Below are 57,671 nucleotides of genomic sequence, written 5' to 3'. Positions count from 1 at the left end.
TCCGGCATGGCCGGGGTGGTTCTGGCCTCCCAGTTCGGGGCAGGTCAACCCACCGAAGGGGTGGGCTGGGAACTGACCGCCATTGCCGCCGTGGTGGTGGGCGGGACCCTGCTCACCGGAGGCGTGGGCACCGTGTGGGGCACCTTTTTTGGGGTTCTCCTGCTGGGAATGATCTTCAATGTGCTCAACTTCGAGAACGGCAAAGGCGTGATCAGCCTCTCCGTGTACTGGCAGAGCGTGATCCGCGGGATGTTCCTGCTGCTGGTGGTGATCCTGCAAAGCCGACTGACCCGAAAATCCTCCACCTCCTGAATCCCTGAGCCGTCCAGCAGCAGACCCCACCCTGGTCATTTCGGGGTCCCTGCTGGACGACCCACATCAAAAACCGCCCTCTCCCTGTATTCCTTCCCAGCCGAGGACCCATGACACAGACCACTTCACAGCCATTCACACTGCAATCCGCCCCCTGGGGCACCCTGCCCTCCGGGAGGGAAGTCACCCAGTACACCCTGACCGGACTCCAGGGTCTGCAAGTGCAGGTGCTGGATTACGGTGGAACCATCACCTCCATCCTCGCCCCGGACCGCCATGGACAAAGGGCCAACATCGTGCTGGGACACCCGGAACTTGCCCCCTACCTTTCCCGCGACACCAGTTGTTTTTTCGGGGCCCTGATTGGACGGTACGCCAACCGCATTCACGGTGGGCAATTCACCCTGGAAGGCCAGCAGCACCAGGTCAGCCAGAACGAGGGCAGCAACAGCCTGCACGGCGGGCACACCGGACTGGACAACCAGATGTGGCAGGTGGAGGAACTGCAGGGAGCAAACCATGTGGGTTTGAACCTTGCGCTCACCCTGCCAGATGGCAGCGAAGGCCATCCGGGAGCGCTGGACGTGCAGGTGCAGTACCTGTTGAACGAACAGGGGGAACTGCGCATCCATTACAGTGCCACCACCACCCGCGCCACCCACCTGAACCTCACGCAGCACACCTACTGGAACCTCAGCGGGAACCCCAGGAACAAGGTGCTGAACCATGAAATCACCGTGCATGCCGACCAGTACCTGCCCATCAATGACCAGTTGATTCCCACCGGTGAATTGCAGGATGTGGCTGGAACCCCCTTCGATTTCCGCTCCTCTGGACGTCTGGGCCAGCGAATTGAGGAAGAGGACGTGCAGTTGCAACGGGCAGGAGGGTACGACCACACCTACGTGCTGCGTGGCACAGGATTCAAGCCTGCAGCAACCCTGCATGAACCTGTTTCAGGAAGGGTGCTGGAGGTGTTCACCACCGAGCCTGGCATGCAACTGTACTCCGGGAACTTTCTGCCCGACCATTCCCCCCATCCCTGCTTGCAAAATTTTGGCCGCAACGCCGGGGTGTGCCTGGAGACCCAGCATTTCCCGGATTCCCCCAACCAGCCGCATTTCCCCTCCACGGTGCTGTGGCCTGGAGAGGTGTTTGAATCCATCACCCTTTACCGCTTTGGCGTCCAATCCTGAAGCTGCTTTACCTCTCCCACACTCCGCATGTTCTGTTTTTGTTGATTTACAGATGAAAAGACCAGCATCAAATTTCGGTGCTGGCCTTTTTTTGAGGTGCAAACGCGAAGCCCTCAGGCCATTTGTAGCAACCCGGACACCGTGAGCAGGGCATACCCCTGAGCGGTCAGCAGGGACACCAGTTGTTTTACGGCTTCCACCGTCTGGGAACGGTCTCCGCCCCCATCATGGAACAGCAGGATGCTGCCCGGTCGCACAGCCCGCAAGGTGCTTTCCACCAGATGTTCCACTCCGGGTGAAGCCCAGTCGCGGGTGTCCAGGTTGACCGCACCAATGCTGTGGTACCCGCACTGTTCAGCCACCTGCAACACCCCCTCGTTGGCATCCAGATAAGGCGGGCGAAAGGTGCGGCAGGGGTTTCCCGTGACCTCGCGCAGCAGCACATCGGTTTGCTGCAACTGCTGCAATTGCTCTGCGCTGGACAGCCGGGTGAGGAAAGGATGGCTGTGGGTGTGGTTGCCCAGCTCATGGCCTGCTGCATGCACCTGCCTTGCCACATCTGGGAAACGCTCGATCTGTTGACCCAGCATGAAAAAGGTGGCGTGGCCTCCGGCCTGTTCAAAAATGGTCAGCAACTCCGGGGTGTAGACGGGGTCCGGGCCATCATCGAAAGTGAAAGCCACTGCCCGCATCTGGCAGGGCACCTGGTGGATCATTTCTGGCAAAGGAAGGGAAAGCTCAGGCATGGATGTTCCCCAGCATACCCTTCAGGGGCGTTGCCGGGGAATTTTTGTGTCAGCAACTCAGAGGGCTTGCATCAGACCGATGGGGTTGCTATCGTGGTCCCTCACCGATGCGATCAGTTTGCCACCCACATCCCGCACGTCCTGCACCAGGGTGGCTCCAGCATCCAGCAAGGCTTTCAGTTGTGCCTGAAGGTCTGACACGTTCACATAGCAGACCGGGCCGGTCATGCCGTGCTGGTGGCCGTTGGGATCCAGTCCGATGTCCTGATTGCCCACTTTGTACCCGACATAGTAGGGGGCATCTGCGTAAGGGTCCACGCCCAGCAGGGCACCGTAGAGGGTTTTGGCTTCGCTGAGGTTCTTGACGGGGTAAATGATGGTGGTGATTGCAGTCATGTTTTTCTCCTTTTGAGTGGGGGCTTGGGATTTGGAACGGCCAATTTTATGGGGATTTTGCAACAGATCAGGATGGTCCGGGCTGTCTCAGGGAGCCTGAGAAGCCAGAACAAGCAGCCTCATGCAAGTGAGGAACAGGTTGATTGTTGAAGCTGGTTTTACTGCACGGTTTCCAGCAGGTCCTGCAGGTTTTGCAGGAAGCCCGTCCAGCCGTATTCTGCCCCTTTGAGGTTGTGCATCTGGGAGGGCTGGAAGCCGGATTGCTGCATGCGCAGGAGGGTGCCGTTGCCGTCCGGGATCACGGTCCAGGTGACGATGGTGTTCAGGCCAGGCTGGTTTTCCCACAGGGTGTTCCAGCGGTAGGAAAGCTGGTGGGGAGGATCCACTTCCAGCACTTCACATTGCACCACCCCATCCCAGTGCGGCATGGGTGCGCGGCGCAACTGGAACTGGTGCCCGACCTCGGCCCTGAAGTTGTTGGCCATCAGCCACTGGGAGAGCAAATCTTTTTCGGTGAGGGCACGCCAGACTTTTTCGGGGGTGTGGGAGAGGTGGCGGTCAATCACGATGGCCTGGGCCGCAGGCAAAGGACTGGTCATTCGTCCATCCCGTCCAGCAGGCGTTCCAGGTCATCCAGACGGCCCTGCCAGTAAACAGCGTACTCCTGCACCCAGTTGAAAATGGGGACCAGGCCTTCCGGGGTGGCCTGGTAGTGGGTTTCCCGGCCCTGGGGGTGGTCGGTGACCAGACCGGCTTCTTTGAGGGTTTTGAGGTGTTTGGACACGGCAGGCTGAGACACCCCGGCCTGCTGGGTGAGGCTGCGCACCGTCTGATGGCCATCCCGCAGCAGGTGTTCAAAGATGCCCCTGCGGGTCGGATCTGCGAGGGCGTGAAACTGTTCGGTGGGTGTGCCCATGACTAAATGATAACCGATTGGTTATGAATTTTCAAGGGAAAGGCGCACTGTTGATGGCCCAGATCCCCCTGGGTCAACAGTTGCTCCACCTGAGAAAATCAGTTGTTGACCCAAAAAACCCCCAGAATTATTCTGGGGGTTTTGAAGGTTACAGGTTCAGAGGTTACAGGGCAGCGCGGGGGGTGCCACGTGCTGCAGCATCCTTGAAGGGAGAGAATTCCCCTTCCAGCAAATCCAGCATGCGCTGCATCTGGTTGTGACTGGATTTCATCAGGGGCTCTTTGTGGCCACGCAGCAGCAGCTTGGCAAAAGGGGTGGCAGAGATGGAGACTTCCTGATCGAACAGGATTTCAGAACCGTTTTGCCGCAAATCCCACTTGATGCGGAGTTCGCTGCCGTGGGGGTAAGCAATGGCGAGCACCAGGCTTTCTTGCACCTGCAGTTTGATGATGCTGAAGGTTTTCTTGCTGCCGTCCTGGTAGGTGAGGGTTCCTGTGGAGCCCTGGCGGAAGGCCCCGTCCATTTCTACAGATTGCAACTGGCTGTCCCAGCGGGGCCAGTGTTTGATGTTGGTCCAGAGTTGCCACACTGCCTGGAGGGTGGTCTGGGAGCTGGCGCTGTAGGTGCAAATGTGCATGGGGTGCCTCCTCGGGGTGGAAAGTGCTTGGGGCCTGTGGCTTGAAAGTGAGTTCATTATAAAAAATGGTTTCTTGCTGTTTTATCACGTTGATTTGTAAGTTACTGGAAAGATTTACAAATCCATAACTTATTTAACTTGATTTGTTTAAAGAACAAACTTTTTGCTGCAGCTGGATGCAGAGAAAGTTCTCAATCAGAGCAAAGTTGCAGGTTCACAGAAATGCTGCTGAAAAGCTGGATTCAGGCTGGATCCACCAGCAAGCGGGTGCGCTCGATGAAAGCTTTCACAGCAGGAGAAACATCCGTCACCGAACGCACCACAAACCCGATCTGCCGCTGGATTCTGGGAACCACAGACACCAGTGCAATCCCTTCAGGGGCAACAGGCAAAGCCAGACGCGGCACCAGAGAAATGCCCAGCCCTTCCCGCACCAGACCGATCAATGTTCCCAGGTCCTGCACCTCAAACCGAATGCTGGGGGAGAGGCCCACCTGCTGGTACGCCTGCAAGATCAGGTGTTCGCTGCTGTACCTGGAGAGCACAAAGGGTTGAGGGGCCAGATCGGTGATCTGCACTTCAGGCAGTCGGGCCAGTGGTGAATGCAGAGGGAGCACAGCGCAAAGTTCATCATCTTGCAAAGGAAAAGCTTCAAACTGGGTGACGGGAAGCTCCATCAGGGCCACATCAATGGTGTGAGAGGCCAGCCATTCCAGCAGCCGCCCTTCGCCCTGGCTGGGTTCTTCCAGCATAATGAGTTCGATGCTGGGGCACTGCCGACCAAAAGCCGCCATGGCCCGGGGCAGCAAATCCACAGTGGAACTGGGGATGGCCCCCAGGCGCACCCTCCCGGAGAGCAACTGGGTGGTGTCGCTGGCTTCGTTGCGGATGCGTTCCAGTCGGGCAACAATCTCCCGCATGTGCGGCAGCAGTTTTTCTCCCACTTCGGTGGGTCTGGCCCCGTGCCTTCCCCGTTCCAGCAGCAGCACCCCCAGTTCTTTTTCCAGCGCAGCAATGGCATGGCTGAGCGCCGACTGGGACACCTCCAGTTGCTCTGCAGCCAGTGTGAAAGAACCCACTTCCACGATTTTCAGAAACCCCAGGATCTGGTGCAATTGCATGAAGACATTATATGAATAAAACAGATTCTAAACATGAATCTTACTTGTTTGATTCATGTGAGGTTTCCCTTTACACTCGGGACATGACCGAGCAGACCCTGAACACACAGCGGCGCATCCAGTTTGACTTCGAGGTGGATTTCTCCAACGGAGGCGGCATCCAGGGCCAGGACTTCCGGCTGGATTTGCACACAGAAGACCTTTCAGATGAAGCCCTCGCCGATTTCATTGTGAAAGACCTGCGTCTTTTGATGGTCCGTGAAGTGCGCATTCTGAATCGCAAAATCATCTTTGAGCAGCACAAAAGAAGTGCGCCTGCTGTCCCGTCAGACCACGCAACTTCAAAACGTTACATCGACCTGAGCCACACCATTGTGGAAGGGATGGTCACCCTCAAGGGTTTCCCGGCCCCCATCATCTGCGATTTCATCAGCAGGGAAATGGCAAAGTCCCTCTATGCCGAGGGCACCACTTTCCAGATGGACCGCCTGGAAATGGTGGGCAACACCGGAACCTACCTGGACAGCCCTTTTCACCGTTATGAAAATGGCCGGGATCTTTCAGAACTCGAACTTTCAGAACTGGCAGATTTGCCAGCCGTGGTGGTGCGCGTCACGGGAACCACCGGACGGGCCATCAGTAAGGGGGCTTTTCAGGCCACAGATGTGAAAGGCAAAGCCGTGCTGGTGCACACCGGATGGGCACAGCACTGGGGCACCGACCCGTACTTCGAAGGCCACCCCTTCCTGACCGAAGACGCTGCCCTGTACCTCAAAGCGCAGGGGGCCGTGCTGGTGGGCATTGATTCCCTCAACATCGACGACACCAGCGGAGGCACCCGACCTGTACACTCCACCTTGCTGGGTGCGGACATCCTGATTGTGGAACACCTGCGTGGTCTGGAACAGCTTCCCACCTCTGGATTCCAGTTCAGTGCCATTCCCGTCAAGGTCAAGAGGATGGGCACCTTCCCGGTGCGGGCCTTCGCTACCCTGCAGGAGTGAGTGAAAACGGATGGACCGCACAGGAATCCTCAGCGCCATTGGAGCAGCACTGGCTTTTTCTTCCCTCTCGGTGGTGGGGAAATTGGCCCCGGAAGCCCATCTGAACCCCAATACCTTGCTGTTCTGGCGGTTTGCGCTGGCCAGTCTTGTTTTGCTGTTGATCTCCAGAAAGACGCTGCTTCCAGCACATTTTCCAGCCCTGTTTCGCTGGCCTGCTTTTGTCCTGGGGTTGATTTACACAGCACAGACCACCCTGTACTTCCTGGCCCTGGGACACCTGTCTGCAGGGACCACCTCACTGGTGCTGTACCTCACGCCTGCCCTGGTGCTGGGGTTGCAAGCCTGGGCTGGATTAAAGCCGTCCCGCTTGCAAATGGCTGCCGTGGGTTGTGCGCTGCTGGGGGTGACGGTGCTGGCTGGAAACCTCAGCGCACAGGACACCAGTGTGCAGGGCTGGCTTCTGGTGCTGGCTTCTGCCGTCTGTTACGCCCTGTACCTGTTTCTGGGAGGGCGCTGGCTGGCTGCAAGCCCGGCCCTTCCTGCCACAGCCATCAGCACCTTTGGGACCGCCTGTGGTCTTGGGCTGCTGGGGCTGGTCACACAGCAACTTCACGTTCCCACAGGCACCACCTCCTGGACCCTGATTGGCCTCATCATGCTGTTCCCCACCGTGCTGGCCCTGCCAGCCGTCTTTTTTGCCACTGCAAAACTGGGGTCAGGCAGCACGGCCCTGCTGCTCACGCTGGAACCCGTTTTTGTGTTGCTGCTGGGCACTTTTCTGCTGCATGAACCTGTGGGGCTGGCCCAGATGCTGGGAGGCCTGTTGATTCTGCTGGGAGCAGGGATGGCAAGCTGGACAGGCCAACAGAAAGCCGGGGGTCAGGTGCCCAGGGCCGAAAGCAGACCTCAGCCCTGAGCACCCGGGCAAAGCAAATGCTCAGTTGTGAGCTGACCCGGACAGAACAACACTCGGATTCCTGTGTTCTACACAACAGTTCTGCTGCCCGATCTCCAGTTGCCCCTTCAGGCTTTGCACTTTTTGTGCACAACGGTGTGTTCTCCTGCGGTTTGCAAGCTGTCAGGCTTTTAAAGTACCGGGTGGAGGAATTTAAACCCATGCACAAAACATTGACCACCCTGGCGGTGCTGCTTTCTGCTGCCTTTGCACAACAACAGGACCCCCCCACCCCCCGTCCCATTCCCCCCGGAGAGCCACCGGCCACCGTGACCGCCACCCGCAATGAGCCCACCCCGCTGGAATTCACCAGCGACCAGCTGAAAAAAGTGCAGGTGCCTGCCGGATTTCAGGTGAAGGTGATCTCCACCGGACTGGGCAACGCCCGCATGCTGCAGGTCATGCCAGACGGCTCCATTTATCTCACCCGCCGTTCTTCTGGCGATGTGCTGCTCCTCAAAGACCAGAACGGGGACGGCATGATCGACAGCACCGAGCGCAAACAGGTGGCCCAGAACCTGAGCCAGGCGCACGGCATTGCCGAGAAAGACGGCAAACTCTACATCGCTGCAGACACCACCATCTGGGTGGCCAGCATCCTGTCAGATGGGACTTTAACCATCCCCAGGGTGTTTGCTTCAGATTTTCCGGATGGAGGGCAGCACTCTGCACGCACCCTGCACTGGGGCAGCGATGGGTACCTGTATGCTTCCATCGGCAGTCCCAACAACGACACCCCGGTGCCCAACCCGGAATCCGCCACCCTGGTGAAAATCAGCCCGGATGGCAAATCCAGGGAGGTGTTTGCCCGTGGCCTGAGGCACACCATTGGTTTTGGCTGGCACCCCCAGACGGGCATCCTGTGGGGCTTCGATCAGGGGTCAGACTGGCACGGAGACAACATCCCTCCCGAAGAACTGAACCGTCTGGAACGGGGCAAGAATTACGGCTGGCCGTTCTGTTACGGTGACAGAATTCCTGACCCTTACGTCAATGTGGGCAACATTCCCGGCAAGATCACCAAAGAGGAGTACTGCAAGGCCACCGAGGCCAGCACCCTCAATTACACTGCCCACGCAGCCGCCATCAACATGATCTTCTACACCGGAACCCAGTTTCCTGCAGAATTCAAAAACGACGCTTTTGTGGCTTTCCGGGGATCCTGGAACCGCAACGAACCCTCGGGTTACGAACTGGCCCGCGTGCATTTTGATGCCATGGGTGTCCCTGTTTCCATCACCCCTTTCATGACCGGCTTTGTGTTCAAAGATGGTGATGTCTGGAAGCAATTTGCCCGTCTGGCGGGTGTGGCCCAGTACACCGATGGTTCCCTGCTGGTCACCGATGACCAGAGCGGCGTGCTGCTGCAAATCAGTTACACCGGAGGTGTCCAGTGAAACGCCTGATGTTTTCCGTTCTGCCCCTGATGGTGGGTCTGGCGCTGGGACAGGCTGTTCCGGCCAGCATCCCCCTGACCGCCACTGCAACTTTGATGATGCCTGATGGAGAGGCTGCAGGCACAGCCACTTTCACCCAGGCTGGAAATGGCGTGCAGGTGACGGTGCAGGTTTCGGGCCTTGCGGCGGGCAACCACGGCATGCACGTGCATGAATATGGCCGCTGCACGCCAGGTGTGGACGCAGCCACCAACACCATCGTGCCTTTTGGCGGGGCAGGAGGGCACTTCGATCCGGGCATGACCGGCAACCACGACTCCCCCCAGACCGACAACATGCACGGACACGGAGGTGACCTCCCCATGCTGGTTGTGGGTGCAGATGGAACGGGCCGTGCCACCTTCACCACCGACAAAATCAGCCTGACCGGGGAAAATGGCATCCTCAAACGCTCTCTGGTGGTGCATGCCATGCCAGACGATTACATGTCTGATCCTTCTGGCAAGTCTGGTGCCAGAGAACGCTGCGGTGTGATCGAGCGGGACAGCTTTGAAACGCGCAATTACCCCCTCCCTGGCCCACAGGATTTCCCAGAAGGGGTGGCCTACGATGCCGTCAAAGATGTGCTGTACACCGGGAGTGCAGCCAACGGCACCATCTACCAGATTGATGCCAAAACCGGGAATGTCATCAAGTTCAGTGATGGCGGAGCACAGGGCCGCAACAGCGCACTGGGCATGAAAGTGGACGCTTCAGGTCGGCTGTGGGTGGCCGGAGGTGCATCTGGCAGCATCAGCATCCTCAATGGAGACGGAACCCCCTTCAAAACCCTGATGACCCCCAGAACCCCCTTGCCTTTCATCAACGATCTGGTGCTGCTTCCAGACGGATCGGCCATTGTGACGGATTCTTCCCGTCCAACCCTGTTTCAGGTGACACCTGAACTGCGGGTGCGCAAATGGCTGGACCTGAGAGACACCCCGATTGAGTACCAGCCCGGAACCAACCTGAACGGCATTGTGGCTTTGCCAGATGGCAGTGCACTGCTGACCATCCAGAGCAACACCGGAATTCTGTGGCACATCGATGTGGCAAGCCAGCAGGTCACCCGCGTGATGGACGGCCTGAACAACGGAGACGGCCTGGTGCTCACGGGCCAGACCCTCTATGTGGTGCGCAACAAAGATGGTGTGGTCAGCAAAGTCATGCTGGCTGCAGATTTCAAATCGGGCACCCTGCAGATCAACGAACCCCTCAGGGGTCTGCGTTTCCCTGCCACTGCGGTGCTGGTTGGGGATGATCTGGTGGTGACCCAGGCGCAACTGGACAAACGCCAGAAAGGGGCACCGGAAACCCCCTTCCAGCTCACGCGGGTCAAACGCTTCTGACCCCTGTGTTTTGACCGATTCTGACGTTCAGCAGCTCAGGAAGCACTGGCCCTGAGCTGCTGAATGCTGCTGGCAGGCGGAGCACCGAAGGCCCGGCGGTACTCCCGGCTGAAGTGGGACGGGCTTTCATCCCCGACCTGAAAAGCTGCGCTGGCTGCGTCCAGGTGTTCTGCCAGCATCAGGCGTCTGGCTTCATTCAGGCGCAGGCGTTTCTGGTATTGCACCGGGGTCATGCCGGTGATTTCCAGAAAATGCCGGTGGAAGGTGGACACCCCCATCCCCACCTGCTCTGCCAGATCTGAAGTGCGCATGGCTTCCTGGAAGTTCGCTTTCAGCCACTGCACGGTTCTGGCAATGGCGTGTCCCTGGCTGCCCTGCTGGGCCATCTGTACCAGGCGGTGTCCCTGTGGGCCTTTGATCAGGCGGTACAGGAGTTCTCTTTCCAGCATGAGGTTTTGCAGATGCTGAAACTCTGGGTGGTTGTTCTGGGAGAAGGCAGCAGGTTCTGAAGTCATGAAGGTTCCTGATTGCAGGCTAGCGCACCATGGATGCTGGCAAAAAGAACCTGCAGGACATTCTGATTTTTTGCGGCCCAGCAGGTTCTCATTTCTGCAGCGGAGCCAGCGCCACCCGTGCCAGATACTGCCCTGCGCCTTTTTTCTGGCGGTATTTGCGCAGCAGGTCGGACAGCTCTTTCTGAAAGCTCTTTGCCTCCTCGAAGTCCAGTTGAAGCTGGGCCAGTTCAAAAAGCATGGCTGGAGACTCAGGGGTGAGCAGCAGCTCATGGAATCCTGGCCCCTCATGGTCCAGAGAACGCATGTCGATGCGCAGGGTGTCTTCCTTCCAGACCAGCATTTCCCAGCGGTTCAGGTGCCGCAGGGTGTCGATGCTGGTTTTCACCAGGCTGCCAATCAACTGGGCATTGAAAGGTTCATCGTGCCTGAGCAGCAAATCCTCCAGGGTGGAGTTGGGAATCAGCGGGAGGGGAATCACGAAGCCCCGTCCGGGGGTACGGTACCACTTGATGGGTTTGCCTTTGCGTTCCTGAACGCCCCCTACCTCCAGCAGGCCCAGGGCCAGAAATTTGTTCACCCAGTACAGCATGGTGTGGCTGGACACCCCCAGGCTTTCATGGGCCATTTTGACGGTGCAGGCCCGGTCCATGAAAGGGGAGAGGAAAGACAGCACTCTGGGATCGGTGAGCAGGTTTGCGGCTTCCGGGTTGTGGATGGTGCAGGGGCTATCTGGAAAATCGATGTCCATTTTACACAGCTTAACCTTACAGTGAAATCAGGACCCCCAGAAGTCCAGTTCTCGATAAAAAACCATCCCATCCATGGCTTGAAGGCCGTGGAGCCCTGATCTTTTGAAAGGAGATCCCATGCAAACCCAGCCCCAGGTGGCCGCTGCTGCCCGCACCGTGCCCCGACCCCTCATCGAACTGAAAGGCATTGGCCGCACTTTTCAGACCCCTGCAGGGGCTTTTCATGCCCTGAAAGACATCCACCTGACCGTAAGGCAGGGAGAATTCATTGCTGTGGTGGGTCCGTCTGGCAGCGGAAAAAGCACCCTGATCAACGTGCTGACCGGCATTGATTCCCCCAGCCAGGGTGAAATCCATGTGAACGGAGAAGCCATCCACAGGCTCAACCAGGAGCAGCTTTCCGTGTGGCGTGGGAAAAATGTGGGGGTGGTGTTCCAGTTCTTCCAGCTGCTGCCCACTTTAACGGTCATTGAGAATGTGATGCTGCCCATGGATTTCTGCAACACCTTCCCCCTCAAAGAACGCCGCGAACAGGCAGAAAACCTGCTGTCCAAACTGGGCATCCTGGAACAGGCCGACAAACTCCCTGCAGACCTCTCTGGCGGTCAGCAACAACGGGCGGCCATTGCCCGTGCGCTCGCCAACAACCCGCCCATTCTGGTCGCAGATGAACCCACCGGAAACCTGGATTCCCGCACCTCCGAGGAGGTCATGCAGCTGTTTTCCCTGCTGGTGAAAGAAGGCCGCACCGTGATCATGGTGACGCACGAACGGGAATTCCGACAGCACTTCACCCGCGTTCTGAGCATGCAGGACGGGCGGCTCTCATGACCTCCAGATGGAAGAAACTGCTGGGAGATGTGCAGCAGATGCAGGGAAGACTGCTGCTGATGGTGCTGGCCCTCACGCTGGGTCTGATCGGGATGGGCACCATCCTGACCGCCTACACCATCCTGACGCGGGAAATCCGAATCAATTACCTCTCCACCCGACCCGCCTCGGCGCAACTGGAGCTGGACCAGGTGGATGCAGCACTGGTGCAGCAGGTTGCAAAACAACCCGGCATTCGATTTGCAGAAGCCAGCAGCACCCTGAACGCCCGCATCCAGGCCACAGATGGCCGCTGGTTTCCACTCAGGCTGTTTGTGGTGCCGGATTTCCAGAAACTCACCCTCAACCACTTTGCCCACGAAACAGGCGCTTCAACGCCTCCCACCCAGACCCTGTTGCTGGAAAGAACCTCCCTGACCTTCCTGAATGCAAAGCTGCAAGACGCTTTTCAGGTCGATGCCCCCCATGGAGGACTGCACACCCTGAAGGTTTCTGGCACGGTGCATGATCCCGGTCTGGCCCCGGCCTGGCAGGAACAGACGGTTTACGGGTACATCACCCCCCAGACCCTGCAAACCCTGGGAGAAGATCCGGCGCTGCACCTCCTGAAAGTGGAGGTTGCGCAGCAGCCAGAAAACGTGCAGGAGATTGAAAAAACCATGGCTGGACTGTCCCGCTGGTTGCAACAGCAGGGCCGCTTTGTGGAACAGGTGCAAATTCCCCCACCCTTCAAGCATCCCCACCAGGGCCAGATGAATGCCGTGCTGGTGATGTTTCTGCTGTTCAGTGCCCTGACCTTCCTGCTCTCAGGGATCCTGACCGCCACATTGATTTCGGGTTTGCTGGCCCAGCAGATCCGTCAGATTGGCATCATGAAAGCCATCGGAGGCCGCACAGCACAGATCGCCGGGCTGTACCTCACCCTGGTGGCAACAATGGGACTGCTGGCCGTGCTGGTCGGGGTTCCCCTTGGAAATCTGGCAGGGCAACAGTTTTCTGGCCTGATTGCAGAACTGCTGAATTTCAACCTGACCTCGCATGAGGTGCCCCTGTGGGCCTTGCTGATCCAGATTGGCGCCGGGCTGGTTTTGCCTGTGCTGCTGGCCCTGGGACCCATCCTGCAAACCACCCGCACCACCGTGCTGCAGGCCCTGAACAATGTGGGGGTGGAGGTGCGTGTCCCGCGCACAAATTGGCTGGACCGCTGGCTGGGTCAATTGCCCGGTGTGGACCGGACCCTCACCCTCTCGCTGCGCAATGCTTTTCGCAAACGGGGAAGGCTTGGGATGACCCTGACTTTGCTGGCCAGTGCAGGTGCGCTGTTCCTGACCAGCCTGAACGTGCGGGCCGCCTGGGAAAAGAACCTGCAGGACGCCAAAGCAGACCGGCATTATCAATTGGAAGTGCGTCTGGAAGACTTTCAACCTGCATCCCTTTTGCAGGACCTCGGGAAATTGCCTGGAGTGCAGACCGCAGAAATCTGGAATTCTTTGCCTGCTGCAGTGGGCCGCAAAGATGGCCTGAGTGTGGTGCGCACCTATCCAGACGGAGGGCACGGCAGCCTGGGTTTGCGCTCCCTCCCTGCAGAGAGCACTTTCGTGTCCTGGAAAGTGATGCAGGGACGCACCCTGCAAAAAACCGACCTGGGAGGCGTGGTCCTCAACCATACCGCAAAAGCCTTCTTCCCACAGGTGAACATTGGAGAAACCCTGCTGCTCACCGTGGAAGGACAGCCTGTGAAACTCAAACTGCTGGGTGTGGTGCGTGAACCCATCACGCCGTCTGCGGCCTACGTGCTGCCTGCCACCTTTGACCGGGTGCTGCACACGGGTGGTCAATTCAACACCCTGAGGTTCCAGGTGCAAGACGGCCAGCTTCCTGCGGTGATGCACAGCCTGGAACAGGAGTTTATAACCCGAAAACTCCCCGTGAAACTGGCCCTCTCCGAAGAAATGCTGGAGGCCGCCGTGAACGGACACGTCTACATCCTGATCGTGGCCCTGCTGGTGCTCTCCATGGTGGTGGCCGCAGTGGGACTGCTGGGACTGGCCTCCAGCATGGGCACCAGTGTCACTGAACGCACCCGCGAATTCGGGGTGATGCGTTCTGTGGGCGGCACCTCCCGCACCATCCTGCGCAGCGTGACCCTGGAAGGGGTGCTGGTGGCCCTGCTCAGCGTGGTGGGCGCAGTGCTGCTGTCCCTGCCCCTGTCTTACGGGGTTGGAACCCTCATTGGAACGCTTTCTTTCAGGCTGCCCCTGCCCCTGGTGCTGTCTTTTACGGCACTGCTGGTCTGGACGCTGCTGGTCACGGGGTTTGCCTACCTTGCCAGCCTCTACCCCGCATGGCAGGCCAGTCGCCTGACCGTTCGGGAAACCCTCTCGTACCTTTAAGGAGAAAAACATGAACCGCAAAATGAAAATCGCTTCCTGGACCCTGGGCCTGATCTTGCTGGCTGGACTGACCCATGTGATTGTGCACTCCAATTTTCTGGAACTGCTCAAACGCATGCACGGCAGCTGATGTGCATGGATGTGTCCCCGACCCTGAAAACCAGGGTCGGGGGTTTTGTTGTGTGAAAGAGCAACAGATCAGCAACTCAAGGTGTCATGTGGCTCCATGATGGGAATTCCTGGCTTTGCTGTCCTGAATGCAGGGGTTGCCCTTCGGGGTTGGTCAGGGCACAACAATCATGTTTCTGATTTTCGTTGCAGACGGCATTTCCTCAGGGTTTTGCAGTGGTCTATAAGGGTTTTCCCCTAGATGAATAGAGTCAATACACCAGTTATGATGAACTTGCTCCAGACGGGAGTATAAAATGCTGCCTTTATTTCTTGTGTCAAGACGGATGCTTTTGCTTGAAATGAATTTTGTAATTGAAATGAAATGTTCTGGGTGATTTTAGGACATTTGGTAACAGCACCAAATCAAAAAGATGCCAGAAATCATGCAACTTGTGCTTTGATTTGTTTTACAATCGAATTGTGCACAGTCTCACCGATGAGCAAACTTTGATCGTCAACCACAACCATGGGGCGGCCCTGGTGTTTGCGGTTGCAGGTGCAGGCAAAACCACCAGTTTGATTCACCGCATCCGCCGACTGGTGGATGATGGAATCTTCAGGCCCAGACGCATCCTGGCCACCAGTTTCAGCCGGGAGAGTGTGAAAGACATCCTGAAGAAACTTGAATCCTTTCCGCAGTGTGCAGAGGTGCGGGTCTCCACCTTGCACAGTGTCGGTTACGGGATTTTGCGCAAAGCCATGGAAATGAAGGTGATTCCAGAACTGCAACTGCCAGAAACCGAGACGGACTCCTTTCAGCTGCAAATTGCCCGGGAGGCCGTCAAGGAAGCCCGGACACTGCAGGTGGCGGTACCGGAGCATTTTGAGGTGCATGACTTTCTGGATTTTGTGGGGAAATGCAAGGCCAATTTGCAGTATGCAGACCTGGAACATGCCCGACTTCCTCTGGAGGCCCGAACGGTTGCCACCCAGGCGGAAGCGCCTGCAGGCGTGCCTTACTATCTGGAGCTGTACCAGCTTTTTGAGAAGTTGCGCAGCAGCAGGAATGTGATCACCTTCGATGACATGATTGTGCTGGCCTGGGAGCACAGTTTGCGGCATCCAAAGCTGCTTGCTCACGTGGAAGGCATGTATGACGCCATTCTGGTGGACGAATTTCAGGATTTGAACCTGGCGCAGTCCGAATTGCTGCATCTGATGGTCCGCAAGCACCACAATGTGATGGCCCTGGGGGACGATGACCAGACCATTTACGGGTGGCGGGGATCGAGTCCTTTTTTCATTCGCAATTTTCAGGCCCGTTATGACGCAGTGAAGTATTTCATCACCAAGAATTTCAGGTCGTTTGCCTCGCACCTGGCACTCGCCAATTACGTGATCGAACAGAACGAGGACCGGGAGAAGAAAACCCTGAATTTGACCCGGGGTTTTGAAGGCAATACTGCTGTGGTGGGGGTGGGATCTTTTGCAGACAGTGCCAGACGCATTGCAGATGAGGTGGAAGAGAACGTCAAAAAGGGATTGAAACTTCGGGACCATGCGGTGCTGGTGCGCATTTATGCCCTGACCCCGTTCATTGAGACGGAATTCATTGAGAGGCGCATCCCGTACCGCATTCTGGGCAGCACCCCTTTCTACAAACGGGATGAAATCCGTGCACTGTTGCGTTACTTGAGGGTGGCCCTGCTGGAACACGCTTTGCAGAAAGGAGAACGGCTTTCGCACAAACAGAAAGAAGAACTCTCGGTGAGTTTCAACACCTGTGTGATGGTGCCCAGGAAGTTCATCCCGGCCCGCTACGTGTCCACGCTGATGCAACAGGTGCTGGAGGACGGCAAGGGCCTGATGAACCGTTTGCTGGTGCACAGCGGAGAGGCGCAGCACGAGCGTTTCAGCAAGGGATTGTTGCAACTGCATGGGGTGCTGGGGATGCTTCTGGACTGCATCGAGGGGGATGTGCCAGCAGAGCAGGCCCTGGCGGAATTGATGCAGGACATCCATTACCAGCACCACCTTGAGACCAGCACAGCCAACCCGGACCTGGCGGAAGCGCGTTTCCTGGGTGCGCAGAGCCTGGCGAGGTATGCGCAGGGCAAAGGCACGCTTGCGGAGTTCATTGCGCACATCGACCACATCAGTTTCCAGGAAGCCAACGATGAGCAGGAGAAAAGCCGGGACAGGGTGCTGATGACCACCCCGTACCGCGCCAAGGGGTTGCAGTGGCCGGTGGTGTTCGTGCCTGGAGCAAATGACGGCACCATGCCCATGCGGGGCAGTTTTGGGGACAAAATGAAAATGGAAGAGGAGCGCCGGGTGTTTTATGTGGCGATCACCCGTGCCCAGCAGGATTTGCATGTGCATTACCTGGAGGGCGCAACTGCTCCAGGGGTCAGCCGTTTCCTGACCGGTTATCCTCCCGGACAGCTGCCCCCTCCTGGACACCGCACCTTTGCAGAGGTGCTGCAGGAAACCGAGCAGGTGCGGCAGGCCCTCACCCGCACCGGGGCATTGAAGCCAGCAGAGGCTTTCGCTTTGCTGGAACATGTGAAGCGCAACCATTTTGGGCGTTTCATCACCGACCATGCCCAGGACCAGCCCGCGCTGGGATTGAACCACATGCTGAAACTCAGCCAGGAGGTGCTGGGTGCAGCCGAGGCCCTGCGGGATTTTGGTTTTTTTGCTTCAGGGCATCTGGAACCCTGGGAATATTTCGGGCAGGAGCCCTCAGAGGTGTCGTTCAGTGCCCAGGTCCTGCAAGATTTCAGGGAGACGGTGCAGCCAGGGCCGACATTGGACCGTGCCAAACCCACCTTCAGCCAGCATTTGCCTGCTGCGCTCACTCCCAGGGTGGGCCATCAGGTGGAACACCCGAAGCTGGGTGGGGGCACCATCCAGGAGGTGGGGGGGCAAGGGGACCGACTGGAGGTGCTGGTGCAATTTGACCGCAGTGAGGTGGGAATGAAGCGCATGCGCTGGATGTTCGCCAATTTGAAAGTGCTGGCCTGAAACATCCTGGTTGCAGGGTTGGCTCAGTGGGCTTCTCTGCGACAGATGGTGTCGCTGGGGGCTGGTATACCGAGAAGAAGCATCTCTGTCCTGATCAATGGGGATTTTGGCTGGGTTGATGTGAAACCACGGGAGGAAATGTTGTGCTGCCTGTCGTCAACAAAATCACGGAACACCTGCGGTTGCATGGTCCGCAAGCCATAAGTGTGCTGGCAAAGCACCTCAACATTCACCTGGAGACGGTGCAGGGGGCCCTCACCCGCAGTGGAGGACAGTTGCGGCTGGAAGGGGAAAAGGTGGTGCTGGTCACTCCGGGAGAAGTGGTGGAAAACCTGCCTGCCGGGGTGATGGACCGTTTTGTGGTGCTGGACCTGGAGACCACCGACACCGATCCAGAAAGTGCAGAGATCCTGGAGGTGGCCGCCCTGAAAGTGCAGGGCATGCAGGTGGTGGGACGTTACCAGGCCTTTGTGAAGCGCAGCCATGTTCCGCGCCACATCACCGAACTGACCGGAATCACCCCTGAGGATGTGCAGCAAGGCAAAGAACTCCCGCAGGTGATGCGTGAACTTCAGGCTTTTCTGGGGGACCTGCCGGTGGTGGGCCACAACCTGCTGGCTTACGACTGGCGGGTGCTGGACCGGCATTGCCAGCAGGTGATGCTGCCCCTGAAACCCACCCTCAAGGTGGACACCCTGTTGTTTGCTGGCTGGGTGATGTCCACGCTGGCAGAGCCTCCAGAGGTGCATCAACTGGGGAGCCTGTACACCCGCCTCACCGGTATTGTGGTGGATGGCCTGCACCGCGCAGAAGAGGACTGCAAGGTTACCCTGGAGGTGCTCAGGGAACTGCTGGATCTGGTGCGCACCTTGCCAGAGAAGTCCCTGCAGGTGCTGGGTCAATTGCCGCTGCCAGAGTTGCGTTTTTTGCTTCCCCATCAGGGTGTGCCAGTCAAGGTCTTCCTGAAAAATGCAGAGGACCTGCTGAAACGCCAGGCCCATGTGAAAATGGTGGAGGGCACGGGAAACCGGCCCCTGTCCCTGGACCGTTTGCTGACAGAGCCACGTCCCGGACAGGTCAAGATGGCGCATCAGGTGGAACAGGCCCTGGTTTCCCAGCATGCCCGCGCGGTGATTGAAGCGCCCACTGGCACAGGCAAAACCCGCGCTTACCTTTTTCCTGCCCTGACGGCCAGCATCAAAACCACCGGGCTGGGCCCGGTGTACATCAGCACCTTCACCCGGCAGTTGCAAGACCAGGTGCTGGAAGAAGCAAAGCGCATCCAGCATGATTTCAAGTTCCGCCTGCTGGTGCTGAAGGGGGTGAAGAACTACTTCTGCCCGCTGCAACTCTCGGACCTGCTGTCCCTCTCAGAAGACAGCGAGGGGAACCTGGACCTCAGTGAGCAGCAGGCCAGGGCAGTGGCCTTGCTGTTGCTGCACACCGACAAGGGAGAGTTCTCGGACATCCCCGAGAACCCGGTGACCCGCACGGCGGGATTTGCCCTCATCCGGGAGCGCTGTCAGGTGAATGCCCTGAGGTGCCGTACCGATTGCCCTTTTCATGACCGCTGTGCTTATTTTCCACTCCACAAAGGAGAGAAAGGCGCGAATGTGGTGGTGGTGAACCACACCCTGCTGCTGCAACGCCAGAGCGTCCTGAGCCCAGATCCACAGGAGGCCAACCAGCTGCCGATCCGCCGGGTGGTGGTCGATGAAGCGCACGAGTTCACCGAAGCGGCCCAGAGTGCCCTCAAGCGCTCTTTCAGCCTCAGTTCCCTCAGGGGGTTGTTGCAAAAATTGTGGCGGGAGTCTGTGCGCAGGTTGCCCGCATCTCGCCGCAGTGAAATCAGTCAGGCTCTGGTGGCTTTGCTGGAGCCGTACCGCCAGCATGGGAACCTGGGAAGTGTGTACCTGGAGTTGAAGCGCCAGAAGGACAGCAACCCCCTGGAGCCCCAGCATCTTGATGAGGTGCTGGGACGTGAGCTTGCCTCCATGGCATCCCCACCAGAAGCGCTGATCACCGCTTACCACCAGTTGCGCAGCACCTTCATGAACCGTTCCGGGCTGCTTTCTGCCATTCAGACCGAAGCGGTTTTTCAAAAGAACACCCTGCTGCTCAGGCATGCCACCAATGTGTCTTTGCTGATTGGCCGTTTCTCTGCAGAGATGGATCAGGTGATTGAACGGGCCAAACGTTTTGCCCTGCAGTACGGTCGGGGACAGGCTGGTTTTGGATTTCAGGCCAGTGTCGATGAGGTGACCCGCAAGACCGAGGAGTACCGCACCCTGGAGGTGGGGTTCCGCCGCTTGCAGCAGTTGCTGGACCGTTTCGTGAAATTGATTGGTGATTTGCACCCGGCCAAAAACCGTCAGGACGAGTGGCTCTATGTGCTCTCTCAATTCAAGGTGATGCAGCAGACGCTTGCAGGCCTGCTGGAGTACCAACCCAGCGATGAGGTGTATGCAGTGGGGTTCAGCGATGAACATGTCGAGCTGTGGAGCACGCCATTGTGGGTGCGCTCCAGGCTGCACACCCTTTGGGATTTGCTGCCCGTGCTGGTGTTCACCAGTGCGACTTTGCGCATCCCGGGGGTGGGTCCAGCCCTTCGGGGCAAAGGGGATGTGGAAGACTTCGGGCTTTTTGAGGAAGACCTTGCTCTGGGCGAAGCCCAGTACACGGTTTTGCAGCCGGTGTTGCCTTACCACCTCAGCCATGTGCTGTTTGCAAACCATCTTCCCCTCTACAAGAAAAAAATCTTTCCCGATCTGGTGGGGCAGGAAATCCGCCAATTTGCTCCGCAACTGCCCGGGGGCAGTTTGCACATCTTCACAGCCAACACCCGCCTGAGACGGGCAGCGCAAAAACAGGACCCCAACTGGGTGTGGTCCAGCCAGCAGATGGGAGCAGATGTGCTGGTGAAGCGCCTGCGCAAGACCCGGCAAGGCCATGGCCTGGGTTCTGCAGGTTTCATACAGGGGGTGGATGTTCCGGGTTTGAGCATGGTGTCCCTGGACCGCACCCCCTTTCCCATTCCTGACATCATCCTGGAGAAGCAGCGTCAGGCCATGACCGATTTTGGAGAGTACTGGGAGCGGGTGTATTTGCCCCGCGGCATCATCAAATTTGTGCAGGCTTATGGCAGGTTGATTCGCCAGCATGACCGTATGGATCAAGGGGCCTTTGTGTTGTGGGACCGTCGCCTGGCCACCGCTTCCTACCAGTCGCGTTTCCTGGGTGCCTTGCCCGTGCCCAGCGAACGGGTGCATCGTCCCAAAAATCGGGGTTTGTTTTATGAAGCCCTGGGGGGCATTTTTGGAAAGCCCTTTGAGGCCGGAGAACTGATCTCACCGAAAATGCAGTACCTGGAGAGGCTTCGTGCCGATTTGCGTGCCCTGGATCAGGACCAGTGGAAGGAGGTGTTGCTGGACGCAGTCTCGTTTCTTTTTGAAATTGAGAGTCCTTCCTGGCGGGATTTGCAGCTCGAAGGCATCCTGCAGGCTTTGCACGGCGATGATGTGATGGTGCTGTTGCCCACCGGGGGTGGCAAAAGCCTGATTTTTCAGCTGCCTGCGCTGGTTGCAGAGGGTTACACGGTGGTGGTTTCCCCGCTGGTGGCCCTGATTCAGGACCAGGTGCAGAAGCTGGAGGAACTGGGCCTCCCGGTGGCCGGTTTGTGGGGTGGTCTGTCCAGGGCCGAACAATCGGTGGTGCTCAGCGAAGTGGAAAATGGCAATGTGAAACTGCTTTATGTTTCTCCTGAACGCATCAACCGCAGTGTGGAGTTGCAGCACCTGCTGAAAAGCCTGCCGCCTGAACGGGTGGTTTTTGATGAGGCGCACTGCCTGCTGGAGTGGGGGCATGATTTCCGGCCAGATTACCAGAAGGTCACGGTCAGGCTTGCCGAACTGGGACTCAGGCCTGCGCTTTCGGCCTTCACGGCCACGCTTCCGGTGCGCAAGCACAGTGAACTGATCTCTGCCCTGGGGCTCAAATTGCAGGCCAGTGGGGTGCTGACCCGTCCCATTGACCGCCCGAATTTGCACCTGATGGTTCAAACGGTCACCAAAAAAGACAAGTTGCAGCAGGTGGTGGATGTGGTGAACGGTTGCAGCCAGAACCCGCAACTTCGCGGCAAACGCATGATCATCTACTGTGGCAGTCGGGCCAGCACCGAACAAATTGCCTCTTTGCTCAAAGCGCTGGGGTTCAACGCAGAGGCCTACCACGCCGGGCTTTCCCCGCACCTGAGGCAGGACCTGGTGGAGCGTTTCCTCAACCATGAGATCAGCGTGATGGTGGCCACCAATGCGTTTGGGATGGGCATTGACGCTCCAGATGTGCACCTGGTGTTGCATTGCGATGCCCCCCTCTCGCTGGAGGCATACGTGCAGGAGGTGGGCCGGGCTGGCCGGGACCCCGCATTGCAGGCCTTTGCAGTGACTTTGCGCAGCAACGACAGCAAACGGGCCCGCAAACTGATTGAGCGCAGTTACCCCACAGCCGATCAGGTGCGTCACATCCTGGAAACCATTTCAAAGCTGACCTATCCCACCGAGCGGGAACTGTCCGAACAGGGGGAAATTGAAACACAGAATTTGCCCACGGTGTTGCACCTGCTGGAAGAGGCGGGCATCATCGAATACCAGCATGTGCCAGGCTGGCACCGCATTTTCCCCCTGTACGGCGTGCCTCTGCCCAGAGACCAGGAGCTCAAGACATTGATGGAGGCCCAAAAAGAGCAGGGGGTGCACCTCAGCCGACAGTTTTTTCAGGAGGCCACCAGGGTGCAGGACCGCCTGTTCGAGTACAGCCGTCAGGGTTTGCTGGGGGTCACTGCGTCCATCCCAGCCCTGAAAATCACCATTCGCAAATGGGACCTCTCGGCGTATGAGCGGCTGAGAACGCAGCGCATCCAGAGCAAGCTGGAACGCTTCCATGATTTTGAACGTTACCTGGACAGCCCGGTGTGCCGCAACCAGATGCTCAGCAGTTACTTTGAAGGTCGCGTGACGGAGCCGTGTGGGCATTGTGACCATTGCAAAACCGTGGTGGCTTTGCCCTGGGCGCTCTCCGACAGAAAGCGTCAGGTGGACCTCTCGCAGTTGTGGGACCCCAGAAGGGAAATTCTGTCTTTGATGCTGGAGTGGGACAAACAGAAAATGCAGCGCGGGCAGGGCAAAGTCATCGGCCTCTTGATGGGCAGGGAAGGCAGCCAGGATTCGAAAACAGGGAGCTTCAAACCTTACAGTGCAGAAGAACTCAGTTCGCCTCACTTTGCTCGCCTGAAATTTGTGGATGAAAAAAAGGTGCGCCAGGCCCTGGAGGACCTGCTGTCAGAAAGGCATGTGGAGAAAGTGACCCTGGAAAGCGGATTTGATGTGCTCAAACTCACCGACAGGGGCCGGGAACACATCCGGCAGTACCGGAGGTGAGTGTGGCTGGGGCTGGACAGGTGCTGGTGCAGGAACTCGAAGCGGCTTTCATTGAGAAAGCCCTGGAGCAAAAAACCTTTGATCCGATGTTTCACACCATGGAGCCCGCAGTGGTGTACCTGCAACTGCTCAAAATTCGCATGGGGCGCGACCTCACCCTGGAAGATTTGCGGCAGGCCGTGGTGCATTCCCGCAGCATGAAAATGGGCACCCTCAACCACGCCTGCACCATTGCTGGGGTGGCTTCAGACCTCAGCATTGAGTTTCAGCTGTACCAGGTGCATGGCAAGGCCACCGTGCAGGCTGCACAGTACCGGCAGCAGCTCAGACAGTTCGGTGTGAGGGCCAAACCGCGGATTTCCCGATTGATCCCGGAGCAGGTGCATTTGACTTCGCAGGTTGAGCGGGTGAAGTTGGAGAATGTGGGTTATGGCGGGCGAGATGAGGTGCAAGTCACCTCCTTGCAGCATCCCAGCTGGCTGGAGGTGCGGGTCTCTGCCGACCACCGCACCCTTGAAGTGCAGGCCCTGCCTTTGCCCGGAGGCCATTACCGGGGTCAGGTGAGGCTTCAGACCAATGGGGGCACAGTGGTGCTACAGGTGGGTTGCAGCTCCACCCACTACCCACTTCCTCAGGAAAATCCCATTTTGCGAGAAGCCCTGCTTCCGGACCACCCTGACCTGGATGAAACAGCGACCCTCAGTGAACTTGGGCAATTGCTGGAAGGCCTGGGTTATCTGGCCTTGCCAGGAGGCATGTACCTGCGACCAGAGGAGAAAACAGAGCTGAATTTCACCCACCAGTGGCTGCTCTCCCAGGACATGCTGCTGGCAAAAGCCCTGCCTGCACTGGGGTACACCAGTGACATGGAATTCGTGGATGACGAGAACCATGTGTTTCACCTTCAGCACCGCTCCGGGCATCTGGGAGGACCGGATTTGCAGGTGATGCTGGAGTTGCACGAAGCGAACCTGGAGCACATGAAAATCACTGCCGAACCCGAACTGGGACGCATGCGGGTGCATTTCCATGAAGTGGAGGAGTGGCGCGCCCTGCAAGGGGACACCTTTCTGCTCACCGGAACCCTGCAGCACCTCCGGGAGCCTGAAGTGCTGTCTCATTTGCTGGCCCTCTCCGAACAGGGACGGCACGTGGATGTGGTGCTGTCTGGAACGGGTGAGGTTCCCCAGGTGCTCCGGCAGCAACACCGCTCGGGTCGCCTGAGTTTGTACCTGGTGGCCCAGCACCTGCCTTACCGCCTGTACGCTGCCACTGGAAGCCAGGTGTGGTATGCCCCCCTTCCAGCCGGGCGCAAAGGGCAGGTTTCTGCACTGCCACGTTTTGAAGGAAAAGTGGCCCTGGAAGAGCGGGACTTTCGGGAACTCTCCTGGCGGGGCGATGAGCACGGCCTGCTGGACCTCGAACTCAGCGTGCAGATGCAACAGGTGCAGCAGAGCCTGGTGCCCATGCGGTGGTCCGAAACCGCCCTCACCCAGAACAGCAGTGGCGTGGACTGGTTGGATGGACGACCTCACCTGCAGAGGGATGCAGCTGAGCGGGTGCGCACCTCCTTGCAGCGTGAGGCAGAAAAAGCCGGGGTGGATCTGCGGCCCAGAATTGCCTTGCCAATCCTCAAACGCCTGGGTCTGGATGCTGCCCATGTGGTGCTGTATGACGGCCCGGTGAAACTCAGCCGCACCGGACATTTGTTGCACCACCGGCACCGGCAAACCCTGCCCGAAGCCATCCGGTACTGCGTGCAGGCCTACGGGGGGACCTTGCACCACTCTCAGTTGCGCAAACTGGTGGAAGCTTACCTGGGGGGCAGAAGTCTGGACTCCAGGCGTTTCATCAATGAAAGCCTGGAGCAGTGTGGATGGGGTGGCAATGGATACCGCCGTCCCAGAGAAGGGTGGGAGCCACAATCGAGGCAACTGCCCCGGTTTCTGCTGGAAGTGCTGGAGCACACAGGCAGTCCTGAGAAAGCAAACCCGTGGCTGCAGGGGAAGCTGTTCGTTCCTGCACCTCAACTGGAAAGGGCGTTCTCAGAAGCGCAGGCCCTTTACAGGTCCCGGATTGAAGCTGCCCAAAAAGAGCAGGCCCTCAAGACAGCTGTGCCCCCAGTGACCAGCGGGACCATCAAAGATGCTGGGGTTGCCAGAACGCCCATCCCTGCACCTGCGAAGCCCACCCTGAAGCTGCTGCCAGAAAAAGTGCTGGTGGATTCTGCCCCGGATCCCCGCACGGTTTCCATCACAGCGTTGCAAGTGCAAATCCTCAGCCTGGTGCGCGAAGAAGGCCCGATGACCTTCCGACAGCTGCTTGCACGTCATGCCGAACGCTGCTCCCGCACCCCTCGACTGATTTTTGACCGGGTGCTGCTGGCGGTGGAAGAAAACCTGGAAGCAGGGAAACTGCAACTGGAATCCAGACCTGCCCCCAGGGATGCAGAATCGCAGGTGTTGATGCTGCCCGGACAGGTGTACAGGCTGCGGGAAAGCAAAGTCCGGTCCCCTGAAGATGTGCCACCAGGAGAGGTGTTGGAATACTGCAGGCCATTCTTTCAGGCAGGCAGGCCATTTGATGTTCAGCAGGTTCTGGATCAGGCCAGGCGACACTACCGACTTGAAGCCCACTGGAAGCGCATGCCAGAGCACCTCAACTGGTTGCGCAGGCAACTGGAGCGCTTGATGGAAGGGGGGAAGGGACGTGCCTGAGCGGGAAAACCTGCTGTGCCGCGAATTGGAAAACCACTTCATTGAACAGGCCCTGGCCAGCAAGGTGTTCAATCCCAGCTGGCACGTGATGGAATCCCTCTCGGAATGCGTGCGGGTTCTGCAGGCCCGGCTGCGTCGCACCATCACGGCCTCTCTGATGCGTCAGGCTTTGCAGCATTCCCGCAGCATGAAGATCACCCAACTGACCAGAGCACACACCCTGTCAGATGGCACCCAGTCCAATGAAGCCGTGTTTTTTGAGTTGTACAGGGTGCTGGGGAAACCCGCCGCCCAGGCCAGCCACTACCGCAAGCACCTGCAAGAACAGCAACATGAAGTCAGGGCAGCCATTCTGGAACTCAGTGCCACCAGCTTGCAACTGTCTGCAGGTGGAGGGCTGGTGCGTTTTCAAAATGCCGGGTACGGAACAGACGGCGATCTGGACATCATTCAGGTCGAGCACCCAGATTGGCTCACCGTGGACATGAGCCCGCTGCTTCAGCAGGCCACCCTGAAATCTGCAACACGTGTTGCAGGCCACCATCAGGGTCAGGTGGTGTTTCACACCCGCACCTCCAGCGCCACCCTGGAGGTGACCCACATTGTGCCCCTGCAGCACCTGCAGGCTGGACCCTGGGTGCACCTGGATGACCTGCTGCCTTTGCACAGGGATTTGGACTGCACCCGTACAGCAAAGATGTACCATCAGGTATTGCTGGAACAGGGATATCAGGAACTTCCTGGTGGACTGTACCACCGGGGGACCCTGCTGCAGAACAGGGTTGAGGTGACCCGCCAGTGGCGTTTGAGTGCAGAGATGATCGAGCAATGCTTTCTGCCTGCTTCTGGGCATGAAGCCGGAGTGGTGTTCGCTGATGAGGCGGAAAACCTTTACCGGCTGGAGTGTGTGGCCGGACGGTTGCAGGGTCAGGATTTGCGGTTGCTGTTTGAGCTCTTTGAAGTCCAGCCTTTCATGGGATTGCAAATCTCCCCACACCTGGGACACTGGAAAATCAGCTGGCATCCTGTGGAACCCTGGCGCAACCTGCCTGGGTACCATCATGTGCTGTGTTGCCCTGCAGGTCGACTCCGCCACCATCCCGTGCTTGAGCACCTTCTGGAACAACGGCCAGTGGGAGGCAGGGTGGAGGTGGTCACCTCCCATGCGCAGCCCATACCACGGGATCTGCTGCAGATGCAGCGCAAAGGTGAAGTGGTCTTGCATTTTCTGCCTCAGGACCCGGTGGAGGAGGTCTACAGCCTGGATGCCAGAAGCACCTGGGCTTGCCTGTTGCCAGATGGGCCTCTGGAGTGGCGGGAACCCACTGCAACCATCCGCCGTTTGTTGAAACTCCCTTCAGTTGTTTCCAAATCCAGCCCAGCGCAACTGGTCCTTCAACCTGAAAAGGCTGAGCAACCATCGGATCGAGTGGCAACGCATCCCTCCCAGACGGTTCAGGAAAGCTCAAGCATGACACATGGCACCCATGCCACCCAGGTCAAAGCTCCCGCAGAACAGAAACCCCAACATAAGCAGCCATACCAGACCCCCCGCCTGACACAGAAAGTGCGGGGAATTGCAGCAAGCATGAAAGCAGCAGAGAAATCCAATTCAAAAAAGCACTCAACTGCTGCTTCAAAGCGACCTGCCCAGCTCAGGGCTTTGCAAGTGGGTGGAGCTTCAAAACGAGAGGGAAAATTGTTCTCTGGACAAAGCAAGGCTGAGAAAGCGGCCCGCCTGAAAAGCAAACCTTCTCTCCCGAAAAAAGCTTCACTGGAACCAGAGAACAAAATTTCCTCCGCGAGGGTTTCCCCTGTTCGCTGGAAGCCTGTTGCGCCTTCTCCATCTGCAGAGGCACTGAAGTTACAACAGCAGCATGACATCCCCACCTACCAGAACTGGAAGCCTGAGGTTGTTGGAGCTCCATCGGATGAAGTTCACCTCAGGCACCTGCTGGAGATCTTGCAAGTTGAAGGTCCCATTCACCTTGAGCGGTTGTTGAACATTTACGCACAGGCATGGGTTTCAGCTGCTGGACTTGAGCAGCGGTTGCACCTCACCAAACTCCTGGATCAGGCCAGCCAGAAAAAGCAGGTGGTGTTTCACCATGCGGTGTCGGTCGAAGGGCAGTGGGCACAATTTGTGAGGTTGCCTCACACCCCCCCAACGGTGTTGAGAACCCGAGGTGACCGCAGCATGGCTGAAATTCCCCAGGGTGAAGTGGTGGCAGCCATCTCGTGTTTCAGTGAGAACCGTGCAGATTTTTCGGTCAACAGGGCCCTGAGCCTGCTGGCTGATTTTTATGGGCTGCGCAAGCTGGAGTTTGGTGTCCGGCAGTTCTTTGAGCAGGCCTACCAGATCTGGCAAAACGATTGTGTCTGGTGAGGACCTGAATCACTTTGCTGGACAGCATGTGCCGTGTGGTGCAATGCGAAACATGGCCAGACCTGCCCTTTGCAGGTCAACGGGGCATTCTTGAGGGCCCTGAAATGTCTGGGTGGGATCAATCCAGCGCACTGAATGCTCCTTGCTCGTACCTGCGGGCCAGTTTCACCAGCAGGGGCGCTTCCTTGCGGATCCACTCTGGACAACGCAGCACCCGGTGGTGTGCGCCGATCCTGTGAATGGTGGCCTCAAGGTAGGCGCGGTTCAGGCCGTCTTCCAGATTGCCTGGCAGGGGAGCTACGCTCTGGTAGCCTTCCAGGAAACGGTGTTTGAGTTTCGGGTCGTGAATGGAGGTGAAAGCAACGGCAATGTCATAAAGAAAGGAGTTGTGCTGCAGGTGATCAAAGTCCACAATCCGCAGCTTTCCCCTGTTCAGCACGTAATTTTGCAATTTGAAATCCCCATGGATCAACCCGGATTCGGGCAGGTCATCTCTGGAACGGTACCTGAAGCCTGTGCGGCGTGCCAGCAGGGCTTCGATCCGCTCGATGTCTTCCTGCTGCAAATGGGCATTGTGCTGGATGCGGTACCAGCTGTGCCTGAGGTGATCCTGGGTGGGCCAGGGACGTGTGAATCCCTCGGCACGTTCAAAGCCCTGCTGCCTGTGGTGCAAGGTGGCCATGATGCTGCCTGCCTGAAAAGCCTGAGACTGGTTGAGGGCCTTGATGGGTTCCCCTTCCACCCAGGTGAGCATGGAAAAGCAGAAGAAGTTGCCCACAAAGGTGAGTTCATCCTCCCGGGTCAGGAGGGGCTCAGGGAGGGGCAAGTCTGTTTTGCGTTTCAGGTAAGTCAGGAAGTAAGCCACGGAGACCAGCAATTGGCATTTGTAATCCATCAAGTCCCCTAAGAAACTGTTTTCAGCGTTCAGTAGGTGCATTTTGCCGTGGTCATCGGTGATCCTGTACCTGGTCCGGTGCCCTGGCAAAGGCTGGATGTCCTTCACCTGCACCCCGAAAGCCTGGCAGGCTTTCATCAGCATTTCGAAGGTCAGCACATCCATTTTTGGTTCTTCAAAGCGCTCATCCTGTCCGGGGTGTCTGGATGGGTGGGCAAGCCTGCAATGGCCCGTGGGGGAAAGTGAAAATGATGGTGGGATAAAGTGTGCATGGTGTTCCTCTTTGGAGCCACTATAGGACAGGAAAAGCCTGTGCAGCACCGTCAACTGGCCTAAGCTGGATGGACCATGCTGTGTGGAACCCGCCATCTGCAGAGGGACCCAGCCTGGTGGGAAACTGCAGGGTGGGCCAGGGAAGCTGGAGTGTCAACCGGGATGGCTTTTGCGCCAGTCAAACACGAACCTGTCCATGACCATGTTGACCCACAACCCGGTCAACTCCAGGGCATCCGCATGGCTGCGACGGACATCCACAAAAGTGTCGGTGTAGATGGAAAAGGATTCCAGGTTTTTGTAACTCTGGGTCCAGGCTTCAAAGGTGTTTTTGAACAGATGGACCTGGTTTCCATAATCAGGCAAATTTTTGAAATCGATGGTGATGCGCAAACGCAAATCATCGTCGTTGCAGGTTGCCGGCAGCAGGATGCCGTAGGTGGTGAGTTCCGCTGTGGCTTTTTCGGTCAACAGCTTTGTGGTGCTGGGATCATCGCTGTCATCTCTGGTCACCTGGACGTTGATCTGGCAGACCTGCCTGAACCGGGAGAGGTTGTTGTGCAAAGGATCTTCAAATTGAGCACCTGCCAGGGAGGTGGCCATCACCAGGAAGGTCAGGGCTGTTGCATGCTTCAGTTGTCTCATGGGTTCAGTATAGGAAAAGGGCAAGGGAAGGGGTGCCGCACCAGAACGCCTGCTTTCATCAAACCTCAGGAGCCAGGGTTTCACAGCCGATGTTGCATCCAGCAGCAACCTGTTGCGAGGCCGTCAAAGCCCCCGGCTTGCCAGGGCTTCTGTCCACACCCTCGGGGTGAAGGGGAAATGCAATTTTGCCCCCAGACCCACTTTCCAGATCAGCACAATCACCGAGTATGCCACGGTGGTGGCCAGATAAGCCACCGGAACCATCCACGCCACTGCACCTGCGAGCTGGGCATTGAATTCTGGTGTGCCAAATGGGGCGGTGACCAGTTGGTGTTTCACCAGCGTGTTGAGGGTGGCCACGGTCAAGCCTTTCAGGCACAGCACCCTGGTGCTCAGCACCACCAGCTTTTGTCCGGGGCCTTGCAGGAAAGCTTCAACAGCGTGTTTGCTTTGCCGATCAAGCTGCAGGTACTCCCGCAGCACCACCCCAAACAGGGGTTTGCCCAGCAGCAGGGACACCAGGGTGGAGGTGGCCAGGAACAGGCTGCCACTGGAATCCTTGAGGGCAAAGGTCCAGCCATCAATCCACCAGAAACTGGCCAGGGCGTTGATCAGGGTGGAAAGCGTGAACAGCAACCACACGGCTGATGCCCGCCTGTTGCGGAGTTGCAGGACCAGCAGGTACAGGCAGGGAATGAGCGCCGAGAGCATGAAAGCGAAAGTGGGGGTGAGCACCTGCATGACCCCCCAGTTCACTCCGGGAAGTTTCGGTTGGAGGACCAACACCGGGAACAGCACGGTGAAAAGCAAGTTGCCGATCAGGGAAAGCACCCTGGCATGGTACCACCTGCACACCCATAGGCCTTGAAGATGCAGGGATGCATAAACACCCGCAGTATTCGATCTTCTTGCAGAGAATCCACGGTCTTTGAAGGGGTTCAATTGAGGGATTCAGGTGCCCTCTGCAAAGGGGCAAAGTTTCAGAAGCAGTTAGGTGAATTCCCTGATTTTCACGGACAGCCGAAATGGTTATTGTGGACCATCTTCAAAAACCCAACGGGCACCCTGCCCAACCGGCCTGAAAGCAGTTTGATTCTGCCATCACGCCACGAGGAGAACGGACATGAACCGAGTCACTTCTGCTGCTTTACTGACCCTCACCCTTGCACTGGCATCCTGCAACAGCACTGCACCGCAGGACGCTGGGCTTCCCATGCCCAGCAGCAAAAACACTGTCACTGAAGCGCCCATTTATGGCAACAGTGCTTCTGGAGAGTACATTGTGGTGTTCCGCAAAACGGCCACCGTGCAGGGACAGAGCATCAGCAAACTGGGTGCCGGACAGGTGGTGCAGATGCTGGGCCTTGAAAAACAGGGTGTGCAGGTGCAGGCCGTGTACAGCGATGTGCTGGATGGTTTCGCAGCGAAACTCAGTGGCAGCAACGTGCAGAAACTCACTGCCGACCCACGGGTGGCTTACCTGCAGGCCGTGCAGACCTACCATGCCGTGGACACCCAGACGAGTCCTCCTTCCTGGGGCCTGGACCGCATTGACCAGCAAAACCTTCCCCTCAGCAACAGTTACACCTACAGCACGAGCGGCACGGGCGTCACCGCTTACATTCTGGACACGGGCCTCAACACCACCCATGTGGCTTTTAGCGGGCGGGCTTCCATCGGGTACGACGTGATCAACGATGGCCAGAACGGCAAGGACTGCCAGGGGCACGGCACACACGTTGCAGGCACCATTGGCAGCAGCACCTACGGGGTGGCGAAAAACGTGAAACTGGTGGCCGTGCGGGTGCTGGGCTGTGACGGAACCGGCAGCAACCAGGGCATCATTCAGGCCATCAACTGGGTGGCCCAGAACGCACAGAAGCCCGCCGTGGTCAACATGAGCCTGGGGCCGCAGAGCAGAAGCGTCGATCAGGCCATGGATGACGCCATTGCCAGTGCCATTTCCAGAGGCATCACCTTTGTGCTGGCTGCAGGCAACTCCAACGATGACGCCTGTTATTACAGTCCTGCCCGCACCCCTGCTGCGATCACTGTGGCCAGCAGCACCAGCACCGATGCGCGTTCCAGTTTCAGCAACTACGGCACTTGCGTGGACATCTTTGCTCCGGGCAGCAACATCACCTCCACCTGGATTGGCAGCACCACCGCCACCAACACCATCTCCGGGACCAGCATGGCCAGTCCCCACACGGCAGGCGCAGCAGCCCTGGTGCTTTCCGCCAACCCCGCCTTCACCCCCCAGCAGGTGCGGGACACCCTGGTGAACACCGCCACCCAGAACAAGATCACCGATCCTAAAGGCACAGCCAACCGTCTGCTGTTCGTGGGTCAGGGCACCACCCAGCCCCCCACCACGGACCCTTGCAGTGGCACCAACTGCAGCAAGTACACCGGGAGCCTCAGCAGCGGACAGAGCGCCTACCAGCCCAACAACACCTATTTCAATTACGCTGGCGGCACCCTGAAGGGCTGGCTGAAAGGTCCCTCTGGCAGCGACTTTGACCTGGTGCTCTACAAATGGAACGGCAGCGCATGGCAGGCGGTCAGCCGTGCAGAAACCTCCAGCAGCGATGAAAGCATCACCTACAACGCAGGCAGCGGGTACTACACCTGGGAAGTTGTGGCATACTCAGGCAGCGGCAGTTACAGCTTCTGGATGCAGAAATAACCCTGTTCATCTTAAAGCCAGGACCGGAAGGTCCTGGCTTTTTCTTGTGGTGTTCTTGCTGGGTGTTGGGGCCAGATGTTCATTTGAATTCGCTATTTATGTATTTTTTGAGAAAATTTGTTTAGAATTGAATTCTCTTCAGTGGACTGTTGAATTTTAAAGAAAGATCATGTTTTGACGGAAAACACCCCCATTCTGTCAGCTGGCAAAATGGAGGTTTGTTTTTGGGTTGCCAGGGAAAACCCCTAGTTGCCTGACGCAAGAATGAAAATTCACTTTGCTGTGCAGTACTGTTTCGACACAACAAACAGGGCGCGTCAAATCCTGTCGCGGCCTCTCCATATCATCAGCTGGTAAACCATGTCTCCAAAAAGAAAACCCAGAGCAATGCCTCAGGCATTGTTCGTCGTTTCCTTTTGCCTTTGGTGCGTGTTGCGTTGCCCAAATCCTTCCTGAGAGGCCCAACCATGCTCACCCTCCCGTTATCCCGAACCTCCTTCAGCGGACATGAATCCTTTGCCCTGCGTTACAGTTGGCTGCCCAAAGCCGTGCAGGGCCTCCCGGAACACCCCGATCTGTTTTTGCTTGAAGATGCCACCACCCTGCTCGGGGTGGGAAAGAACATGGTGAGCAGCATCCGGCATTGGTGCACCGTGATGCAACTGATTCAGCCTGTCAGAGGACACAAAGGGCATTTTGAGCCCACGGAGCTTGCCGGGCTTCTCCTATCTGAAAAAGGCTGGGATCCTTGCCTTGAAGATCCGGGAACGTTGTGGCTGCTGCACCACCTGATGTTGCAGAACCCCGAGGAGGCCACCCTGTGGCACCTGCTTTTCACGGTTTTCCGCACAGACACCTTCACAAGGCAGGAGGTGGTGGTGTGGGTGATGGATCTGCTGCAACATCAGGGAGGTTCACGTGCGAATGTGAATTCCATAGAGCGGGATTTTGAGGTGCTGATCCGCACCTACCTGCCTGCCCTGAGCCCCAGAGGTCAGGTGGGAGAGGAATCTTTCGATTCCCCCCTTGTAGAGTTGGGCCTCTTGAAAAGGGTGGACCGAAACACCTTCGGTTTTGTCAGGGGAGAGCACAGAAGCCTCCCGGATGCCATTTTTGCCTATGCCCTGGTGGACCACTGGCAAAAGCACTTTGAACAGGTCTCCACAGTCAATCTGGAACGGTTCATGTACCACCCGGGTGCTCCGGGAGCAGCATTCAAACTGACCGAAACGGCTTTTCTGAACCGGGTGGATCAGGTGCAGGCTTTGACCGGGATTCACTTTGACGATACCGCAGGGATGCGCAGCCTGATTCGTTCTGCAGACTGGACCCCCACCACCCTGCAAAGCCTGCTCAGGCACCACTATGCAGGGGAAGGACAAAACGCATGAATGCCATCCTCAGTGATCTGGTCAGTGTGAAAGGCCGCTTTCACCGCAGCGTACAACTGGTCAAAGACTGGAAAGACGCCGAACACCTTGAAGGTTACATCCTCACCCCCAACGGGCAAAGCCTCACCGAGCGCATCCTGAAAGGCCTCTCCCAGAGTGGGCAACCCCGCACGTGGTCCATCACCGGTCCTTACGGCTCAGGGAAATCCAGTTTCGCACTGTTCCTGGCAGACACCCTGGCCTCCGCTTTTCCCAGAACCTCAATGGGGCAGGCCATCCGGTCCAGAACAGGGTTTCACCTCGCACCGTTTTTCCCCCTGCTGCTGGTGGGTCAGCGCAGACCCCTGCACCAGACCCTCAAAGAAGCCATCCACCAGACCCTGACAGCAGAATTTCCAGATCTGGAACCAGAACTGAGACGCTGGAGTGACCCGGAGGTGCGGGCCGTGGACCTGCTGGAACGGGCCACCCTCCACCTGAGCCGCAAAAGCAGGGGAGGGCTTCTGCTCATCCTGGACGAGTTCGGGAAGTTTCTGGAATATGCAGCACAAAACCCGCAGGATGGGGACCTCTTCCTGATGCAGGAACTGGCAGAATTTGCCTCCAGAAGTGCTTTTCCTGTTGCTCTCATCACTGTCCTTCACACTGGATTCAGCGATTACCTGCTGCATGCCGAGCACACGGCACGGGCCGAATGGCAGAAGGTGCAGGGTCGCTTCACGGATGTGAATTTTCAGGAGCCCGCAGAGCAGTTCCTGCAATTGATTGCCAGTGCCGTGGATTTCCGCAGTGGCCCTGAGCTTTCAAAAGCCTACGCCTGCAAAGTGCGGGAGGTGCTGGAATCAGAAGTTCTGGAAGAGGCCCGAAAACGCATTCCTGCACTCGATGCCCACCTTTTAAGGTGCGTCCCCATCGAGCCCATCACGGCCCTGCTGCTCTGGCCCCTGTTCCGCAGCAAACTGGCCCAGAATGAGCGCTCCCTGTTCGCCTTCCTGACCGGAAGCGAGCCGTTTGGACTGCTGGATTTCCTGACCTCCCAGGACACCGACTCGGGCCAACTCCCCATGTACACCCTTTCCCAGCTGTACCAGTACGTGGTGCACAGCCTGGGGAGCGCCACTTACCAGAGTGACCTGTCTCGGCGTTGGAGCCTGATCGAGGTGGCCTGTGATCGACTGGGAGAGGGAGCAGATCCTCTTTTAAAAAGTCTCGTGCAGGCCATCGGACTGATCTCCAGTTATGGATCTCAGGTGGGCCTGAAAGCCACCCGTGAAACCCTGATCGCTGCCTGCGGAGACTCCGCAGAGGTGGATGAGGCCCTTTCAGAACTCAAACGCAAGTCTCTGGTGCTTTACCGCAATTTTGAGAGCACCTACGCCCTGTGGGACGGCTCTGACATGGATCTGGACGAAGAATTTGCCCAGGTGATGGCAAAGCAGGGGCAGTTCTCGCTGGCCCGTTCCTTGCAAAGGCACCTGGAATTGTATCCCCAGGTCGCCCGTGCCCATTACATCCGCACCGGAAACCTGCGCTCGTTTGAAGTCACCCTGTTTGAGGGGCGCTCCACCGAACTCTCCACCCACATCTCAAAACTGAAACCCGACCAGCTGCAGATCATTTTTGTCCTGAGCAGCACCGACACCGAACGCAAGCAACTGCAGCTGATTGCCCAGTTCCATGCTGCAAACACCAATGTGATTTTCGCTTTCCCCAGACCTGTGGTGGGCCTGGAAGGTTTCTTAAGGGAACTGAACGCCTGGGAAACCATCAAACGCACCAGCACCAGTCTGGAAGGGGACCCGGTGGCCAAAAAAGAGCTGGAAGGCCGGATCCAGCAGGCCCAGGAACGCCTGGAAAACACCATTGGCTCGCTGTTCGGGGTGAAAGGGTACCGCTTTGAGCCCTCCAAAAGCGAATGGTTCCATGCCGGAGCACCCTGTTCTGTCCCGACGGCCCGTCATTTCCAGCAGTGGCTCAGCCAGATTCTGGACTGGAAGTACCACCTCTCTCCGGTGATTCGCAATGAACTTCTGAACCGCAACCAGCTTTCCTCCCAGTCCGCCAAGGCCAGAAGGAATCTGCTGGAAGCCATGCTGCTGCAAAACACCCAGCCCAGACTGGGCATGGAGGGCTTCCCCCCCGAGTACAGCATGTATGCCGCAGTCCTGAAAAAAGGCGGGTTTCACAGAGAGGTGAAGGGCCACTGGCAGCTCACTGCACCAGAAGGAAGTTACGAGCCGGTCTGGCAAGCCATGCTGGAGCACCTGACCGCCCGTGAAGACAGGGTGCCCCTGACAGGACTTTTTGACCTGCTGAGAGGGGCACCTTATGGCATTGCAGAAGGCCCTATTCCTGTGCTGGTCGCTGCCCTGCTGATTTCCATGCGGGAAAGAATCGCCATCTTTGATGAAGGTCTCTTTGTGCCCGAACTGCGCATTGAGGTGCTGGAACGCATCGTGCGCCGCCCCGACCTCTTCGAGGTGCAGTGGATTGAGTTCACTTCCTCCACCCTGCAGGCCTTGCAGGACATGAGTGAAGCCATCCGCATGTACGCCGGGAAACCCGAACGGATTGGCACCCCCCTGCTGATGGATGTGGTGAAACCCCTGATTCTGGTGGCCGCAAAACTCCCTCCATACAGCAGGTTCACCCGCAAGCTGGATCCCCCTTCTGCAGTGCTGCTCCGGGACATGCTGCTGCGCATCAAGGACCCGGTGCAACTGGTCACCCAGGACATCCTGGCCCTCTATCACACCACCATTGAAGGGGAAACCCACCCCAAATCGCTCACATCATGGCTGCTGGACTGTCTGAACGCCATGGGATCTGCGTTTGGAAATCTGCTGTACCAGATTGAGATGCAGATCCGTGAGGCTTTTCAGCTTTCGGGTTCTTTTGCAGAGGTGTCCCAGAACCTGCGCAGCCGTGCAGAACAGCTCAGAGGCTACACCGTGGACCAGACCCTCACCGCGTTCGTGCAGCAACTCGGAAGTGCCAGTGCAGACCAATGGCGTGAGCAACTCGGACGTGTGGTGCACAGCGGGAAACCCGTCACCGACTGGCGAGATGGGGATTTGCTGGCCTTTCAGGTGAAGCTTCGTCAGATGGCCAGTGACTTTCACCGCCTGGAAGAACTGGTTCGCGAAAGAGGCACTGTCCCAAAGGATGCAGGCGTGCAGGTGATTCGCATTGGGGTGCTCGGCACGGACCTGAGAGAAGACCGAAAAGTGTTCAGCCTGAGGGAAGACCAGAAACAGCAGGCCGAACAGCTCAGCCATGACCTGCTGGCAGAGTTCCAGAAGCAAACCGGTGGCCTGGACATCAATGTGACCCTGTCCGCCCTCGCACTCCTCACCCAGAAAATCATCGGAGGACCCCATGAGTGATTCCATGCGCCACGTGCTGCTCGTCTCGGGCGGCAAGGACAGCACCGCCCTGGCCATCTACATGAAAGAGCACCACCCCGAAATCGAGATGGAGTATCTGTTCTGCGACACCCACAAAGAACTCCCCGAAACCTACGAGTACCTGTCCCGCCTCGAAGCCTTTCTGGGAAAACCCATCACCCGACTTTTAGAAGACGAGCAGGAGAGGGGATTTGATTACTGGCTGGACATGTACCGGGGTTACCTGCCCTCTCCCAACATGCGCTGGTGCACCAGACAGCTCAAGATCGAGCCTTTCGAGAAATACATTGGCACCGACCCCGTGCACCTCTACATCGCCATTCGCGCCGATGAGCATCGGGATGGGCACATCACCTCCAAACCCAATGTGACCCCGGTTTATCCCTTCAAGGAGGCAGGCATCACCAGAGAGGATGTGTTCAGGCTTCTGGAAGACAGCAGTGTGGGCATCCCGAAATACTACGAGTGGCGTTCCCGCTCTGGCTGCACCTTTTGTTTCTTCCAGCGCGGGATCGAGTGGGTGGGTTTGCTTGAGCGGCACCCCGACAAGTTCGAGGAGGCCATGACCTACGAGAAACCCGAGGAGGGCTACACCTGGCGGGAAGGGGAGAGCCTCGCAGAACTGGCCCGCCCTGAACGCATTGCCCAGATCAAGGCCGAAGAGGAGAAACGCCAGAAACGGGCTGCAGCCAGACGCAGACCCCGAACCCTGGCCGAAGCTTTCACCGGAGAGATGGACGCCGAAGAAGAAGTCGGCTGTTCCATCTGTCACCTGTGAGGAGGGAACTGTGAATCCTTTTGTGGCCTTTCTCAACCGTTACACCACCGCCTCTCCTGAACATGAGGCCGCTTTCGATGAGTTCACCTCCAACGCAAAGGTGGACGGCACCCAGCCCCTCACCCTGGACACCGAGGTGGGCCGGAAACTCTTTCAACTTTTCGACCAGAGCAACCCTCCAGCCGTGATCCTCACCGGGAACGCTGGAGATGGCAAGACCTATCTGTGCCGCAAGATCATCGAAGTCTTCACCGGGCGTCCTTTCACAGGATGGCAGAGCGACGTGGCCAAACAGGAATTCTTTCGGCAGGACGCCAAACTCTGGGTGATCAAGGACCTCTCAGAGATGGGGGTGGAGGCTTCCGGTCAGATTCTGCGGGGTCTGAACGCCCGACTGAAAGGCCTGGGGACCATCCCCTCCCTGATTGCCGCCAACGAGGGACGCCTCAGGGCACAGCTTGCCTCTCTGGGCCTCCCTGAACTTCAGGCCGAAGTGGACCGTCAGTTGCAAAATGGGCCTGATCCTTCCAGGCCCGTGCTGGTGATCGACCTGAACCGCATTCCCACCTCCAGTTACATCCCTCAGGTTCTGAGCTGGATGACCGATCCAGAGAGATGGACCGGATGCGAGGGCTGCACCGCCAGAAAAGACTGCCCGATCCTGCACAACGCCACCCGTCTGCAAGAGGAGACCATCCAGCAAAGGGTGCTCAGGCTTTATGAACTTTTAGAGCACCTGGAGCATCACGTCACGGTGCGGGATCAACTGGTGCACATGGCCTTCACGGTCACCGGAGGCCTGACCTGCCAGAAGGTGCGCCAGCAGCAGACAAAAAGCAGCGAGTGGCGCGATCAGGCCAGAAATTACGCTTACTACAACAACCTGTGGGGCCAGGAAGCCACAGAGACCTTCCGCAAGAAAGCCACGGCCCTCAAACTCTTTGCAAGGCTCGATGTGGCGGGGCAGTCGGTGTTTCAGGTGGACCACTTCATCATCAGTGACCACAGTGCCACCGAATCCCCAGCCTACCAGCGGGTGTTCCGGGAAGCCATTGACCTGGGGCACACCCTGTTTCAGCAGGAACGGGGCAGTTACCTGCTGGGAGATCAGCTGGAGAAAGCCGTGGAGTTCGTGAAAGACTGGCTGCCGCACTGCAGGCGCAAGGTGTTCTTCGAGTGGCACAACGAGGGGGCCATTTTGAACCTGCTGCCTTTTCAACACCTCCCGGAGTACCTCAAGTTGCTGCAGGACCAGAAAAACACCTTGCAGGACTGGCAGCTTCGCAAGATGGTGCTGGGCCTCAACCGGGCGTTCTCGGGACTCTTCGTGCAGGAAACCGACCACCTGTACGTCACTTCCCATTACGGGCAGGGGGGAAGGAGCACCATCCCGATCATCCGGCAGAAAATTCCGGTGGAGCAACTGGACCTGGAGGTGAGGACCACAGAAGGCCAGTTCGTGCCTGCAAGGCCCCAGATGACCCTGGAAATCACCAACGTGAAACTCAGTCCAGAGCCGGTTCGCTGGAAGGTCAACCTGCTGCGATTTGAGTTTGTGATGCGCCGGGCGGTGGGAGGCACCCCCAACGTGCTCTCGGAGGAATGCGATCTGGACATTCGGCACCTGAAAGATGAACTCCTGACCCGCTTTCAGGCCGCCCCCACTGGAGAGCACATCGAGTTTTTTGAATTGACCGGGACCGGCTACCGACCCCAGGTGCTCAGGCTGCCCCGGAGTGTGGAGGCATGAGCATGCAGCGGTACGGCAATTACGACAGCAAAATGAAACAGTACCCGGTGAGCGCCTACATCTGGGGGCACCGCTTCCGCATTGGTCAGGACCCGATGGAGTACCTGCTGGAATTCCTGAATGTGCTCTACGGCTTTGATTATGAGCTGGGCAGGGGCATTCGGGAGAATGAGCAGCAGGACCGCAAAACTCTGGGTTTCAAGAAAGCCACCCGTCTGGGCCTCAGGCGTTTCGTTTTCTACTCAGAGGCCGAAAAATCGCGCCACGCCAGAGACGACCACGCCCTGCAACGCCTGCTCGGGAAACTTCGCAGCAGTGAACTGGTGAAGCTCAATCCGGTGGTCACCGAGCGGGATGCGGGTTTTGACCCGGTGGAATCGGCAAAGTCTCTGCTGAAGTCTTTCACGGCAGTGGAAAGCAACCGTTCCTGGTTTGCCCGTGCCCTTTTCCCGGCCCACGAAAGGCTGCTGTTCTGGGAAGCCCTGCGCAAGAAAGGCAACTCAAAACCCCTCAGGGACGATGAAGCCGACCTCAGCGGAGACCATGAACTGGACCACGGGATTGAATTCACCGCAGCCAACTTCTTTGTGCGTGGTGGACAGCTTTATTACCTGATGCTCTCGGCCGGTACCCGCCAGGATCCTCAGCTGGCCTGCTCCATCACCTCACGCCTGAAGCACCTGATGAAAGACAGCCAGCCCAGCATCGGGCAACTGGCAGAATTCATTGATCGACTCTGGCAACCCGAAACAGACAACCAGGACTGGGAAGACGAGGAGAACGAGGAGGGGAGCAAACACACCGGGTACCTGGGCTGGATTCCCGAGCCCAGAACGGAGTTCTTCTTTCAGATGGCAAAAGACGTTAACAAACTGCTGCATGCCGATCTGGACGCCACTGAGCTCCTGACCCTGTTCTCCTACCTGATGGCTTTCCAGATCACCCAGTACATTTACCACCGTTCGCTGGTGCAGTCTGGCAAAACCGAGGACCTGCCCAAACTGCTGATTGACCTGCTGGAAAACAGCCGGGACAGCAGCCTGAGAAGGGCCTCTGCGGTGCAATTCAGGGAACAGGAAAGCCAGATCCGGGTGGCCGTGCAGCGTTACCTGCAGGAGGAAGTGCTTGCCCTTTTCCCTGGCGGAACCAGCCTGACCGACAACATTGCGGTCTTCATGGACCATCTGGAAGACCACTATCCGGTGCCCAAAAAAGAGCTCTCAAAACACCATGAAGCGCTCATGGTCCGTTTTGCCAGTGTTCCTGCACCCCACAGCATGGAAGTCCAGAGGGAGATCTTTCAGGAGAAACTCGAAGACCTGCTGATGAACGACTTCAACAAGAATTTCGAGGGCATTCACCGCAAGCTGGCCAAATACTGCGGTTTTGTGGCCCCTCTGGTGGGCAGCCCGCAGCGTTATGTGCTGCAAAACAACCTTTTAAAGACCCTGGTTTACGCCAACCTTGGCCCCGGTAAGGGCATGGAATTCACTGATTTTCTGGAAAAGCTGTACCAGAAATACGGTCTGGTGGTGGGTTTAAGGCAGGCCAGAGACTCGGGTCTTTTTGAACGCCACCGCCTGAACGCCGAGTATTACGAGCAGAACCAGAATGTGCTGCTGGAGAAACTCAAAAATGCAGGTCTGGCTTTTGAATACTCGGATGCCACCGCCATGGTGCAGGGAGGTCAGCCATGAACACCATCACCCGTGCCCTTGTGAAGTCCATTGAGCATCAGGTGGTTTCTGCCCAGAGCAAAGCCAGAGGGTTCATCAAGATCGAAGGGTTTGATGACAGCACCTATCTGGAGCTGTTGCAGGCCCTGTCAGAAAGGCGTTTTGTTCTTGGTGGAAAACATGTGCTGGTCAGAACCACCAGCCCTCTCCCTGGATTTGAACTTCACTCTGTCGAGGACCACCGCTCGGCCACCTGGTACCGCAACAACGTGCAGCCCGATCAGGTGCTCCTGCTGGTGATGAATGTGCCCACCTCGGATGCCCAGAGCCTGAAAAACATCTTCACCATTGACGAGGCGGCCCTGACCTCCAGCAAAAATGACACGGGCCTCAGGCAACTCTTTGAGGCGGCTTTCACGGACCATCAACTCAGCCCGGAAGACTGGACCTTGCTGACCCAGTTCCTGTCCCGTCTCGAAACCCTGCGCAAACCGCAACTCAGGGACCTGGCCCGTTTCCTCAGCGAAGTGAACCATGCTCTGGCACAAGATGCAGGCCTGACCCTGCAGAAAGCCATTGCCCGCGCTTTGCCCCACCTGGGCCTCTTTCGCTGTGAGGGACAACATGAGGTGATCGGGACCGCAAAACAGGATCGCCTCCTGAAAACCATCTTGCAGGTGGCCTCGCTGGGCTCCGAACTCATTGAACCCAGCAAACAGAAAGGTTACCTTGACCTGATCGAGCAAAACCGCATCCATTTTGAGGATGAAACCGCCAGTGGGGGCCTCAGTTCCGAGCAGAAAGCCGAAACCCTCAGGCGCTTTCTTGCAGAACCATTGCACGGATCAGATCTGCTTGCGGCCCTGCAACTGGACTGGGATGAGGTGCAATTTGTCCTTTCAAAACGGGCCAAAATCAACAAAAAGGATGTGCGGCAGGGTCTGGGCAGCCAGATCGAAATGACCCTCCGCGAGCGGGACATCCGCATTGAAGACCAGAGCGAAGCCCTCAGAAACCTCTTGCAGGACCTCTCCGAAGGCAAGGCCCCCCAGGTGGAGGACATCGAACAGGTGCTGGACGACCTTGCAGATGTGCTGGACAAAAAGACCCTCCAGATGCTGCGCAGGGAACGGGGGAGTCGCAAGCGGGAAGGCCGGGATTTTCCCATCGAGGTGGCCCGCTGTGCCATGGAGCTGCTTGACCCCTCGGATCGCAGCGACAGCCAGAACCTGACCCTCAAAATCTCTTTCAGGCCTGACAAGAGCAAAAAGGAAACCCCCAGACGGGCCATGCAGGCCTTTCGTGCCCTTTATGGCAGCATCACCGAGGCTTTTCCAACCATCGAATGGGATTTAAAAGCCCTGTGGGAGATCACTCCGGCCTGGAACGAGGAGCTTGATGGGGTAAACCCCGAGCCTGCCCGCTCTGAACTCCTCTTCAAGGTGGAAGCGAGGGGGCAGAGCATGGATCTGGTGTGGATTTATGAGCCAGAAGATGTGAATGCCACCATTCACCAGCAGCTTCTGCACATCGTAGAGCATCAGCAGTTGTTCATTCCTGCTTATGTGGTGTCCAGCACGTTGGGTGCTCAGGGCATTGATCTGGAACGCCCCCTGAACAGCCTGGGAAATTACGCCGCCACCGGCAAATCCATCGATGTGCCCTTTGTGCAGGAGGTGCTGACCCGCCAGTACGGACTGCAAAGCGCCGGGGCGGCAGACATTCAGAACGCCCTGATGAATGTGCTGGACCACTGGAAGGCTTTTGTGGGCCTGACCCTGCAGCACGGTCTGCAACGGGTTCATGTGTACAGGCTTCTGGAGGCTTACGAGACCCTGCTGAGCCTGTGCAACCTGTACCTTCCGGTTCACAAACTGGCTGCCCGTCCGGCGTTTGGACTGCTGGGTAGGGCCTGGATGGTGCACCTTGAAGGCAAAACCGGACAGCTGGTGATGCCCTTTTTGCACCCCCTGAAACTGCACTGGTGGGTGGAAAGAAACCACCAGCTTCACACCCTGATCTGGAAACTGCTGGACCCCAGCAAGCCCGTGGAGGCCGTGGATTTCAAAGGCATGCGGGACGATCTGGATCGACTGCTCTCCTCTGCAGGTTCACCTGCGGTGCTGGCAAGGATGCAGGAAGGCTCTCCGGTGTCCCATTATCTGCTGTCCGTGCAGGAACACATGGGCTACGAGCTTTATGCCCCCTTGCAGGGGATTCAGTCGGACCTGCAACCCCTGTCCCGCCGCACCGACACCCGCGCAGATGCCCGCATTGCCACCCGTTCCCTGATCAAGGTCATCGAAGATTACCTGGAAACCTACCCTTTTGTCAGAGATGGGATCGAGATTTATCTGCTGCAGTGCAGCAACGCAGCCCTTCCTGGCGTGCTTTCCGATGAACTGCTCAAACTCTCTGAAAAACGGCGCTGGAACCTGAAATTCAACCTGACTGTGCACACCCTGGACAATGGGGTTGCCCTGCATCAGGAAGTGAATGCCTGGATTCAGGAGCATCAGGAACAGGGGGCCGCCCTCCCAGGAAGTTACTTCCCGGCGGTGAACCTGCGGGTGGTGCAGGCCCCCTTGCTTGATCTCCTGCAAGACCTCAAGGAGACGGACCTTGCCATCCTGGCCGATGTGCTCTCCGAAAAAGGCCAGAAAATTGAAGACACCACAGATCAGGAAGCCAGCGAACTGCTGCCCCTGTCCGGGTATGTTTCCCAGTTCGCCAGCCAGCCCCTCCCTGTAAACAGGCAGGCGATGGACCGTCTGGTGCAGCTCACCCCCAATTGGAAAACCAGTTTGCTGCTGGACTTTTACCGCATGCAGGCCCTGGTTTACCACAAAGGTCGCAAACTTCACGGGGAGGGCCTGGATTTCCAGCTGCGCATCACCCTGGAAAACTGGGAGAAGGAACTCAGAGCCCTGCACAAACACTTCAACTGGGTGGTCTGCTATGACACCACCGTGGACCGTTACCTGCTGGAACAGAACTTTCCAGAGGCTGTGCAGGTGATCCGCTACTCACTGGGCCTGGGGCCTTTAAAGCAACACAAGATGACGGTGTCCTCTTCCAGAGAGGTGCGCGAAGTGGTGGTGCGCAGGCTGGGCAGCAATTTGGGGCACCAGTTGCTTACCGGTTTCCAGACCCCCATTCTCAAACAACTGGCAGAAGCCATGGTGGATTACGCCCGTGATGTGTCCGGCGACATCGTGCTGAGGGCAGCGGGTCCCGGAGCGTACCTGAACGAGATCATCGGACTGGTGACTGCCCGTTTTCGCATCGAGCAGGAACTCTCTGGTCTGCCCGACGACACCAGAATGCAGACCTGGCTGTACCTGGACGACTTCCGGCACTGGTTCAGGGACAAGATGCCAGATTTGCTGCACGTGAGGCTCCACCATGCTGGAGAGGGTCGGGTGAAACTTTCCATGCGTGTGGTGGAAACCAAATGCATCAGCACCGACCACTTCGACCGGGAGGCCAGAGACGCCGAAGTGCAGGTCACCCGTGGCACCGAACGCATCTTGCAGATCTTTAAACCCGGAAAAGTTCACCTGGACCATCCTTACTGGTACAACCAGCTTTATCAGGCCCTTGCTGGAAACATGGAGATCACCGGACGGGAACTGACCCTGTGGGAAGACTTCCAGGAAGCCCTCAGGAACGGACGTTTTGAACTGGACGTGCAGGGGCAGACCTGGATTTTCTGCCACAACGGCCCCGGAAACCCGAAGCTGGCCGAATTCAAAACCCTGAAACAGCAGTTTGAACCCGCACTGGCAAGCAAACTCGGGGTGACCTTCACCGCCCGACATTACAGCCGCACGGCGCTCAGGGAAGCCCTCAGGGAAATGGCGGCCAGCCGTCACATCGACATCGAAGCAGAAGTCTGGGAGAAGCTGGAACGAACCCCGGACCCTGAACCCGAAGTTGTCGTGCATGCAGATCTGGTGTCGCCTCCTGCACGGGTTGCTGTCCCGGATGCTGCACCTGCCCCATCTGTGCCTTTCAAAACCAGTGAAGCCACCGTGATGGTGATGCCGCCTCCAGAAACCAGCACCATCAGCAACATGCAGACGCATCAACTGGAGAAAGTTGAGGAGGCCCACACAACCGAAAACCCTGCCCATGCCAGACTGCAGGTGTGGCTGGAAGAACAGGCCCGCAAACTGCAACGCCTGCTCAGGGATTACAACCTCGGGGTCTACCCGGTGAACCCGAAAGATGCCGATGTGGGGGCGGCGATTGTGCGCTTCAAGGTGCGGTTGCGTCCGGGAGAGGACCTCGGGAAACTGCAGCGGCAGGCCAGCAACCTGCAGCGGGAAATGGCCCTGCCCTCGGTGCCCCTGATCGACAATGTGCCCTCCACGCATTTCATTGGCATTGACATTCCCAGGGCCGAGAAAGACACCATTCCCTTTCTGCCGCATCTGCAAAGCCTGAGTGCAGGACAGCCCGGAACCCTCCCGGTGGTGCTCGGACAGCGGCCCGATGGTCAGATGGTCATGGCAGACCTCGCCACCTTTCCGCATTTGCTGGTGGCGGGCGTGACCCGCTCTGGAAAGTCGGTTTTTCTGAGGAATCTGCTGGTGTGCCTGATCTCCAAAAACCCCCCTGAACATTTGCAGCTGCTGATCATTGACCCCAAACGCACCGACTTTGCCATGTTTGGCGGCTTGCCACACCTGCTGGATGGGCACCGGGTGATCACCGACCCCAGAGAGGCCCGCGAGCGCCTGCTGACCCTGATCCGCGAGGAAATGCCGCGCAGGCAGGACATCATCGGGGAGGCCGAGGTGTTTGACATCCAGGAATACAACCGCCTGAACCCTGAAAAGGCCCTTCCCATGCTGGTGGCGGTGATTGACGAGTACGCACAGTTGCTCAGCGTGATGCCCGACAAAGAACGCAAAGTCTTCGAGCAGGATCTGATGAGCCTCGCCCAGGTGGGACGCGCACTGGGGCTGCATCTGATTCTGGCCACCCAGCGTCCCAGCACCGATGTGGTGACCGGGGTCCTGAAAGCCAACCTGCCCACCCGCGTGGCCCTAAAAGTCACCAGCAACATCGACTCACGGGTGATTCTGGACCAGCCCGGAGCAGAGAACCTGGTGGGTTACGGAGACATGCTTTACATGGACGCTGCCGGAGACATTGTGCGCCTGCAGGCCCCCCTGATGTCCTCCATGGAACTGCGGCAGCACCTGGACCAGTACCGGGGTGAAAAATGAGCAGCTATCTGGACTTCAGTGCCTCCACGCCCTGTGACAGACGGGTGGTGGAAGCCATGTTGCCCCACTTTGCAGAGCAATTCGCCAACCCTGCCAGCACCCTCCACCTTCCGGGCAGACAGGCCAAAAAAACTGTGGATCAGGCCAGGGAACAGGTGGCAGAACTGCTGGGGTGCTATCCCGGCGAAATCATTTTCACCAGTGGGGCGAGCGAAAGCAACAACCTCGCCCTGCTGGGGGTGGCCCGAAAGCATGCCGGAAAACGCCGCAAGCTCCTCACCACAACCATTGAGCACAAGGCCATCCTCAATCTGGCTTCTCCGCTGTCCAGAGAAGGTTTTGAATTGATTCCACTTCCAGTCACCTCTGCTGGACGGCTGGATCTGGATGTGCTGGCTTCCCATCTCTCTGAAGATGTCCTGCTGGTGAGCGTGCAGGCCGCCAACAACGAAATCGGCACCTGTCAGGACATCCCAGAGATCACCGAAATGGCCCACGCCGTTGGGGCATACATGCACACCGACGCCACACAGTACATCGGACAACTGCCCCTGGATGTGATCGACTGGGATGTGGATTTGCTGTCCCTCAGTGGTCACAAGCTTTATGGACCCAAAGGGGTTGGAGCGCTTTTTGTGAGGGGAGGGGCTGCCGGAATCCCCCTGGAACCCCTGATTTATGGCGGTGGGCAGGAATGGAACCTCAGGGCAGGCACCACCAATGTGCCCGGAGTGGTGGGTCTGGGCAAAGCAGCAGAAATCACCCTGCAGGAAGGTCCACAGATCAGGCAGCACCTGCAAGCCCTCCGGTCCCAACTGCTGACTGCCCTCTCCAGCCTCCCAGAGATCAGGCTCAATGGAGACCAGCTGTGCACCCTTCCTGGCGTGCTCAGCCTGATGTTGCCGGATCAGGCAGAACTGGACAGCGAAATGCTGATCGCCCACCTGCCCGATTACGCCCTCAGCAACGGGTCGGCCTGCCGCACTGGAGCATTGGAGCCTTCTTACGTGATCCAGGCCCTGGGCCATTCGGTGCAGGAAGCCTACCGGGCCGTGCGCATCTCCCTGGGGCGCACCACTGCTTTTGCAGAGCTGGAGGGCCTGGTTCAGGCCTTGCAGAGGGAACTGAACAGCGCGAGTGCAGCCGCCAGATGACCTGCAAAACCTCACCTGCGAGGGTGGGTTGCAACCCCAGAGCGAAAAGGTGGAGGGAAGGCATGCCCAGATGGGCAGCCTGGTCAACAGTTAGACCGGGGGTTGGCATTCAGCAGAAGCAACCTGAAAGAGAACTTTCAGGTTGCTGTTTCAGAGGGGGGCACCGCATCCGGGCAGTGCATCTGGTGAGGACAGAAACGGCAATTGAAGGCACTGGGACGGGCTTCCAGTTTTCCGGAGCGCAAATCTTCCAGCATCACATCGATGTTTTGCAGGCCTTCTTGCAGTTCTGCAGCCCCAAAGGTGTGCAACTGGTTGTGCCTGAGGTACACCAGACTGGCCCTGGGGATCTTCAGGTGGTGGCTGTAGAGGGCCATCTGCGGCAGGTGGTGCTGCGGGTTTATGAAGGAATCGGTCTTGTAATCGATGATCCAGCTGTCCGTGAAAGCATCCACCACCCCCTCAAAGGTCATGCCTGCATAAGCAATGCTGTAGGCCTGCTCGCGGGTGAAATTCAGGTTTTTCAGTTCCTGGAAAGCCTCATGCCCCAGGCTGGACACCAGACGGTGCACCTCCTGGACCACTGCAGGATGCTCTCCCTTCAGGTGCTCCTGCAAATCTGGCAGCCCGACCCAGCCGTTTTCCAGCGCGGTGTGGACCAGCCCTCCGATGTTTTTGCCCCTCAGGATGCGCGGACCGGGGGCCTGACGGCTCCACTGCAGGCTCAATCCCTGAATGCCTCGCAGGTGCTGGTACTCAAAAGACCTGGGGCACTTCAGGTACACCCCCACCGAGGTGACGGGCAGGCTTTCAGGCAACAGGAAAGGCAAAGCTGCACCGGAGGGGGCATCCGCTGGGTCTGCACCTGCTTGCAAGGGCAAGATCGGATCCAGCAAGGGGATCTGCTGGGCTTCATAGGTGTAGATTTCATGGTCGGTGCCCGCGAGGGCCTCCATCAATTGCTGGTAGGGGGCTTCCTGTTTTCGGGTGAGGGGCAAACCCAGAATCAGCAGGTCCGCTGCCCGCGTGAAAGCCACGTATTTCACCCGCAGTTCTTCCAGGGCGCTGCGTTTGGTTTGCTCCTGGTGCAGGGTCAGGTAAGCTTCAGGCAAATCCAGGGTGTCATCAGGGTGTTTTAATGCCACCCCCAGTTCGCTGTCGATCAGCACCTGGTCTTTGAATTGAGGGCTGACATGCAGGCTGTCCAGCAGCACCACCACCGGGAATTCCAGCCCTTTGGATTTGTGGATGGTCATGAAACGCACGGCATCCTGAAAAGGGGGAACGGCTTCTGGAACTTCCATTCCGGCTTCGGTCAGGTTTTTCAGTGCTTGCGCGGCACTGAACACATCGGTGTGTCCCTGGAGGTACAGTTCGCGCAGCAGCCCTTTGAAACGGGACAGATTGAGCAGCCGCCTCTCGGCTTCGGGCAGGCAGGAAAGCACCAGTGGGTAACGGGTTTTTTCATGCAGCACTTCCAGCACTTCCACCGGGCTGCTGTCTTTTCTTCCGGCCAACACCTCCTGCAACAGTCTGGCAATGTCACGGTGTGCAGCGTCTTTTTGCAGGGTGTGCCACAGGCTTTCTTGCATGTTGCGGGTCAGCGCATACAGTTCAGGGTCGCTGAGCATGAAACAGGGGCTGCGCAAAAGGGTCGCCAGCGCAAGGTCATCGAAAGGACTGGCCAGAAACTGCAGGAACATCAGCTGGTCCTGCACTTCCGGGCGGTCAAACAGGTTCATCCCCGACTCGACCACATGGGGAATCCCGGCCTGTTTGAAGGCCTTCAGGTAAGTGCCCAGGTGGGTTCTGGCCCGGTACAGCACGGCGATGTCCTGATGCCGCACCGGGCGCAACGTGCCCTGCTGGCGGTCGTAAACCGGCACCTGCCTGCGGATCAAATCCTGAATGCGCAACACCATCAGGCGGCCCTCGGCTTCCCGCAAAGCGCCCATTTGCTCTCCTGCGATCACGTGCACTTCCACGCTGCCCAGGTCCGGGGTGGGCTTCTGGGGTCTGGCTGCCTGCAGGGACCGCATCGGAACGCTGTTTCTGTGGCCCTGCCCGTGAAACAGCACCTCAAAAACCCGGTTCACCACCTCCACCAGCTGGTGGTGGGTGCGGAAACTGATGTCGAGGTCCACCACGCTGCCCATCTGCTGGTTGTCCTGCGCCAGCGTCTGGATCAGGTTCACATCCGAGCCCCTGAAGCCATAAATCGATTGTTTCTCATCTCCCACCACGGTGTAGAGGGTGCGTTCCTCAATCAGGCCTTTCAGGATGGTCCACTGGGCCGGACTGGTGTCCTGAAATTCATCGATCAGGAGCACCTTCCAGCGCTGCTGGTAGTACTGCCTGACCTGGGGGTGCAAGATGGCCTGTCTCGCGTGGTATTCCAGGTCCGCAAAACCCATCACGTTGTCCCGCATGGAAAGGGCGTAGCGTTTCTGGAGGGTCTGTGCATAAGCCTGTTTCAATTGAAACAGTGCCCGGTGGTGCCAGAGGTCTTCTTCACGGATTCTGGCGTTCCAGAACACTTCCCTGAGCCACGCCACCGTTTCATGCACCAGCGTTTTGCCCCCTGTGCTCCAGCTGGGGGCCCTGCCTGCACTTTTGCTGTAAGGCATGCTGAAAAAGCGGTCATTGAAGGCCATGGCATCGGGCAACTCCAGCAGTTCCAGCAAGAGGGCGTAAGTGGGATAAAGCGGGTCTGCAAGGTCCTTGCAGGTCACCGCCCTGAGCAGGCTCAGTTTCGCTTTGCGGCAGGCTTCCTGCCCTTCCCACAGGGTTTGCAGTTGCTGCCTCTGGAGGTCTCGCAGTTCTTGTGGGGTGAGGTCCTGCACTTTTTCAAGGGCCAGTTCTGCAGTGAGCGGATCCCCCAGCAGGCGACGCAAAGCCTGCGACAGCAGGGAAAACGGCAAATCTGCATGGACGGAAGGCGGAAGCCCCTGCAAAACCTCCGGGAACACCTCCTCCAGCCAGTTCTGAAACGCCCCCTCATCCAGCACCTGCATGTTGAAGCTGGCCTCACTTTCCAGCGGTTGTTCCCTGGCAATGCGCCCACACAAACTGTGGATGGTGGAGATTTGCGCTTCTGGGAAGTCGTCCAGCACGTCTCCCCAGAGCATTTCGTTTTCGGAAACTTTCTTTTCCAGGTGGCTTTCCACCCGGCTGCGCAGCTCACGTGCAGCGGCTTCGGTGAAGGTCACGGCGCAGAGTTCTCTGGGTTTCAGGCCCTGTTCCAGCAAATAAATGATGCGTTCGGCCAGCACGTGGGTCTTGCCAGATCCTGCACCCGCCTGAATCACCACATTGCCCGGAGCGGTCACGGCAAGTTTCTGTCTGGGCGTGAGTTTTTCCTGGGTCATGCCTGCCTCGCCTTCACCCGGCACAGCGCTCCGTAATCGCAGAGTGTGCAGGTGCCTTCCCCTGGAGTGGGGGGAAACTCCCCCTGATCCACTGAAGTTGCCGTGTTTTCCAGAAAATCCAGCACCTCCTGCTGGTGGCTTTCCCAGCTGTAGCCCCGGTCTGCAGATGCTGGCCCTACGCTTCTCAGCAGGTGCTTTTCCCGGTTCAGGATGCTCAGGTAGCGGCCCAGCTGTCCATTCACCGCCATCAGGTACAGCGGCAATTGCACTTCCAGTTTGCTGCCGTCCGCTTTCCGCACTTCGCTGATGTATCCCCGGCTTTTGTAGTCCACCACGGTGGTTCCCTGTCCGGTCTGCTCGATGCGGTCCACAATCCCCCGGAAGGTGAATGGTCCATTCTGAAGGTGCAGGGTGTGTTCAATGTGGACTTCCAGTTGCTGGGGAACGCTGCCCTGAAACAGGAAAAAGGGGCTTTTCACAAAGTTTTGCAGGTTTTGCTGCAACTCCAGACGCTGAAAAGCCCAATGGGGCAGAGGAGGCAGTTCTCCAGTGTCCAGCAGGTTTTTTTCGGCCCGTTCAAATGCAGCGGGCAATTCAGCAAGCAGGGTTTCTGCATCTGGATGGGTGCCCACATGCGGACGCAGCAGTTCTTCCAGCACCTTGTGGTAAAACGTGCCCTGTGTGGAGCGCTGCAGGTTTTTTTCCACCTCCGGGAAAGGCAACAGCTTCAGGGCTTTCTCGGCCAGCCACTGGAAACGGCAATTCCCGAATTTCACCAGTTGCGAAGGGCTCCACACGTGGTTTTTCGGGACGGTCCAGTGCACCTGGCCGTGGTGGGGTGAGGTGTGCAGCTTTTGCCGAGACAGTTCCAGTTTTGCCCGCAACTGCACACTTTCCTCCACCCTGCCTTGCAGTCCAGCTTCCATTTCGGTGGCTGCAACAGCTTCCTGCAGTGCAGGAGCAGACTGGAAGTTTCTGCAAAGGGGAGAGGGGTCCAGCGCCCGGCCTTGCAGGTCAAAGAGGGGCCTGGAAAGGTGCAGCTTTGCAATGGCCGTATTCAGGCAGGCATGCAGGTAAGCCCTCTCGGTGTGCATGCGTTCTCCCTGCCGGACCAGCGCCACCCCGGAACGTTCCCAGCGTTCCCGGATGTGGTCGTCCAGCAGCACATCCGCCCCCGGCCTTTGCGGAAACAGGGTGTCGCTGAGGCCCAGCACGAACACCTGCTGGTACTTGCGGCCACTGAGGGCCAGCGGGCTGGCGATGCGCACCCCACGCTGGGAATACACGGTGGGCACCCCCACATCCATGAAGTCTTCCAGCAGTTCCAGACGCAATTCTTCCAGGGTCAGCTTTTCCAGCATGGACAGCGACTGCAGGATGTCCAGCACCCGTGAAACCGCCATGGCGGTCTGGTGGGTGCCGCGCACCGTGTGACCCAGGCCCAGAAAAGCCAGCGCTTCGCGGATGAGGTCCCCATAACTTGCTCCGCTGGCCTGTGCAGGAAGGAGCAGCACCCGTGCATCCTCCCCCAGTTTCCAGTCTTGCAGCCGCTGGGGAGGCACCTTCAGGGACTTGCGTTTCAGGTTGATTTCGTCGGCAAAACGGCTGAGCGGATGCTGCAACACCTCCAGGGCCGCATGGTGTTCCCAGTGCTTCTGGTTCGCGCGAATCAGGGACAGCACCAGTCTGGCCGGATGGGTGTACGAGAGGGGCAGCATCTGGCCGCACAGGATGGGCAACTGTAGGCGTCTGCTGGCCTCCCGCACCAGCGGGAGGTAGGTGTCCTGGTCCCGCACCACCACCACCACGTCCTCAGGAAGCACCCCTCGCAGCAACAGCTGGTGAACGTGCCCAAAGACCTGCTGCACTTCTGTTTCCGGGCTGGACAGGGCGGTGTGGGTGATGCCCTCCGGGACAGGTCCCTGGCCCTCCAGCAGGTGATGCACAGCCTGCGTTCCCACCGTCTGGCGGCTGGAATTTGCGGCCTGTTTGACCTTCCAGCCCAGGCGTTCCAGTTCATGTTGCGAAGCGCTGGCCTTGCGCAAAACGCGGTGCTTCTCGCTGGTGAGGGTGATCACACTGCCTGCGGCACACACCCGGTTCAGCAGTTCCAGCTGGGCACGGTCAAAATAGGGGTATCCATACACCAGAAACGCTGCAGGTTCAGCAGGACAGGACAGGGCAAAGAACTCCACTGCAGCAGGATCGGCCAGCAGGTGGGCCTTCAGGTGCGTCAGGTAGGCCTGATAACAGTGGGCCACATCCTGCTCTCTGGCGGTGCGGGCCACCAGCAGGGGTTTTTCGGGCGGAATGGCGGCGTGCATCAGTTCCGAAAAGATGCTGGAAAGCTGCCTGAGGGTGGGGCGGTTGAAAGGCAAGTACTTCAGGGGGATGTTTTCCAGCACCTGCTGCAGCACTTTGCGCCGTTCAAATTCGGACATGACCCGGATGCCCTGCCCGGCCAGCATGCGTTGTGAGAGCTGCTTGAGGGTGGTGGTGCGCAGCCCTGCTGCGGCCTCTTTGCGCACAAAACGCATGGACAGCAGGTTGGTGGCAATCACCGTGGGAAAGTCAGCATGGTGGTTCCGCACGAAATCTGCAAGGGCGGTGATGTCCCGGTGGATCAGCAAGGTGCGCTCAGGCATGCTTCCAGTGTAAAGCCGGGGTGCGACAGGAGAAGGACAGGGTTGCAGAACAGGTCAACCCCAGAATTGCGGATGGGGGGTGCCAAAAGGTGCGTGAAACCCATCTTGCACAAAAAGAAAATTCCAGATGATGGATCTGGGAAAGTTTCTCCTGACACGGCAACTGTCAGCAGCCCATCTGGAGTGGCCTCAGAACAAAGCCCGCGCAGGATCCCACAGGCGGTTGAGTTCGTAAATGCCCACCAGGATGTGCAGAACCAGTTTTGCTGCAATGCCAGTCAGAAGCCCCACCAGGGTGCCCCAGGCACTGCGCAACGCCTGATCCACGGGTTTTTTCTCCAGGTACATCTCCACCAGAAAAGCGCCACCCAGCGGTCCCACAATCAGACCCATGGGGAGCACCAGGCCCACAATGCTGCCCCAGAAGGCACCCCAGGCGGCCCGTTTGCTGCCTCCATACTTGCGGGTGCCCCAGATGGAGGTGAGGTTGTCCACCAGACCAATCGCAATGCTCACGGTTCCCAGACCCAGCAGAAACCAGAAATCCGAGAATTGAAAGCCGTCTATGAAGGTGGCGACCACAGAGCCCACAAAAATCAGCAGGGTTGCCGGGACCACGGGAATGAAGGTGCCCACCACCCCCACCAGCCAGATCAACAGAAAAACCAGAAAAGCCAGCGTCATCTTGTTCTGGGAGTACGTGAATTTCGGGTCAAAGTTCCAGCAGGGGAGCGTTTGCAGGGTCTGGGGGCTTCACTGCATCCTGGGATCGTGTGTGGGATCGCTGTAACGCGGAGGGCAACCTTTGCCCTTTGCCTGCGGACGCAACTCAAAATGCCAGGGTTCATTGTTGTAGATCTGGCACAGCCCGTATCTGGCCCCCTCCCTGGACAGCCAGGTTGTGGCTGCAGCAGGTCCGAGATCCACGGCGTTTCCAGACACGTGTGGAGAGGTGGTTGCAGTGGCCACCCAGCGGGCCGCTTCCCTTTCCGAGCCGTACCTGGAGACAGCCTCCTCAAGCAGCGCATTCTGGTATTTGCGGGACCGCCAGCCGCTGTTGACGAAGAACACAAGACCTTCCTTCCCTGCAGCAGTGGCAGCACGGCGCAGGGCCAGCAGGAGGTCCGGTTTGAGTTTTTTCACGGCGGGATGCCGGTCATCGAAAACCGTGGTGCCTTCAGGGACGACCCCATCTGCCTCACCAGCAACAGGTGCTGGACTGGACCACACAGGAACCCCCTGTGGTCTGCCGGAGGGTGTGGCTGCCACGGGCAGGTCAGGCTGGACCCCCACAGGTCCCACACTGAATGCGACCAGGGCAGCGAGAATGGCTGGCTGAATGCGCTGGACAGCAGTCCAGCCTGAGGTGCTGTAAGTCATGCCTTCATTGAACGCAATGGGCTGTTGCCTGCCCGTATGGGGTTTTGCATATGCTGACGATATGTCGCGGCTGCTAATCTGAAAGGCATGCGAGTGCTGATCGTGGAGGATGAAGCTGACCTGGCAGCCGCCATCCAGCATGGCCTACGCCTGGAAGCCATGGCTGCCGACATTGCCGGAGAGGGTCACACCGCCCTGGAACTGCTGAACATCAACAGCTACGACATTGCCATACTGGACCGCGACATTCCCGGACCTTCCGGGGACGAGGTGGCAAGGCGCATTGTTGCGTCAGGCAGTGGCATGCCCATCCTGATGCTCACCGCAGCCAGTCGGCTGGACGACAAGGCTTCCGGGTTTGAACTTGGCGCAGACGATTACCTCACCAAGCCTTTTGAGCTGCAAGAACTGGTGCTGCGGCTCAGGGCCCTGGACCGCAGGCGTGCCCACAGCAGGCCCCCGGTGCTGGAACTGCTGGGACTGCGTCTGGACCCGTTCCGCCGGGAAGTTTACCGGGAGGGCCGTTATGTCGCCCTGACCCGCAAGCAGTTCGCGGTGCTGGAAATTCTGGTGGCTGCGGAAGGCGGGGTGGTCCGTTCCGAAGACCTGCTGCACCAGGCCTGGGATGAGAACGCTGACCCTTTCACCAATGCCGTGCGGATCACGGTTTCTGCCCTGCGCAAACGGCTCGGTGAACCCTGGCTGATTTCCACGGTGCCCGGGGTGGGTTACCGCATGGGCACTTCCCCGGAACCAGTACCTGCGGAGCTGGAGGGTGAATAGAAAAAGGGGCCTGAGCGTTCGCCTCAAACTCACCCTCAGTTATGCGGGGTTTTTGATGCTGGCGGGGGCATTGCTGCTGGCCATCGTGTGGGTGTTTCTGCTGCGCTACGTTCCGGAGAAGACCTACATCCAGCCCTGGCAACCTGACCTTTTGGAAAAAGACGGTCGGATTCGTCCTGGACTTCCGTTCATCCCCAACCGTTCGGATCTGGCGCGGGCTTTTCTGCCGAAAGCCTACGCGGTGCTGGGGTTCCTGCTCTTTTTCGGGGTGCTGGGTGGGTGGTTTCTTGCCGGGCGCATGCTGGCCCCCCTGACCCTGATCACCCAGGCCACCCGCCGGGCTGCCACGGGTGCCCTCTCCCACCGCATCCGGCTGGAAGGCCCAGCAGATGAGTTCCGGGAGCTTGCCGACAGTTTTGATGCCATGCTTGCACAACTCGAGGCACACGTTGCCGAGCAGCAGAGGTTTGCTGCCAATGCCTCCCACGAACTGCGCACCCCTCTGGCCATCATGCAGACCCTGCTGGAAGTGGCCCGCAAGAATCCACAGCTTGATCCCCTTGATCTGGTGGAGCGCCTGCAAACCGTCAATGCCCGTGCCATTCGCCTCACAGAAGCCCTGTTGCTGCTCAGCCGTGCCGATCAGCGGTCTTTCCACCGGGAGCACGTTGACCTGTCCCTCCTTGCAGAAGAAGCCAACGAAACGCTCCTTCCCCTCGCAGAAAAACGCGGGGTCACCCTGGAGACCTCGGGCGACATGGCGTTCACCACCGGTTCACCTGCCCGGCTCTTGCAACTGGTCATGAACCTCATGCACAACGCCATTGTCCACAACCTGCCCGAAGGCACCGTGTGGGTCACCACCGGCGTTGATGCGGCTGGGGTGAGGATTGTTGTTGAGAACACCGGCGAGGTGCTTGCTGCAGAACGGGTGTCGATGCTTTCAGAGCCTTTTTTGCGCGGAAATGAACGGGTGGCCAGCGACCATGCTGGGGTCGGTCTGGGTCTGGCCATCGCAGGGAGTATCACGCGGGCACACGATGGAAAGCTCAGCCTTGCTCCCAGAAGGGAAGGCGGGCTCTGCGTCACGGTGCAGCTTCCCGCCTCTCCATCCCATCTGGTCACATGATCCGAGAAAGACGGGTTTAAACCCTGGTCAGGGCTTCTGCTGCCGGACGCCAGTCCAGGGCAGGTGCGATGTGCCGGGCAATGGTTTGCAGCATGCGGCTGTTGTATTCCACCCCGAGCTGGTTGGGCACGGTCAAAAGCAGGGTGTCTGCGGCTTGCACTGCAGGATCCTGACGCAACTCTTCAGCGATGCGGTCGGGTTCGCCGCTGTAGCTGCGTCCGAAACGGGAACGTGACCCA

General features: G+C 58.2%; 38 protein-coding genes (2 of these 38 cut by a window edge). 22 read left to right on the top strand and 16 right to left on the bottom strand.

Annotated elements, in window-relative coordinates:
• Together IEY52_RS11615 and IEY52_RS11610 are read left to right on the top strand one after the other, a co-directional pair.
• Window positions 1-312, top strand: the end of a protein-coding gene (locus IEY52_RS11615; protein WP_189002855.1) for an ABC transporter permease. The gene continues 678 nt to the left of window position 1, outside the view; only the last 312 of its 990 coding nucleotides appear in the window; its start codon lies beyond the left edge, outside the window; it ends in the stop codon at window positions 310-312.
• Between the two features lie 110 nt (window positions 313-422).
• The gene (locus IEY52_RS11610; RefSeq protein ID WP_189002854.1) at window positions 423-1,508 is read left to right on the top strand and encodes an aldose epimerase family protein; all 1,086 of its coding nucleotides are present in this window, start codon (window positions 423-425) and stop codon (window positions 1,506-1,508) included.
• Between the two features lie 113 nt (window positions 1,509-1,621).
• On the opposite strand, the gene IEY52_RS11605 is transcribed toward IEY52_RS11610, so the two are convergent.
• The 6 genes from IEY52_RS11605 to IEY52_RS11580 all read right to left on the bottom strand — a co-directional run bounded on the left by IEY52_RS11605 (window position 1,622) and on the right by IEY52_RS11580 (window position 5,324).
• Complete coding sequence (locus IEY52_RS11605; RefSeq protein ID WP_189002853.1) at window positions 1,622-2,254, bottom strand: polysaccharide deacetylase family protein; 633 nt, start codon at window positions 2,252-2,254, stop codon at window positions 1,622-1,624.
• A 57-nt stretch (window positions 2,255-2,311) separates the two neighbouring features.
• Window positions 2,312-2,650: a VOC family protein gene (locus IEY52_RS11600; RefSeq protein ID WP_189002852.1), complete on the bottom strand. Its 339-nt coding sequence runs from the start codon at window positions 2,648-2,650 to the stop codon at window positions 2,312-2,314.
• Between the two features lie 158 nt (window positions 2,651-2,808).
• Window positions 2,809-3,249 carry an SRPBCC family protein gene (locus IEY52_RS11595; RefSeq protein ID WP_189002851.1) on the bottom strand — a complete coding sequence of 147 codons (441 nt, stop codon included), beginning with the start codon at window positions 3,247-3,249 and terminating at the stop codon, window positions 2,809-2,811.
• Window positions 3,246-3,566 (bottom strand): ArsR/SmtB family transcription factor, encoded by a 321-nt coding sequence (locus IEY52_RS11590; RefSeq protein WP_189002850.1) that lies wholly within the window; start codon window positions 3,564-3,566, stop codon window positions 3,246-3,248. Before IEY52_RS11590 ends, IEY52_RS11595 begins: the two co-directional genes overlap by 4 nt.
• 163 nt (window positions 3,567-3,729) lie before the next feature.
• Window positions 3,730-4,203, bottom strand: a complete 474-nt coding sequence (locus IEY52_RS11585) for an SRPBCC family protein (protein ID WP_189002849.1) — start codon at window positions 4,201-4,203, stop codon at window positions 3,730-3,732.
• 242 nt (window positions 4,204-4,445) lie between these two features.
• Window positions 4,446-5,324, bottom strand: coding sequence for a LysR family transcriptional regulator (locus IEY52_RS11580; protein ID WP_189002848.1), 879 nt, complete (start codon window positions 5,322-5,324; stop codon window positions 4,446-4,448).
• Window positions 5,325-5,407: 83 nt separating this feature from the next.
• Between IEY52_RS11580 and IEY52_RS11575 the strand changes: the two genes are divergently transcribed.
• From IEY52_RS11575 to IEY52_RS11560, 4 genes are all read left to right on the top strand, one after another.
• Complete coding sequence (locus IEY52_RS11575) at window positions 5,408-6,328, top strand: cyclase family protein (protein ID WP_189002847.1); 921 nt, start codon at window positions 5,408-5,410, stop codon at window positions 6,326-6,328.
• Between the two features lie 10 nt (window positions 6,329-6,338).
• A complete protein-coding gene (locus IEY52_RS11570; RefSeq protein ID WP_189002846.1) occupies window positions 6,339-7,244 on the top strand; it encodes a DMT family transporter in 906 nt (301 codons plus the stop codon).
• Between the two features lie 200 nt (window positions 7,245-7,444).
• Entirely contained in the window at window positions 7,445-8,680 is a 1,236-nt protein-coding gene (locus tag IEY52_RS11565) for a PQQ-dependent sugar dehydrogenase (RefSeq protein ID WP_189002845.1), read from the top strand.
• Window positions 8,677-10,068, top strand: coding sequence for a superoxide dismutase family protein (locus IEY52_RS11560; protein WP_308425013.1), 1,392 nt, complete (start codon window positions 8,677-8,679; stop codon window positions 10,066-10,068). Before IEY52_RS11565 ends, IEY52_RS11560 begins: the two co-directional genes overlap by 4 nt.
• A 35-nt stretch (window positions 10,069-10,103) precedes the next feature.
• On the opposite strand, the gene IEY52_RS26680 is transcribed toward IEY52_RS11560, so the two are convergent.
• Window positions 10,104-10,583: a helix-turn-helix domain-containing protein gene (locus IEY52_RS26680; protein WP_229684746.1), complete on the bottom strand. Its 480-nt coding sequence runs from the start codon at window positions 10,581-10,583 to the stop codon at window positions 10,104-10,106.
• A gap of 88 nt (window positions 10,584-10,671) precedes the next feature.
• Window positions 10,672-11,331: a hypothetical protein gene (locus tag IEY52_RS26675; RefSeq protein ID WP_229684745.1), complete on the bottom strand. Its 660-nt coding sequence runs from the start codon at window positions 11,329-11,331 to the stop codon at window positions 10,672-10,674.
• A gap of 118 nt (window positions 11,332-11,449) precedes the next feature.
• On the opposite strand from IEY52_RS26675, the gene IEY52_RS11550 reads away from it, so the two are divergent.
• The 6 genes from IEY52_RS11550 (at window position 11,450) to IEY52_RS11525 (ending at window position 28,232) form a co-directional block, all read left to right on the top strand.
• Window positions 11,450-12,163, top strand: coding sequence for an ABC transporter ATP-binding protein (locus tag IEY52_RS11550; RefSeq protein ID WP_189002843.1), 714 nt, complete (start codon window positions 11,450-11,452; stop codon window positions 12,161-12,163).
• Entirely contained in the window at window positions 12,160-14,556 is a 2,397-nt protein-coding gene (locus IEY52_RS11545; protein WP_189002842.1) for an ABC transporter permease, read from the top strand. The genes IEY52_RS11550 and IEY52_RS11545 overlap by 4 nt, the downstream gene beginning before the upstream one ends.
• Window positions 14,557-15,147: 591 nt before the next feature.
• Window positions 15,148-17,694 (top strand): ATP-dependent helicase, encoded by a 2,547-nt coding sequence (locus tag IEY52_RS11540; RefSeq protein WP_189002841.1) that lies wholly within the window; start codon window positions 15,148-15,150, stop codon window positions 17,692-17,694.
• 143 nt (window positions 17,695-17,837) lie between these two features.
• Window positions 17,838-23,129 carry a RecQ family ATP-dependent DNA helicase gene (locus IEY52_RS11535; RefSeq protein WP_189002840.1) on the top strand — a complete coding sequence of 1,764 codons (5,292 nt, stop codon included), beginning with the start codon at window positions 17,838-17,840 and terminating at the stop codon, window positions 23,127-23,129.
• 2 nt (window positions 23,130-23,131) lie between these two features.
• Window positions 23,132-25,846 (top strand): hypothetical protein, encoded by a 2,715-nt coding sequence (locus tag IEY52_RS11530; RefSeq protein WP_189002839.1) that lies wholly within the window; start codon window positions 23,132-23,134, stop codon window positions 25,844-25,846.
• On the top strand, window positions 25,839-28,232 hold the full coding sequence (locus tag IEY52_RS11525; protein WP_189002838.1) for a hypothetical protein: 2,394 nt from the start codon (window positions 25,839-25,841) through the stop codon (window positions 28,230-28,232). The genes IEY52_RS11530 and IEY52_RS11525 overlap by 8 nt, the downstream gene beginning before the upstream one ends.
• A gap of 118 nt (window positions 28,233-28,350) precedes the next feature.
• On the opposite strand, the gene IEY52_RS11520 is transcribed toward IEY52_RS11525, so the two are convergent.
• The 3 genes from IEY52_RS11520 to IEY52_RS11510 all read right to left on the bottom strand — a co-directional run bounded on the left by IEY52_RS11520 (window position 28,351) and on the right by IEY52_RS11510 (window position 30,876).
• Complete coding sequence (locus tag IEY52_RS11520) at window positions 28,351-29,292, bottom strand: phosphotransferase enzyme family protein (RefSeq protein WP_189002837.1); 942 nt, start codon at window positions 29,290-29,292, stop codon at window positions 28,351-28,353.
• A gap of 261 nt (window positions 29,293-29,553) precedes the next feature.
• On the bottom strand, window positions 29,554-30,045 hold the full coding sequence (locus tag IEY52_RS11515) for a hypothetical protein (RefSeq protein WP_189002836.1): 492 nt from the start codon (window positions 30,043-30,045) through the stop codon (window positions 29,554-29,556).
• Between the two features lie 123 nt (window positions 30,046-30,168).
• The gene (locus IEY52_RS11510) at window positions 30,169-30,876 is read right to left on the bottom strand and encodes a DUF3159 domain-containing protein (protein WP_189002835.1); all 708 of its coding nucleotides are present in this window, start codon (window positions 30,874-30,876) and stop codon (window positions 30,169-30,171) included.
• Between the two features lie 292 nt (window positions 30,877-31,168).
• Here IEY52_RS11510 and IEY52_RS11505 point away from each other — a divergent pair, with 292 nt between their 5' ends.
• The 8 genes from IEY52_RS11505 (at window position 31,169) to IEY52_RS11470 (ending at window position 48,127) form a co-directional block, all read left to right on the top strand.
• Window positions 31,169-32,734, top strand: coding sequence for a S8 family peptidase (locus tag IEY52_RS11505; RefSeq protein ID WP_189002834.1), 1,566 nt, complete (start codon window positions 31,169-31,171; stop codon window positions 32,732-32,734).
• Between the two features lie 467 nt (window positions 32,735-33,201).
• Window positions 33,202-34,125: a DUF4007 family protein gene (locus IEY52_RS11500; protein WP_189002833.1), complete on the top strand. Its 924-nt coding sequence runs from the start codon at window positions 33,202-33,204 to the stop codon at window positions 34,123-34,125.
• Window positions 34,122-37,511: a hypothetical protein gene (locus IEY52_RS11495; RefSeq protein WP_189002832.1), complete on the top strand. Its 3,390-nt coding sequence runs from the start codon at window positions 34,122-34,124 to the stop codon at window positions 37,509-37,511. Before IEY52_RS11500 ends, IEY52_RS11495 begins: the two co-directional genes overlap by 4 nt.
• Entirely contained in the window at window positions 37,504-38,310 is an 807-nt protein-coding gene (locus tag IEY52_RS11490) for a phosphoadenosine phosphosulfate reductase domain-containing protein (protein ID WP_189002831.1), read from the top strand. Before IEY52_RS11495 ends, IEY52_RS11490 begins: the two co-directional genes overlap by 8 nt.
• 10 nt (window positions 38,311-38,320) lie before the next feature.
• Window positions 38,321-40,060 carry an ATP-binding protein gene (locus IEY52_RS11485; protein WP_189002830.1) on the top strand — a complete coding sequence of 580 codons (1,740 nt, stop codon included), beginning with the start codon at window positions 38,321-38,323 and terminating at the stop codon, window positions 40,058-40,060.
• Complete coding sequence (locus IEY52_RS11480) at window positions 40,057-41,757, top strand: hypothetical protein (RefSeq protein ID WP_189002829.1); 1,701 nt, start codon at window positions 40,057-40,059, stop codon at window positions 41,755-41,757. The genes IEY52_RS11485 and IEY52_RS11480 overlap by 4 nt, the downstream gene beginning before the upstream one ends.
• The gene (locus IEY52_RS11475; protein ID WP_189002828.1) at window positions 41,754-46,973 is read left to right on the top strand and encodes a DNA translocase FtsK; all 5,220 of its coding nucleotides are present in this window, start codon (window positions 41,754-41,756) and stop codon (window positions 46,971-46,973) included. The genes IEY52_RS11480 and IEY52_RS11475 overlap by 4 nt, the downstream gene beginning before the upstream one ends.
• Entirely contained in the window at window positions 46,970-48,127 is a 1,158-nt protein-coding gene (locus IEY52_RS11470; RefSeq protein ID WP_189002827.1) for a cysteine desulfurase family protein, read from the top strand. The genes IEY52_RS11475 and IEY52_RS11470 overlap by 4 nt, the downstream gene beginning before the upstream one ends.
• Window positions 48,128-48,264: 137 nt before the next feature.
• On the opposite strand, the gene IEY52_RS11465 is transcribed toward IEY52_RS11470, so the two are convergent.
• The 4 genes from IEY52_RS11465 to IEY52_RS11450 all read right to left on the bottom strand — a co-directional run bounded on the left by IEY52_RS11465 (window position 48,265) and on the right by IEY52_RS11450 (window position 55,520).
• Window positions 48,265-51,495, bottom strand: coding sequence for a UvrD-helicase domain-containing protein (locus tag IEY52_RS11465; protein ID WP_189002826.1), 3,231 nt, complete (start codon window positions 51,493-51,495; stop codon window positions 48,265-48,267).
• Window positions 51,492-54,140 carry a PD-(D/E)XK nuclease family protein gene (locus tag IEY52_RS11460; RefSeq protein ID WP_189002825.1) on the bottom strand — a complete coding sequence of 883 codons (2,649 nt, stop codon included), beginning with the start codon at window positions 54,138-54,140 and terminating at the stop codon, window positions 51,492-51,494. The genes IEY52_RS11465 and IEY52_RS11460 overlap by 4 nt, the downstream gene beginning before the upstream one ends.
• A 189-nt stretch (window positions 54,141-54,329) precedes the next feature.
• The gene (locus IEY52_RS11455; protein ID WP_189002824.1) at window positions 54,330-54,824 is read right to left on the bottom strand and encodes a DUF456 domain-containing protein; all 495 of its coding nucleotides are present in this window, start codon (window positions 54,822-54,824) and stop codon (window positions 54,330-54,332) included.
• Window positions 54,825-54,893: 69 nt separating this feature from the next.
• Complete coding sequence (locus tag IEY52_RS11450) at window positions 54,894-55,520, bottom strand: M15 family metallopeptidase (RefSeq protein WP_189002823.1); 627 nt, start codon at window positions 55,518-55,520, stop codon at window positions 54,894-54,896.
• A gap of 87 nt (window positions 55,521-55,607) precedes the next feature.
• Here IEY52_RS11450 and IEY52_RS11445 point away from each other — a divergent pair, with 87 nt between their 5' ends.
• Both IEY52_RS11445 and IEY52_RS11440 read left to right on the top strand, forming a co-directional pair.
• The gene (locus IEY52_RS11445; protein ID WP_189002822.1) at window positions 55,608-56,303 is read left to right on the top strand and encodes a response regulator transcription factor; all 696 of its coding nucleotides are present in this window, start codon (window positions 55,608-55,610) and stop codon (window positions 56,301-56,303) included.
• A complete protein-coding gene (locus tag IEY52_RS11440) occupies window positions 56,296-57,432 on the top strand; it encodes a sensor histidine kinase (RefSeq protein WP_189002821.1) in 1,137 nt (378 codons plus the stop codon). The genes IEY52_RS11445 and IEY52_RS11440 overlap by 8 nt, the downstream gene beginning before the upstream one ends.
• 16 nt (window positions 57,433-57,448) lie before the next feature.
• Here IEY52_RS11440 and IEY52_RS11435 read toward each other — a convergent pair whose 3' ends face one another.
• On the bottom strand, window positions 57,449-57,671 hold the 3' portion of the coding sequence (locus IEY52_RS11435) for an LLM class flavin-dependent oxidoreductase (RefSeq protein WP_189002820.1). The gene runs 827 nt beyond the window's last position; only the last 223 of its 1,050 coding nucleotides appear in the window; its start codon lies beyond the right edge, outside the window; it ends in the stop codon at window positions 57,449-57,451.

It is taken from the genome of Deinococcus roseus (genome assembly GCF_014646895.1).
In the GTDB taxonomy this organism is placed as follows: Bacteria; Deinococcota; Deinococci; order Deinococcales; family Deinococcaceae; genus Deinococcus_C; species Deinococcus_C roseus.
This window is presented reverse-complemented; position numbering and strand designations above follow the sequence as displayed.

Coding starts and splice junctions, on each gene's coding strand:
- IEY52_RS11610 (WP_189002854.1), top strand. CDS start 423: ATGACACAGACCACTTCACAGCCATTCACACTGCAATCCGCCCCCTGG.
- IEY52_RS11605 (WP_189002853.1), bottom strand. CDS start 2,254: ATGCCTGAGCTTTCCCTTCCTTTGCCAGAAATGATCCACCAGGTGCCC.
- IEY52_RS11600 (WP_189002852.1), bottom strand. CDS start 2,650: ATGACTGCAATCACCACCATCATTTACCCCGTCAAGAACCTCAGCGAA.
- IEY52_RS11595 (WP_189002851.1), bottom strand. CDS start 3,249: ATGACCAGTCCTTTGCCTGCGGCCCAGGCCATCGTGATTGACCGCCAC.
- IEY52_RS11590 (WP_189002850.1), bottom strand. CDS start 3,566: ATGGGCACACCCACCGAACAGTTTCACGCCCTCGCAGATCCGACCCGC.
- IEY52_RS11585 (WP_189002849.1), bottom strand. CDS start 4,203: ATGCACATTTGCACCTACAGCGCCAGCTCCCAGACCACCCTCCAGGCA.
- IEY52_RS11580 (WP_189002848.1), bottom strand. CDS start 5,324: ATGCAATTGCACCAGATCCTGGGGTTTCTGAAAATCGTGGAAGTGGGT.
- IEY52_RS11575 (WP_189002847.1), top strand. CDS start 5,408: ATGACCGAGCAGACCCTGAACACACAGCGGCGCATCCAGTTTGACTTC.
- IEY52_RS11570 (WP_189002846.1), top strand. CDS start 6,339: ATGGACCGCACAGGAATCCTCAGCGCCATTGGAGCAGCACTGGCTTTT.
- IEY52_RS11565 (WP_189002845.1), top strand. CDS start 7,445: ATGCACAAAACATTGACCACCCTGGCGGTGCTGCTTTCTGCTGCCTTT.
- IEY52_RS26680 (WP_229684746.1), bottom strand. CDS start 10,583: ATGACTTCAGAACCTGCTGCCTTCTCCCAGAACAACCACCCAGAGTTT.
- IEY52_RS26675 (WP_229684745.1), bottom strand. CDS start 11,331: ATGGACATCGATTTTCCAGATAGCCCCTGCACCATCCACAACCCGGAA.
- IEY52_RS11550 (WP_189002843.1), top strand. CDS start 11,450: ATGCAAACCCAGCCCCAGGTGGCCGCTGCTGCCCGCACCGTGCCCCGA.
- IEY52_RS11545 (WP_189002842.1), top strand. CDS start 12,160: ATGACCTCCAGATGGAAGAAACTGCTGGGAGATGTGCAGCAGATGCAG.
- IEY52_RS11520 (WP_189002837.1), bottom strand. CDS start 29,292: ATGGATGTGCTGACCTTCGAAATGCTGATGAAAGCCTGCCAGGCTTTC.
- IEY52_RS11515 (WP_189002836.1), bottom strand. CDS start 30,045: ATGAGACAACTGAAGCATGCAACAGCCCTGACCTTCCTGGTGATGGCC.
- IEY52_RS11505 (WP_189002834.1), top strand. CDS start 31,169: ATGAACCGAGTCACTTCTGCTGCTTTACTGACCCTCACCCTTGCACTG.
- IEY52_RS11500 (WP_189002833.1), top strand. CDS start 33,202: ATGCTCACCCTCCCGTTATCCCGAACCTCCTTCAGCGGACATGAATCC.
- IEY52_RS11495 (WP_189002832.1), top strand. CDS start 34,122: ATGAATGCCATCCTCAGTGATCTGGTCAGTGTGAAAGGCCGCTTTCAC.
- IEY52_RS11490 (WP_189002831.1), top strand. CDS start 37,504: ATGAGTGATTCCATGCGCCACGTGCTGCTCGTCTCGGGCGGCAAGGAC.
- IEY52_RS11480 (WP_189002829.1), top strand. CDS start 40,057: ATGAGCATGCAGCGGTACGGCAATTACGACAGCAAAATGAAACAGTAC.
- IEY52_RS11475 (WP_189002828.1), top strand. CDS start 41,754: ATGAACACCATCACCCGTGCCCTTGTGAAGTCCATTGAGCATCAGGTG.
- IEY52_RS11470 (WP_189002827.1), top strand. CDS start 46,970: ATGAGCAGCTATCTGGACTTCAGTGCCTCCACGCCCTGTGACAGACGG.
- IEY52_RS11465 (WP_189002826.1), bottom strand. CDS start 51,495: ATGACCCAGGAAAAACTCACGCCCAGACAGAAACTTGCCGTGACCGCT.
- IEY52_RS11460 (WP_189002825.1), bottom strand. CDS start 54,140: ATGCCTGAGCGCACCTTGCTGATCCACCGGGACATCACCGCCCTTGCA.
- IEY52_RS11455 (WP_189002824.1), bottom strand. CDS start 54,824: ATGACGCTGGCTTTTCTGGTTTTTCTGTTGATCTGGCTGGTGGGGGTG.
- IEY52_RS11450 (WP_189002823.1), bottom strand. CDS start 55,520: ATGACTTACAGCACCTCAGGCTGGACTGCTGTCCAGCGCATTCAGCCA.
- IEY52_RS11445 (WP_189002822.1), top strand. CDS start 55,608: ATGCGAGTGCTGATCGTGGAGGATGAAGCTGACCTGGCAGCCGCCATC.